Annotated in this window: 47 protein-coding genes (1 of these 47 only partly in view); 17 read left to right on the top strand and 30 right to left on the bottom strand. The window is 52.9% G+C overall.

What is annotated here, in order from left to right; genetic code table 11:
• The first annotated feature begins 59 nt into the window (after nt 1-59).
• The 3 genes from coaE to yacG are packed head-to-tail and all read left to right on the top strand — an operon-like array spanning nt 60 to nt 1,647.
• Nucleotides 60-689, top strand: coding sequence for a dephospho-CoA kinase (gene coaE, locus GW579_RS10735; RefSeq protein WP_165059014.1), 630 nt, complete (start codon nt 60-62; stop codon nt 687-689).
• Nucleotides 682-1,434 carry a cell division protein ZapD gene (zapD, locus tag GW579_RS10730; protein WP_152325119.1) on the top strand — a complete coding sequence of 251 codons (753 nt, stop codon included), beginning with the start codon at nt 682-684 and terminating at the stop codon, nt 1,432-1,434. Before coaE ends, zapD begins: the two co-directional genes overlap by 8 nt.
• A 9-nt stretch (nt 1,435-1,443) precedes the next feature.
• Nucleotides 1,444-1,647, top strand: a complete 204-nt coding sequence (gene yacG / locus GW579_RS10725) for a DNA gyrase inhibitor YacG (protein WP_152325120.1) — start codon at nt 1,444-1,446, stop codon at nt 1,645-1,647.
• A 79-nt stretch (nt 1,648-1,726) separates the two neighbouring features.
• Here the strand turns inward: yacG and mutT are convergent, their stop codons facing one another.
• From mutT to secM, 3 genes are all read right to left on the bottom strand, one after another.
• On the bottom strand, nt 1,727-2,128 hold the full coding sequence (gene mutT / locus GW579_RS10720) for an 8-oxo-dGTP diphosphatase MutT (protein WP_165059012.1): 402 nt from the start codon (nt 2,126-2,128) through the stop codon (nt 1,727-1,729).
• 112 nt (nt 2,129-2,240) lie between these two features.
• A complete protein-coding gene (gene secA / locus GW579_RS10715) occupies nt 2,241-4,958 on the bottom strand; it encodes a preprotein translocase subunit SecA (RefSeq protein WP_152325122.1) in 2,718 nt (905 codons plus the stop codon).
• Between the two features lie 80 nt (nt 4,959-5,038).
• On the bottom strand, nt 5,039-5,566 hold the full coding sequence (gene secM / locus GW579_RS10710) for a secA translation cis-regulator SecM (RefSeq protein ID WP_165059010.1): 528 nt from the start codon (nt 5,564-5,566) through the stop codon (nt 5,039-5,041).
• Between the two features lie 26 nt (nt 5,567-5,592).
• Between secM and GW579_RS10705 the strand changes: the two genes are divergently transcribed.
• Nucleotides 5,593-6,117 (top strand): DUF721 domain-containing protein, encoded by a 525-nt coding sequence (locus GW579_RS10705; protein ID WP_165059008.1) that lies wholly within the window; start codon nt 5,593-5,595, stop codon nt 6,115-6,117.
• Between the two features lie 15 nt (nt 6,118-6,132).
• Here the strand turns inward: GW579_RS10705 and lpxC are convergent, their stop codons facing one another.
• The 21 genes from lpxC to leuO all read right to left on the bottom strand — a co-directional run bounded on the left by lpxC (nt 6,133) and on the right by leuO (nt 31,491).
• A complete protein-coding gene (lpxC, locus tag GW579_RS10700; protein WP_152325125.1) occupies nt 6,133-7,050 on the bottom strand; it encodes a UDP-3-O-acyl-N-acetylglucosamine deacetylase in 918 nt (305 codons plus the stop codon).
• 98 nt (nt 7,051-7,148) lie between these two features.
• Nucleotides 7,149-8,303, bottom strand: a complete 1,155-nt coding sequence (gene ftsZ / locus GW579_RS10695) for a cell division protein FtsZ (RefSeq protein WP_013577005.1) — start codon at nt 8,301-8,303, stop codon at nt 7,149-7,151.
• Between the two features lie 71 nt (nt 8,304-8,374).
• Entirely contained in the window at nt 8,375-9,631 is a 1,257-nt protein-coding gene (gene ftsA / locus GW579_RS10690; RefSeq protein WP_009634688.1) for a cell division protein FtsA, read from the bottom strand.
• Nucleotides 9,628-10,467, bottom strand: coding sequence for a cell division protein FtsQ (gene ftsQ, locus GW579_RS10685; RefSeq protein WP_152325126.1), 840 nt, complete (start codon nt 10,465-10,467; stop codon nt 9,628-9,630). Before ftsQ ends, ftsA begins: the two co-directional genes overlap by 4 nt.
• 1 nt (nt 10,468) lies before the next feature.
• On the bottom strand, nt 10,469-11,389 hold the full coding sequence (locus GW579_RS10680; protein ID WP_165059007.1) for a D-alanine--D-alanine ligase: 921 nt from the start codon (nt 11,387-11,389) through the stop codon (nt 10,469-10,471).
• Complete coding sequence (gene murC / locus GW579_RS10675; RefSeq protein ID WP_165059005.1) at nt 11,382-12,857, bottom strand: UDP-N-acetylmuramate--L-alanine ligase; 1,476 nt, start codon at nt 12,855-12,857, stop codon at nt 11,382-11,384. The genes GW579_RS10680 and murC overlap by 8 nt, the downstream gene beginning before the upstream one ends.
• Before the next feature lie 78 nt (nt 12,858-12,935).
• Nucleotides 12,936-14,003: an undecaprenyldiphospho-muramoylpentapeptide beta-N-acetylglucosaminyltransferase gene (gene murG / locus GW579_RS10670; RefSeq protein ID WP_165059004.1), complete on the bottom strand. Its 1,068-nt coding sequence runs from the start codon at nt 14,001-14,003 to the stop codon at nt 12,936-12,938.
• Nucleotides 14,000-15,202: a cell division protein FtsW gene (gene ftsW, locus GW579_RS10665; RefSeq protein WP_370530255.1), complete on the bottom strand. Its 1,203-nt coding sequence runs from the start codon at nt 15,200-15,202 to the stop codon at nt 14,000-14,002. The genes murG and ftsW overlap by 4 nt, the downstream gene beginning before the upstream one ends.
• A 5-nt stretch (nt 15,203-15,207) precedes the next feature.
• A complete protein-coding gene (gene murD / locus GW579_RS10660) occupies nt 15,208-16,524 on the bottom strand; it encodes a UDP-N-acetylmuramoyl-L-alanine--D-glutamate ligase (RefSeq protein WP_165059002.1) in 1,317 nt (438 codons plus the stop codon).
• 2 nt (nt 16,525-16,526) lie between these two features.
• Nucleotides 16,527-17,609, bottom strand: a complete 1,083-nt coding sequence (mraY, locus tag GW579_RS10655) for a phospho-N-acetylmuramoyl-pentapeptide-transferase (RefSeq protein WP_152325132.1) — start codon at nt 17,607-17,609, stop codon at nt 16,527-16,529.
• Entirely contained in the window at nt 17,603-18,964 is a 1,362-nt protein-coding gene (gene murF, locus GW579_RS10650; RefSeq protein WP_165059000.1) for a UDP-N-acetylmuramoyl-tripeptide--D-alanyl-D-alanine ligase, read from the bottom strand. The genes mraY and murF overlap by 7 nt, the downstream gene beginning before the upstream one ends.
• Nucleotides 18,961-20,448: a UDP-N-acetylmuramoyl-L-alanyl-D-glutamate--2,6-diaminopimelate ligase gene (gene murE / locus GW579_RS10645; protein ID WP_165058999.1), complete on the bottom strand. Its 1,488-nt coding sequence runs from the start codon at nt 20,446-20,448 to the stop codon at nt 18,961-18,963. Before murE ends, murF begins: the two co-directional genes overlap by 4 nt.
• Complete coding sequence (locus tag GW579_RS10640) at nt 20,435-22,198, bottom strand: peptidoglycan glycosyltransferase FtsI (RefSeq protein WP_152325135.1); 1,764 nt, start codon at nt 22,196-22,198, stop codon at nt 20,435-20,437. The genes murE and GW579_RS10640 overlap by 14 nt, the downstream gene beginning before the upstream one ends.
• A 27-nt stretch (nt 22,199-22,225) precedes the next feature.
• A complete protein-coding gene (gene ftsL / locus GW579_RS10635; protein ID WP_152325136.1) occupies nt 22,226-22,546 on the bottom strand; it encodes a cell division protein FtsL in 321 nt (106 codons plus the stop codon).
• A complete protein-coding gene (rsmH, locus tag GW579_RS10630; RefSeq protein ID WP_165058997.1) occupies nt 22,543-23,484 on the bottom strand; it encodes a 16S rRNA (cytosine(1402)-N(4))-methyltransferase RsmH in 942 nt (313 codons plus the stop codon). The genes ftsL and rsmH overlap by 4 nt, the downstream gene beginning before the upstream one ends.
• Before the next feature lie 2 nt (nt 23,485-23,486).
• Nucleotides 23,487-23,945, bottom strand: a complete 459-nt coding sequence (mraZ, locus tag GW579_RS10625; RefSeq protein WP_104923345.1) for a division/cell wall cluster transcriptional repressor MraZ — start codon at nt 23,943-23,945, stop codon at nt 23,487-23,489.
• 707 nt (nt 23,946-24,652) lie between these two features.
• On the bottom strand, nt 24,653-25,657 hold the full coding sequence (cra, locus tag GW579_RS10620; RefSeq protein WP_152325138.1) for a catabolite repressor/activator: 1,005 nt from the start codon (nt 25,655-25,657) through the stop codon (nt 24,653-24,655).
• Between the two features lie 167 nt (nt 25,658-25,824).
• A complete protein-coding gene (gene ilvN / locus GW579_RS10615) occupies nt 25,825-26,316 on the bottom strand; it encodes an acetolactate synthase small subunit (RefSeq protein WP_165058995.1) in 492 nt (163 codons plus the stop codon).
• A gap of 2 nt (nt 26,317-26,318) precedes the next feature.
• Nucleotides 26,319-28,037 carry an acetolactate synthase 3 large subunit gene (gene ilvI, locus GW579_RS10610; protein ID WP_165058993.1) on the bottom strand — a complete coding sequence of 573 codons (1,719 nt, stop codon included), beginning with the start codon at nt 28,035-28,037 and terminating at the stop codon, nt 26,319-26,321.
• Nucleotides 28,038-28,456: 419 nt separating this feature from the next.
• Complete coding sequence (locus GW579_RS10605) at nt 28,457-30,253, bottom strand: AMP-dependent synthetase/ligase (protein ID WP_165058991.1); 1,797 nt, start codon at nt 30,251-30,253, stop codon at nt 28,457-28,459.
• Nucleotides 30,254-30,543: 290 nt separating this feature from the next.
• Nucleotides 30,544-31,491, bottom strand: a complete 948-nt coding sequence (gene leuO, locus GW579_RS10600; RefSeq protein WP_165058990.1) for a transcriptional regulator LeuO — start codon at nt 31,489-31,491, stop codon at nt 30,544-30,546.
• Between the two features lie 748 nt (nt 31,492-32,239).
• Here leuO and leuA point away from each other — a divergent pair.
• Genes leuA through leuD form a run of 4 tightly spaced genes read left to right on the top strand, consistent with a single transcriptional unit; the run spans nt 32,240 to nt 36,938 of the window.
• Nucleotides 32,240-33,829, top strand: coding sequence for a 2-isopropylmalate synthase (gene leuA, locus GW579_RS10590; protein WP_152325143.1), 1,590 nt, complete (start codon nt 32,240-32,242; stop codon nt 33,827-33,829).
• A gap of 2 nt (nt 33,830-33,831) precedes the next feature.
• Nucleotides 33,832-34,923, top strand: a complete 1,092-nt coding sequence (gene leuB / locus GW579_RS10585) for a 3-isopropylmalate dehydrogenase (protein ID WP_152325144.1) — start codon at nt 33,832-33,834, stop codon at nt 34,921-34,923.
• 1 nt (nt 34,924) lies between these two features.
• Nucleotides 34,925-36,325 (top strand): 3-isopropylmalate dehydratase large subunit, encoded by a 1,401-nt coding sequence (leuC, locus tag GW579_RS10580; protein ID WP_101075152.1) that lies wholly within the window; start codon nt 34,925-34,927, stop codon nt 36,323-36,325.
• A gap of 10 nt (nt 36,326-36,335) precedes the next feature.
• Nucleotides 36,336-36,938, top strand: a complete 603-nt coding sequence (gene leuD / locus GW579_RS10575; RefSeq protein WP_152325146.1) for a 3-isopropylmalate dehydratase small subunit — start codon at nt 36,336-36,338, stop codon at nt 36,936-36,938.
• Nucleotides 36,939-36,998: 60 nt separating this feature from the next.
• Here leuD and GW579_RS10570 read toward each other — a convergent pair whose 3' ends face one another.
• Both GW579_RS10570 and sgrT read right to left on the bottom strand, forming a co-directional pair.
• On the bottom strand, nt 36,999-38,162 hold the full coding sequence (locus GW579_RS10570; RefSeq protein ID WP_152325147.1) for an MFS transporter: 1,164 nt from the start codon (nt 38,160-38,162) through the stop codon (nt 36,999-37,001).
• Between the two features lie 260 nt (nt 38,163-38,422).
• The gene (sgrT, locus tag GW579_RS10565) at nt 38,423-38,608 is read right to left on the bottom strand and encodes a glucose uptake inhibitor SgrT (RefSeq protein ID WP_165058988.1); all 186 of its coding nucleotides are present in this window, start codon (nt 38,606-38,608) and stop codon (nt 38,423-38,425) included.
• 101 nt (nt 38,609-38,709) lie between these two features.
• Between sgrT and sgrR the strand changes: the two genes are divergently transcribed.
• The 4 genes from sgrR to thiQ all read left to right on the top strand — a co-directional run bounded on the left by sgrR (nt 38,710) and on the right by thiQ (nt 43,976).
• On the top strand, nt 38,710-40,371 hold the full coding sequence (gene sgrR / locus GW579_RS10560; RefSeq protein ID WP_152325149.1) for an HTH-type transcriptional regulator SgrR: 1,662 nt from the start codon (nt 38,710-38,712) through the stop codon (nt 40,369-40,371).
• Between the two features lie 338 nt (nt 40,372-40,709).
• Nucleotides 40,710-41,693: a thiamine ABC transporter substrate binding subunit gene (gene thiB / locus GW579_RS10555; protein WP_165058986.1), complete on the top strand. Its 984-nt coding sequence runs from the start codon at nt 40,710-40,712 to the stop codon at nt 41,691-41,693.
• Nucleotides 41,669-43,279 carry a thiamine/thiamine pyrophosphate ABC transporter permease ThiP gene (thiP, locus tag GW579_RS10550; protein WP_165058984.1) on the top strand — a complete coding sequence of 537 codons (1,611 nt, stop codon included), beginning with the start codon at nt 41,669-41,671 and terminating at the stop codon, nt 43,277-43,279. Before thiB ends, thiP begins: the two co-directional genes overlap by 25 nt.
• Entirely contained in the window at nt 43,263-43,976 is a 714-nt protein-coding gene (gene thiQ / locus GW579_RS10545) for a thiamine ABC transporter ATP-binding protein ThiQ (protein ID WP_165058983.1), read from the top strand. Before thiP ends, thiQ begins: the two co-directional genes overlap by 17 nt.
• Here the strand turns inward: thiQ and GW579_RS10540 are convergent.
• The 3 genes from GW579_RS10540 to GW579_RS10530 form a co-directional block, all read right to left on the bottom strand.
• Nucleotides 43,966-45,222 carry a nucleoside permease gene (locus tag GW579_RS10540; protein ID WP_165058981.1) on the bottom strand — a complete coding sequence of 419 codons (1,257 nt, stop codon included), beginning with the start codon at nt 45,220-45,222 and terminating at the stop codon, nt 43,966-43,968. The two genes, thiQ and GW579_RS10540, sit on opposite strands and share 11 nt — an antisense overlap.
• Nucleotides 45,223-45,266: 44 nt before the next feature.
• Nucleotides 45,267-46,031 (bottom strand): nucleoside-specific channel-forming Tsx family protein, encoded by a 765-nt coding sequence (locus GW579_RS10535; RefSeq protein WP_165058979.1) that lies wholly within the window; start codon nt 46,029-46,031, stop codon nt 45,267-45,269.
• 409 nt (nt 46,032-46,440) lie between these two features.
• Nucleotides 46,441-47,208, bottom strand: a complete 768-nt coding sequence (locus tag GW579_RS10530; protein ID WP_152325155.1) for a DedA family protein — start codon at nt 47,206-47,208, stop codon at nt 46,441-46,443.
• Between the two features lie 243 nt (nt 47,209-47,451).
• On the opposite strand from GW579_RS10530, the gene GW579_RS10525 reads away from it, so the two are divergent.
• The 3 genes from GW579_RS10525 to rluA all read left to right on the top strand — a co-directional run bounded on the left by GW579_RS10525 (nt 47,452) and on the right by rluA (nt 53,747).
• Nucleotides 47,452-49,857, top strand: a complete 2,406-nt coding sequence (locus tag GW579_RS10525) for a DNA polymerase II (protein WP_165059693.1) — start codon at nt 47,452-47,454, stop codon at nt 49,855-49,857.
• A gap of 223 nt (nt 49,858-50,080) precedes the next feature.
• Nucleotides 50,081-52,978, top strand: a complete 2,898-nt coding sequence (gene rapA, locus GW579_RS10520; protein ID WP_165058977.1) for an RNA polymerase-associated protein RapA — start codon at nt 50,081-50,083, stop codon at nt 52,976-52,978.
• A 67-nt stretch (nt 52,979-53,045) separates the two neighbouring features.
• Nucleotides 53,046-53,747 (top strand): bifunctional tRNA pseudouridine(32) synthase/23S rRNA pseudouridine(746) synthase RluA, encoded by a 702-nt coding sequence (gene rluA, locus GW579_RS10515; RefSeq protein WP_165058976.1) that lies wholly within the window; start codon nt 53,046-53,048, stop codon nt 53,745-53,747.
• A 62-nt stretch (nt 53,748-53,809) separates the two neighbouring features.
• Here the strand turns inward: rluA and djlA are convergent, their stop codons facing one another.
• Complete coding sequence (gene djlA / locus GW579_RS10510) at nt 53,810-54,631, bottom strand: co-chaperone DjlA (protein WP_152325158.1); 822 nt, start codon at nt 54,629-54,631, stop codon at nt 53,810-53,812.
• 181 nt (nt 54,632-54,812) lie between these two features.
• Between djlA and lptD the strand changes: the two genes are divergently transcribed.
• Together lptD and surA are read left to right on the top strand one after the other, a co-directional pair.
• Complete coding sequence (gene lptD / locus GW579_RS10505; protein WP_152325159.1) at nt 54,813-57,188, top strand: LPS assembly protein LptD; 2,376 nt, start codon at nt 54,813-54,815, stop codon at nt 57,186-57,188.
• Between the two features lie 85 nt (nt 57,189-57,273).
• Nucleotides 57,274-57,671 carry the start of a peptidylprolyl isomerase SurA gene (surA, locus tag GW579_RS10500; protein WP_152325160.1) on the top strand. The gene runs 898 nt beyond the window's last position, so the window shows 398 of its 1,296 coding nt (coding positions 1-398); the start codon lies at nt 57,274-57,276; its stop codon lies beyond the right edge, outside the window.

Genomic DNA, 57,671 nt, shown 5'->3' with positions numbered 1-57,671 from the left:
CTTGCACTTACTCATAATCTCTTTATCATTTACCTAACTAATTTTATCAGAGCGCCAGTATGAGCTATATCGTTGCATTGACCGGAGGTATCGGAAGCGGCAAAAGTACCGTTGCCGAAAGCTTCAGCCGTCATGGCGTAAGCATTGTCGATGCAGATATTATTGCCCGTCAGGTTGTAGCTCCGGGTGAACAGGCTCTGGAAGAGCTGGGCAAACGATTTGGCAAAAGTATCATTCTTGACGATGGCTCACTGAATCGCCCGGCGCTACGGGAACGTATTTTTAGTAATCCGCTTGAAAAAGAATGGGTTAATAAATTATTACACCCTATTATTCACGCCCGGACAAAGCACCTTATCGCGCAAGCCGATACGCCTTACGTGCTTTGGGTAGTGCCGTTACTGATTGAAAACGGATTGCAAACGCAGGCTGATCGCGTTCTGGTGGTGGACGTCGAGCCACAAATTCAGCTTTCCCGCACCATGTTGCGCGACGGCATTGACCGCCATCAGGCTGAAAGTATTATTGCCGCGCAGGTGAGCCGTGAAAAACGCCTGGCCTGCGCGGATGACATTATTGATAACAGCGGAGATCCTCAAACGATCGAAACGCGTGTTGCCCAATTACATCGCTGCTATCTGAAACTGGCAGCGGGCGAAAACAGACAGGATATTGCCAAGCATGACTGATGTAGCTGCAACCGTTCTTTTTGAACATCCTCTGAATGAAAAAATGCGTACCTGGTTGCGTATCGAATTCCTGCTACAGCAGATGCACGCAAATGCACAAATTACTGCTGCGGCTTCAGCCCTTCTGTTCTTCCGCACCGCGTCTGATTTACTCGACGTGCTGGAGCGCGGAGAAGTCCGCACCGATTTGCTGAAAGAACTGGAACGCCAGCAACAGAAATTATCCCAATGGCAGGATGTTCCTGGGGTAGATGCGTCGCGAATTGACGGATTGCGTGCCGAACTGAAACAGTGCGCTTCCGTATTGATGAAAGCACCGCGAATCGGTCAGGCGCTGAAAGAAGATCGTCTGATTGCTTTGGTTCGTCAGCGTCAGAGTATTCCCGGTGGTTGCTGTAGTTTTGATTTGCCGACGCTTCATATCTGGCTTCATCTGGCTCAATCTCAGCGCGACAGCGAAGTCCAGAACTGGCTTGAAACACTGGCGCCACTCAACAACTCACTCACGATGGTGCTGGGTTTAATTCGCCAGTCCGGCGCTTTTCGTAATCAAATCAGCCTGAATGGTTTTTTCCAAGATAACGCAGAAGGTGCAGATCTGTTACGCTTGCGCCTCTCGTTGGAAAACCTGCTTTATCCGCAAGTTTCCGGGCACAAAACCCGTTATGCCATCCGCTTCTTACCGTTAGACAGCGAGCATGGCGTGGTTCCGGCACGACTGAATTTTGAACTTGCCTGCTGCTAGGAGTTGCAAATGGATCCTGAAATTATTGAAGTAAATTGCCCGACGTGTAACAAGACGGTGGTCTGGGGCGAAGAAAGCCCTTACCGTCCTTTTTGTTCCAAGCGCTGCCAGCTTATCGATCTCGGTGAGTGGGCCGACGAAGAGAAACGCATTCCGAGCAAAGGGGATGTGAATGATCTGGATGACTGGAGCGAAGAAGAGATTTCACACTGATATCTGTAAGATGTCGCATTTAGCAAATGTTAAAAAGGGGCGTGGCCCCTTTTTTGTGGGCGCCCTGATGCTCAGAAAATCAGAATTCGTTGTTTTTTAAGGCGCTTACGACAGCTTCGTTGGCGGGAGGAAATTCTTCCGCTTTCAGTTCTGACTGCTTAACCCAGCGCTTTGGTTGCCCTTCTTTTCCATATGGCTCGCCCTGCCACTCTTCAACCAGAAAGAAGTAAAGCATGATAATGCGATCCGGAAATCTGTGTTCAAGCGTTTTCAGCAAAACAGGTGCTTTCGCTTCAATGCCCACTTCTTCCTGCAACTCACGAATGACAGCCTGCTCAGGCGTTTCACCCGCTTCTATTTTACCGCCCGGAAATTCCCAGAACCCCGCCATGTGTGAAGACGCATCACGTTGAGTAATAAAGATTTCTTTACCAGAATTCCGGATAATACCGGCTGCGATATTCAGCTGTTTAAGCGTCACTTTTCCACCTATTGACTGACTATAATGACTGTCTTATATAAGGATTTTTACACAAAAATAAAGGCGGTGATTAGCCGCCTTTAAGATTAACACGATGACTTAGCCTGAGATCTTACTTTTGCAGGCGGCCATGGCATTGTTTGTATTTCTTACCGGAACCACATGGGCAGAGATCGTTACGGCCGACTTTACGCTCGCCAGATGCGGCAAGACGTGCAGCTTCAGCTACTTCAATTTCTTGCTGATCCTGATGGCTCAGCTGCTGCTGACGGGCCAGATGTTCGGCTTCTTCGCGGCGCTGAATTTCCATTGCTTCGATTTCTTCAGGCATACGAACCTGAACTTTGCTCAGCACGCTGACCACTTCGTATTTCAGTGATTCCAGCATGGCGGCAAACATAGCAAAGGATTCGCGTTTGTATTCCTGCTTAGGATCTTTCTGCGCATAACCCCGTAAATGGATGCCCTGACGCAAGTAGTCCATCGCGGCCAGATGCTCTTTCCATAGGGAATCAAGCGTTTGCAGCATCACGCCTTTCTCGAAGTTACGCATCATTTCTGCGCCAACCACTTCTTCTTTACGGGCGTAAGATTCTTTCGCGATTTCCATAATACGTTCGCGCAGGGTTTCTTCATGCAATTCAGGCTCTTTATCCAGCCATTCTGCAATCGGCATTTCCAGCTCGAAATCTTGTTTCAGGCGATCCTGAAGACCCTGAACATCCCACATTTCTTCCAGAGACTGCGGCGGAATGTAGCTGTCGATAGTTGCTTTGAACACGTCCTCACGGATGCTGGCGATGGTTTCACTGACATCAGACACGTCCAGTAATTCGTTACGCTGGCTGTAGATCGCACGACGCTGATCGCTGGCGACATCATCGTATTCCAGCAATTGCTTACGAATATCAAAGTTACGGCTTTCAACTTTACGCTGAGCATTGGCAATCGCTTTGGTCACCCAAGGGTGCTCAATCGCTTCGCCCGGTTTCATACCTAATTTACGCATCATGCTCGACACACGGTCAGACGCAAAGATACGCATCAGGGCATCTTCCATAGACAGATAGAAGCGTGATGAACCGGCGTCACCCTGACGGCCTGCACGGCCGCGAAGCTGGTTATCAATACGGCGTGATTCATGACGCTCAGTACCGATAATGTGCAAACCGCCGGAAGCCAGAACCGCATCGTGGCGAATCTGCCAGGCTGCTTTGATTTCTGCGATTTTCTCGTCGGTTGCTTCTTCACCGAGGTTTTCAACTTCAACCTGCCAGCTGCCGCCCAGCACGATATCGGTACCACGACCGGCCATGTTGGTTGCGATGGTTACTGCGCCTGGCTGACCAGCCTGGGCGACGATATCTGCTTCTTTAGCGTGGAACTTGGCGTTCAGTACGCTGTGCGCAATACCCGCTTTAGTCAGTTCATTAGAAACGACTTCGGATTTCTCAATCGAAATGGTACCCACCAGAACCGGCTGGCCTTTGGCAGTACACTGACGGATATCTTCGATAATCGCGCCAATTTTTTCCATTTCGGTCATGTACACCAGGTCGGCCATGTCTTTACGCACCATAGGGCGGTTCGTTGGCACAACGATGGTATCCAGTTTGTAAATGGAGCTGAATTCGAACGCTTCAGTATCCGCAGTACCGGTCATACCGGCCAGTTTTTCATACAGACGGAAGTAGTTCTGGAAAGTGATAGAAGCCAGCGTCTGGTTTTCGTTTTGAATATCAACGCCTTCTTTCGCTTCCACTGCCTGGTGCAAACCATCAGACCAGCGACGACCCTGCATGGTACGACCTGTGTGTTCGTCAACGATGATAACTTCACCGTCTTTCACGATGTAATCGACATCTCGGGTGAACAGCACGTGCGCGCGCAGTGCAGCGGTGACGTGGTGCATCAGCATAATGTTGGTCGGGGAATACAGAGATTCCCCCTCTTCCATAATGCCTGCCTCAACCAGCATCTCTTCGATCAGAACCAGACCGCGTTCGGTCAGATGAACCTGACGTGCTTTCTCATCCACGGAGAAGTGGCCTTCACCCTGGAAGGTGTCGGAATCTTCTTTTTCCTGACGGATCAGTTTAGGGATCAGTTTGTCCACGCGGGTGTACATCTCTGAGCTGTCTTCTGCCGGACCGGAAATGATCAGCGGAGTACGTGCTTCATCGATCAGGATCGAGTCAACCTCATCCACCAGCGCGTAGTGCAGTTTGCGCTGAACGCGTTCTTCAGGGCTGAAAGCCATGTTGTCGCGCAGGTAGTCAAAGCCGTATTCGTTATTTGTACCGTAAGTGATGTCGGCAGCGTAAGCAGCGCGTTTAGCCGGAGAAGGCATGCCTGGCAGGTTAATACCGATGCTCAGACCGAGGAACTCAAACAATGGACGGTTATTTTCGGCGTCACGCTGGGCTAAGTAGTCGTTGACGGTCACAACGTGAACGCCTTTACCGCTCAGTGCGTTCAGGTAAGCCGGCAGCGTTGCGGTCAGCGTTTTACCTTCACCGGTACGCATTTCCGCGATGCAGCGCTCATTCAGCACCATACCGCCGAGTAACTGGACGTCAAAGTGACGCATACCGAAGACACGCTTACTGGATTCGCGAACCACCGCAAAGGCTTCCGGGATCAGAGTCTCCAGGACTTCGCCTTTCGCCAGACGCTCACGGAACTCATCGGTTTTAGCTCGCAGTTGTTCGTCGGTCAGCTTTTGAATTTCAGGTTCCATGCGGCCGATAAGGTCCACAACTTTACGCATACGGCGCAGTGTACGATCGTTACGGCTACCAAAAACTTTGGTCAATAATTTGATTAACATGATGCTTAATATCTCTTGGAGGCCATTAAATGCAGCCACTAATTTATTGATTTATAGATAGAGTTTAAATTTACAGTCTGTTAAATCAGGAAGGCCGGGCCGGCACGAATGCCTTGCACCTGTGCTAACCACAGTCCGGTTTGATGCGATGAAGAGAAATTCAGGAAAGGTTGTTGCGTGTGACGGATGATAACAGGCGGTTTGGACTCATGCGTCAGTAATGCATTCAGGGTCACCAGCAGCGCAAGTTGCTGTACGTGAAGAGGTTCTGCTTGCTGCGCGGCAATTTCAGGTTGAGCTGCGGTGTAAACCACCTGCGGCGCCAGCGCAAAAGAAAGATGACGGATGACCGTGCGCAGTGCATGCTGCTGCCAGTAATCCACACCGAAAGACGGGCGGCGATTTGCCTGGAGCAACGCGAGGTTACTCAGCCCTGTACTGCCGATGTTAAGTCGGTTTAGACTTGAGGACGTATTGGGAACCGCAGGCAGTTCCGTTTGCGAGAGGTTCGTTGACACGCCAAGGCTCGCCGCTACCATCCCCAACAGGAGATGCGGCCAAAAATACCTTCTGCCAAATTGTCGCCAACGATTTAGAATACCAATCACAAGTTTACAATCCGCCGGAGCCCATCATGCGCGATAGCCGCCCACAATTATTAGATATCCTGTTCGATGATGCCTCTTCCACAGAGCAAAGCCCGCTGCGTATTGTTCAACAGCGTGCTGCGGCGTTATTAAAACTTAACCGCGCAGTGAAAGGTCTGTTACCGGCGCCCATGCAACCATGGTGTCGTGTCGGTAATTATCGACAGGGAGTTTTAGTACTTGAGATAGCTAATGCCAGCTGGATGATGCGCTTACGCTATGAACAACCCGCATTACTCTCTGCACTTCGAGCGCAAATTCTACCATCATTGTCGTCAATCGACATCAGGATTAATCCTTCGCTTATGGCGAAAATGGAAAATGCGTCGCAGATTGCGGTTAAAAATAAAGCGATCACATCTGAATCGATGCCGGTCAGACATTTGAGTGCGCAGAGTGCGGAAGAATTACGGGGACTGGCGAGCCGTAGCCCGGAAAAACTCAGAAAGGCATTAGAACGACTGGCTGAATTGGCCGGAGAGGGTGCCAAAACAACCAGTCGTAATAAGTAATGATATCAGTACCGATTACGCCAATACTGTGGAAGGTGCTTTAAAAGCCAGAGGCATTTCAGCTTCATCCTGGAAGGTTACTAATTCCCAGGCTTCCTGCTTAGCCAATACCGCTTGCAATAACTTGTTGTTCAACGCATGGCCAGACTTGAATGCGGTAAACGCACCAATGATGTTATGCCCACACATGAACAGGTCACCGATAGCATCGAGCATTTTGTGACGAACGAACTCATCTTCAAAACGCAGGCCATCTTCGTTAAGCACACGGTAATCATCCACAACAATCGCGCAATCAAAGCTGCCACCCAGGCACAAACCACGTGACTGCAGGTACTCGATATCACGCATAAAACCAAAAGTACGTGCGCGGCTGATTTGGCGAACAAATGCTTCTGCGGAGAAGTTCATTTTGTAACGCTGTGAACTGGAATCAATCGCCGGGTGATTAAAGTCGATAGTGAAGTCCAGAGAGAAACCATTGAATGGTTTGAACTCCGCCCACTTATCACCGTCTTCAACACGCACAGTTTCTTTGATGCGCAGAAATTTCTTCGCGCTGTTCAGTTCTTCGATCCCAGCGTCCATCAACAGATAGACGAAAGGCGCGGCGCTACCGTCCATAATCGGCACTTCAGGCGCATCGACTTCGATAACAATGTTATCAATGCCCAGGCCCGCTAATGCCGCATTAAGGTGTTCAACCGTAGAAATGCGTACGTCATGCTCATTGACCAGGCAAGTACAGAGCATGGTATCACGCACGGATTTTGCATCTGCCGGGAAATCAACCGGTGGATTCAAGTCAGTGCGACGATAGATGACCCCGGTATTTGCCGGTGCAGGACGCAGAGTCAGGGTGACTTTCTTGCCGGTATGCAAACCGACGCCCGTCGCCTGAACGATACGTTTTAATGTACGTTGTTTGATCATCGTATTTATCTCGCAATGTTATCCATCCAACCGACCTAAGCTTACCTTAAGATCGGTGGGACAGTTTAGCACAAAGAGCGGAGATCCTACAATTCGGACTAGTCTGCCTGCTTACGCAGGAAGGCCGGGATGTCCAAATAGTCGGGCTCTTTATTAGATTGCGCGCTTTGATCATTCACCACTTTAGCCGCTGGCTTGGTTTCCTGCGGCAACGGAGACATCCCGTGCTGCTGGTAACGGTGATCCATCACTGGCTGGCTGGCTGGCTTGTTGGTCACCAAAGTGATCTCAGGACGTTTGTCCATGCCGATGCCGGTCGCAACCACGGTAACACGCAATTCGTCATTCATTTCCGGGTCAAGGGAAGTACCGATAACTACGGTGGCGTTGTCAGAAGCGAAAGCACGGATAGTGTTACCCACAGTTTCGAATTCATCCAGACGCAGGTCGAAGCCCGCTGTAATGTTGACCAGTACGCCGCGCGCGCCGGACAAGTCGATGTCTTCCAGCAACGGGCTGGAGATCGCCATTTCAGCCGCTTCTTCAGCACGGTCTTCACCACATGCCACGCCGGAACCCATCATGGCATAACCCATTTCGGACATTACGGTGCGCACATCAGCAAAGTCGACGTTCATCAGACCCGGCCGGGTGATCAGCTCTGCGATACCCTGTACCGCACCTTTCAGCACGTCATTGGCCGCACCGAAAGCGTCCAGCAGAGAGATACCGCGACCCAGAACTTTCAACAGTTTGTCGTTCGGGATAGTGATCAGGGAGTCCACATGCTTGGACAGCTCAGCGATACCCTGCTCCGCGAATGCCATACGCTTCTTGCCTTCAAAGTTGAAAGGCTTAGTCACGACAGCAACGGTCAGAATACCCAAATCTTTTGCAACTTCAGCTACCACTGGCGCAGCACCGGTACCGGTACCGCCGCCCATGCCCGCTGCGATAAAGACCATGTCAGCACCTTCAAGCGCAGCGCGCAGGGCTTCACGGTCTTCTTCTGCAGAATTGCGACCCACTTCAGGGTTCGCGCCAGCACCCAGACCTTTGGTAATACCGCTACCGATCTGAATTGTCTGGCCTACAGCCGTTTTACGCAACGCCTGGGCGTCTGTGTTAACGGCAAAGAATTCAACACCTTCGATGCGCTCACGCACCATGTGTTCGACAGCGTTACCGCCGCCACCGCCGACGCCGATGACTTTAATCACCGCGTCGTTGGTCAGTTCCATAGGTTCAAACATAGTTTCTCTCCGTTTTGTGCCTGTCGCGTCGGGATCAAAAACCATAACAGCATGATCCCGTTGTTAAAACATTAAAACTCTTTTCTCAGCCAGCTGTTGATTCTTTTGAACCAGTTGCCCACTGAGGCGCGTTTTTCCACTTCGGCCTCACCGCTCAGGTGAGACTCTTTTCCATAGTGCAGCAGCCCTACAGCCGTTGAGTAGTAAGGTTCCTGCGCATAATCTGTCAGCCCTGTGATGTTCAGAGGTTGCCCGATACGCACCTGGGTATGGAATACCCGCTGCGCACAAGCTGCCAGACCATCAATTTGTGCTGCGCCGCCTGTCAAAACAATACCGGCGGCCAGATGATGTTTTACGCCTTGCTGACGTAACTGCTCCTGCAATTGCAAAATTTCGTCGTTCACTAGATTCAGCAATTCTGTATAACGAGGCTCGATGACTTCAGCCAATGTCTGACGTTGCAGACTGCGCGGAGGGCGTCCGCCTACGCTCGGCACTTCGACGTTTTCGTCTTTGCCGACAATCGAACCTAATGCACAACCGTGGCGAACCTTGATAGCTTCGGCATCGGTCGGTGGCGTTCCAAACGCATAAGCGATGTCGCTGGTGACCACGTTCCCTGCATAAGGGATAACCTTAGTATGACGTAGTGCGCCGCCGGTATAAACCGCGATATCCATGGTTCCACCACCAATATCGACGACACAGACTCCTAATTCGCGCTCATCTTCGGTCAGAACCGCATAACTGGCAGCCAGACCGGCAAAAATCAGCTGGTCAACTTTCAGGCCACAGCGTTCAACCGCTTTCACAATGTTCTTCGCCATATCGTTATGGCAGGTAATCAGGTGAACTTTTGCCTGCATACGCACGCCGGAAAGTCCGACAGGGTTTTTGATCCCTTCCTGATAATCAATGGCGTATTCCTGAGGGATCACATGCAGAACACGATGTTCGTCACGTACGCGTACCGACTTCGCGGTATGCACAACGTTCTCTACATCTTCCTGCGTGACTTCCTCTTCTGAAATAGGAACCATCCCTATTTCATTCTGGCAACTGATATGTTTACCAGACAAAGCAAGGTAAACAGAGGAAATCTGGCAATCCGCCATCAGTTCAGCCTGATCGATGGCGCGCTGTACGCACTTCACCACCGATTCCAGATCATTCACGCCACCCTTGTCCATGCCCCGGGACGGGCAACTGCCCACACCGATAATATTGACCATGCCATCGGGCAGAACTTCCCCCACCAATGCGGCGACTTTTGCCGTACCGATTTCCAGCCCAACTACCAGTTTTCTGTCCGTCGACTTGATCATTGTTGTTTAGCCTGTGCCTGATTCTGTTGCTGATTACTGTTTTGCTGGTCAATAAACTCCGGAGCCCAACCTACCGACGCACCGCTGTCATAACGTAAATCGACATACGTAATGCGTTTTTTATCGGCTTCAGCCTGTTGCTGGAATCGCGGGTAAAGCTCGATAAAACGTTGTAAACGCCCCATCCGGTCATCTCTCCCCAATTCCAGCCGGACGTCGCTATCCAGAGTTAACTGCCACGAGTGACGCGCACTCATTGCTACTGCCTTCAGCGTGAATTTCCCGGCGGCCAGCGCCTGGCTCATCGTTTGAAAGCCCTGCAAAACATCCTGTTCGCTGCCTTCCGGACCGTAAAGCAACGGCATTTTCTGTTTGACCACACGTTCAGCGGGTATGCTGAATGATTTGCCATCGGCATCAACCATATGCAGATCATTCCAGTGTGCGACCGGCACATACTCCACCAGGTGAATCTTCAATTCATTCGGCCATTGCTTGCGGACGCTGACCTGTTTTATCCAGGGTAAACGTTCAATCTGCTGCTGAATGACGTTTACATCCTGCGTCATGAACGTTCCCGGTGCCCCTAAGGACAGAATCGCCTGACGAATATCATCGTTGGTCGTGTAATGACGTTCTCCCGTAACCACAAGCTGAGACAACGGCAACCGGTTCGCATCCTGCATCCAGCCAATAACGGCCCACGCACTCCATAAAATAGTTCCTACCACCAACAGCAAGAACACAATCCCTGCCAGCTGGCCACCGTTACTGCGACGGCCGCTGTTGCTCTCGGCCGTCTCACGCTCTCGGGTATTCAGGGCGGCTTGAGACATATCAGTCAGCCAAAGCCAGAATACGGAAAACGAGTTGCGGGAAGCTCAGCCCGGAATGTTTAGCCGCCATCGGCACTAAGCTGTGGCTGGTCATTCCTGGCGAAGTATTCACTTCCAGCAAATTAAAGCTGCCGTCACCATCCTGCATCACGTCAACACGCCCCCAGCCACTGCAATCGAGTGCCTGATAAGCCTGCAAGGCCAGCGCAGATAACTGTTTTTCCTGCTCCTCGCTTAAACCGCTCGGGCAAAAATACTGTGTTTCGTCAGAAAGATACTTCGCCTGATAGTCATAAAACGTTCCGGCTGGCTGGATGCGGATTGATGGCATAACCTGATCGCCCACGATAGCTACCGTGTATTCCGGGCCACTTAACCATTTTTCAATCAGTACGTTATCGTCATGACGGAAGCCTTCCTGCAGGGCTGGCAACAACTCTTTTTCCGTTGTCACTTTGCTCATGCCGACGCTCGAACCTTCGCGGCTCGGTTTGACGATAACCGGCAGGCCTAATTCGGCGATTCTTGCCGCCAGAGCGCCCTGCCCTGCTTCTTCAATTTGTGAACGATGCAACGTCACAAACGGGGCAACCGGCAAACCCAGCGCCTGCCACACCAGTTTGGTGCGGAATTTATCCATGGTCAGTGCGGAAGCCATCACGCCACTGCCGGTATACGGCAGGCCGATTTGCTCGAGCAATCCTTGCAACGTACCGTCTTCACCGCCGCGGCCATGCAGCGCGATAAAGACTTTGCTGAACCCTTCTTCTTTAAGAAGCGCCACGTTGAATGTTTTGGTGTCGATGCCATGCGCATCCACACCTGATTCGCGTAAACCTGCCAGCACGGCAGCGCCGGACTGCAATGACACATCGCGTTCTGCGGAAGTACCCCCCAACAATACCGCTACTTTCTCAGACATGATGTTCTTCACCTTTTTTCACTGGCTGCAACTTTTGATCAGCCAATTTTCGGGCCACTTTGCCAACGTTACCGGCACCCTGCACCAGCACTAAATCGTCACCTTCGAGGATCTGCGCCAGACTTTCAGGTACTGCGTCAATATCAGAAACCAGAATAGGATCCAGCTTGCCTCGCGCACGAATGGTGCGGCATAACGAGCGGCTGTCGGCACCCGGAATTGGCGCTTCACCTGCCGGGTAAACGTCGAGCATGATCAGCACATCGACCTGAGACAGCACATTCGCGAAGTCGTCGTACAAATCGCGGGTACGCGTGTAACGGTGAGGCTGGAAAATCATCACCAGACGCTTGTTCGCCCAGCCCGCGCGCGCAGCTTTGATTGTCGCATCCACTTCTGTCGGATGGTGACCGTAGTCATCAACCAGCATTGCGCTTCCGGTTTTTCCGTTTACATTTTCCAGCGCGAAATCGCCCAGGAAATCAAAACGACGACCCGTTCCCTGGAAGCCTTCCAGCGCACGCAAAATTGCGTCATCGCTGATACCTTCATCTGTCGCAACAGCAACGGCCGCAGCGGCATTCAGGGCGTTATGTCGGCCCGGTGCGTTCAGGGTTACGCTGATCAGCGGCAGATCCTGACGACGTATCGTAAAGTGCCCCTGCGCGCCAACCTGACGGTAATTTTCGATAATGACATCCGCATCTTCGCTGAAACCGTAGGTCGTCATATGGCGGCCTACACGCGGGATCAGCTCACGGATCACCGGATCATCAATACACATCACCGCACGTCCGTAGAACGGCAGATTGTGCAGGAAATTTACAAACGTCTGTTTCAGGTTTTCAAAATCGCCCTGATACGTATCCATGTGATCCGCTTCGATGTTGGTCACAATCGCCACCATCGGTTGCAGATGCAGGAACGACGCATCGCTTTCATCCGCTTCTGCAATCAGAAAACGGCTGGAACCCAGACGCGCATGTGTTCCGGCTGCTTTAACCAGTCCGCCGTTTACGAAAGTCGGGTCCAGCCCGGCTTCTGCGTAAATACTGGTGACCATCGCCGTGGTCGTGGTTTTACCGTGTGTCCCTGCCACGGCGATGCCGTGACGAAAACGCATCAGTTCTGCGAGCATTTCCGCACGACGAATAACCGGGATGCGCGCTTCACGGGCGGCAACAATTTCCGGGTTATCGGAAGAGATTGCCGTCGAAACCACCACCACGCTGGCATCCAGCACATTCTCCGGGCGGTGATTGAAATAAATTGTCGCGCCCAGTGCAGTCAGTTGCTGAGTGACCGCGTTCGGCGCTAAGTCAGAACCGCTAATCTGATAGCCTTCATTGGCCAACACTTCGGCGATACCACCCATGCCGGCACCACCGATGCCAACAAAGTGAATGTGCCGGACACGATGCATCTCGGGCACGAAGGTACGCAGTTTCGCCAATTGTTGTGTATTCACGTTTTTATTCACTATTTCAGGTTACTGATTAATCCGTTTCTTACGGCTGGGACCACGCTTCGCATGGCCCGTTCAATTTCATTTTTTACTGGCGGCAACCACTTCTGCGGCTACACGTTCTGTCGCATCAGGAATGGCGGCGGCACGCGCAGCTCTTGCCATTTCCATCAGATGGGTTCTGTCCCATCCGGCCATCAGGTCAGCGACGGCGGCGGCACTAAAATCTTTCTGCTCAATAATCTTTGCAGCACCGGCTTTTTCAAGCGGCAATGCGTTCCAGTACTGCTGGCGGTCTTTATGCTGGAATGGCACAAAAATGGCCGGCAAACCTGCGGCAGCAATTTCACTGACCGTTAACGCGCCGGAGCGGCATACCACCACATCCGCCCAGGCATAAGCCGCTGCCATGTCATCAATGAATTCGGTCACTTTATGCTGAGTCTGACCGGCTTTTTCGTAAGCCTGATTCACGGACTCCAGCGCGCCTTTACCGACCTGATGCCACAACGTAATTTTTTCGCCCATCAGCGCTGCCACTTCCGGCATGGTCTGATTCAGTACCCGCGCGCCCTGACTTCCGCCAATGACCAGCACACGGATTGGTCCTTCGCGCCCGGCCAGACGGGTTTGCGGTAATTCCAGCGCCAGCACATCGGTGCGCACCGGATTACCGACCACGGCCGCATTCGGGAATGCGCCGGGAAACGCCTGTAATACTTTTTTGGCAATGTGCGACAAACCGCGATTGGTCATGCCCGCAATACCATTTTGTTCATGCAGCACCACCGGAATACCCAGTGACCATGCCGCCAGACCGCCGGGGCCGGAAACGTAACCGCCCATACCTAAAACCACATCAGGCTGGAAGCGCTTCATGATGGCTTTCGCCTGGCGCCAGGCATGATATATGCGAACAGGGGCAGTGAGTTGCGCTTTCAGACCTTTCCCACGTAATCCTGAGATTTTAATGAAATCAATCTCGATGCCATTCTTTGGCACCAAATCCGCTTCCATTCGGTCTGCGGTGCCCAGCCAGCGAACTTCCCAGCCTTGCGCCATAAGATGATGTGCGACGGCCAGACCGGGGAAAACGTGCCCGCCGGTACCGCCTGCCATCACCATTAAACGCCGGGTATTGCCACTCATCGGGCGCTCCTTACAAACGCCTGGGCTTTTGCCAGACGCGTTTCAAAATCCACTCGCAGCAATAACACGATTGCCGTCGACATAATTAACAGACTCGAACCACCGTAACTGATGAGCGGTAAGGTCAGACCTTTCGTTGGTAGCATCCCCGCAGCGGCCCCGACGTTAACCAGCGCCTGGAAGCTGAACCACACGCCAATTGAGCAGGCCAAAAATCCGGAAAAACGCTGGTCAATCTCCAGTGCGCGACGCCCGATGGACATGGCGCGAAAAGCGACGAAGAATACCATCAACAAAGCCAAAACCACACCGAAATACCCCAATTCTTCACCCAAAATGGAGAAGATAAAGTCGGTATGCGCTTCCGGTAAATACTCCAGTTTCTGCACCGAATTCCCGAGCCCCTGGCCCCAGAATTCACCGCGACCAAACGCCATCAGTGACTGAGTTAACTGGTAGCCACTGCCAAACGGATCGGCCCACGGATTCCAGAACGACGTTACGCGGCGCATACGGTACGGTTCGGCCAGAACCAGCAACACAACGGCGAAAGCACCGGACCCGATGATGGCCAGGAACTGCCACATTTTTGCCCCCGCCAGGAACAACATCGCCAGCGTGGTAATAAACAGTACTACGACGGTACCGAGGTCAGGCTGGGCCAGCAGGAGAACCGCCAGAACCACCATTACACCCATCGGTTTACAAAAACCCCAGAAGTTGCTCCGGACTTCATCAACCTTTCGCACCAGATAGCTGGCGAGATAACAAAACAGTGACAGCTTGGAAAACTCTGCGGGCTGAATACGCAATGGCCCCAGTGAAATCCAGCGTGATGCCCCGTTAACCGAACTCCCCACCACCAGCACAACCAGCAACATCACCACGGAAAGCAGCAGCAGAACGTTACTGTATTTCTGCCAGATCGCCATTGGTACACGCAGCGTGACCAGCGAAAGCCCGAAGGCCAGGGCAAGGTAAATCGCATCACGTTTGGCAAACAAAAACGGGTCATCAGCCAGACGCTGGCCGATCGGCATCGAAGCCGATGTCACCATCACGAAGCCGATAATTGCCAGACCAAATGTCAGCCACAGCAGCGTCCGGTCATACAGCACCAGCGTCAGCGAGTCGTTTTCTTTCGACCCCATCACCCAGTCGTTAAATTTTCCGACGAGGCTCAGCCCCGGGATACGGATCCGCATTAACCCAGCTCCTTCGCCAGCGCAGTGAAAACATCACCGCGTTGTTCAAAACTGCGGAACTGATCAAGACTTGCGCAGGCCGGAGACAGTAAAACCATATCGCCTGACGCCACACGCGTGCTGATATCACGCATCGCCTGTTCCATCGTTTCAAACAGAGAAGAAACTTCAGGACGTAAATCTGCCAGCTCCGCGCCGTCACGGCCAAAGCAGTAGATGCGCAGATTATCGCCCTGCAAATATTTCGTCAGAGGCGAGAAATCCGCAGATTTCCCGTCACCGCCCAGCAGTAGATGCAATGTACCCTCAACGTGCAGGCCGTTGAGGGCTGCTTCGGTGCTACCGACGTTGGTCGCTTTGGAGTCGTTGATCCAACGGACGCCATTGTGTTGCCACGCTACCTGAAAACGGTGCGCCAGTCCGGTAAAGGTCGTCAGGGCTTTCAGGCCTGAAGCATGAGGAATGCCCACGGCATCCGCGAGTGCCAGTGCAGCCAGCGCGTTGGTATAATTGTGGCGGCCTGTCAGCGGCATTTCTTTGGTATTCAGTACTTTCTCGCCACGCACACGCAGCCAGATATCATCCTGCTGGCGTGTCAGATGGTAATCACCGACATCCACACCAAAACTCACGCAACGTTTATCAGCGCCACGCACCGGCATTGTCAGCGCATCATCAGCATTGACGACGCACAGCGCAGCGTTTTCATAAACTTTCAGTTTTGCCGCACGGTACTGCTGCAAACCAAACGGATAGCGATCCATATGATCTTCGGTCACGTTGAGGATCGTCGCGGCCGCCGCGTGCAGACTGTGCGTAGTTTCAAGCTGGAAACTGGACAGTTCGAGCACAAACAAATCGTATTCATGATCAAGCATGGTCAGTACTGGCAGACCAATGTTACCGCCCACGCCGACGCGCCATCCGGCAGCTTTCGCCATTTCGCCGACCAGCGTTGTTACAGTGCTTTTACCATTAGAACCAGTGATCGCCACAATCGGCGTTTGCGTTTCGCGGCAGAACAGCTCGATATCACCGATTATTTCCACACCCTCATCGGCGGCAGCGCTCAGTGCAGGAGTCGCCAGCGCCATACCGGGGCTGGCGATAATCAGGTCCGCATCGAGCAACCAGTCTTCATTGAGCGAACCCAGATGACGTTCAATGTTATCCGCGAGTTTATCCAGTCCGGGCGGGCTGACGCGGGTATCAATAACACGCGGCATCACGCCCCGTGCCACAAAGAAATCAACACAGGACAGGCCGGTAAGACCCAGCCCGATGATGACCACTTTTTTACCCTGATAGTCAGCCATAATTACCGCACCTTCAGCGTCGCCAGGCCAATCAGGACCAGCATCAGCGAAATAATCCAGAAGCGCACGATGACGCGCGGTTCCGGCCAGCCTTTAAGTTCGTAGTGATGATGGATCGGCGCCATACGGAAAATGCGCTGACCACGTAACTTAAAGGACCCGACTTGCAAGATGACCGACAGTGTTTCAACCACGAACACACCGCCCATAATCACCAGTAAGAATTCCTGACGCAGCAACACGGCGATAGTCCCCAGCGCACCGCCCAGAGCCAGTGAACCGACATCACCCATGAAAACTTGAGCCGGATAGGTGTTGAACCACAGGAAGCCAAGACCGGCGCCGACAATGGCGGTACACACGATCACCAGTTCACCCGCGTGGCGAAGGTAAGGAATGTGCAGGTAGCTGGCAAAATTCATGTTACCGGTCGCCCAGGCCACCAGCGCAAAGCCAGCTGCGACGAACACGGTTGGCATAATCGCCAGACCGTCTAAACCATCGGTCAGGTTAACGGCGTTACTGGTTCCGACAATCACGAAGTAGCTCAGCAGGATATACAGCAGCCCCAGCTGCGGCATGACGTCTTTAAAGAACGGCACTACCAGCTCAGTGGCTGGCGTGTCTTTCCCGATGGCATACATCGTGAAGGCGGCGGCAAGTGCGATAACTGACTGCCAGAAGTATTTCCAGCGGGCGATCAGACCTTTGGTGTCTTTACGGACGACTTTGCGGTAGTCATCGATAAAACCGACAACACCGTAGCCCAGCAGAACAAACAGCACGCACCAGACATACGGGTTAGACGGGTAAGCCCACATCAGGACGGAAATTGTGATGGATGCCAGGATCATCAGGCCGCCCATCGTTGGCGTCCCGCGTTTGCTGAAATGCGATTCCGGGCCGTCGTTACGGACAACCTGACCAAAAGACATTTTTTGCAGACGGGCAATCATCCGTGGTCCGATCCACAAAGACAGGAACAAAGCAGTCAGCAGGCTGACAATGGCGCGAAACGTCAGGTAGGAAAAGACGTTGAAGCCGGAATAATATTTGACCAAGTGTTCGGCCAGCCAAACTAGCATGTTGCATTCTCCTGTAACGCGCGTACTACCTGCTCCATTGCGGCACTACGTGAACCTTTAATCAAAACGGTAATTACCGCGTGTTCAGACAGTAAGCTCGTTAAACGGGCCGTCAGGGCTGCCTTATCCTCTAAATGCTCACCACATCCGCTGGCATCACTGATGATGCGGCTGTCGTGACCAATACTGAATACTTTATCTATACCTGATGCACGGATCGCTTCGCCGACCTGACGGTGACAGCTTTCGCTTTCAGCGCCCAGTTCAGCCATATCGCCGACGGCCATCACGCGGTAGCCCGGCATTTCTGACAACACTTGTGCCGCTGCGGTCATTGAACCGACGTTCGCGTTATAGCTGTCGTCGAGCAGGGTTTTGCCTTCGCTAAGCGCAATCGGGAACAAACGTCCTTTGACGGATTGCAGGGTTTTCAGGCCAGCACGCACGTTTTCAAGCGAAGCGCCGACAGACAGCGCCAGCGCAGCCGCAGCCAAAGCGTTGGCAATGTTGTGGCGTCCCGGCACCGGCAACGAAACATCAATGCTGCCTTTTGGTGAATGCAGAGTGAAAGCGGTGTTCAGCGGGCTGAGTCTGACGTCGGTCGCGTTGAAATCGATGCCCTCATTCTTTGCAGAAGAGAACTGCCAGACGGTTTTACCGGTCAGTTTGTGCTGCCAGTTTGCCCAGTCATTACTCTCAGCGTTGATCACCGCGATACCGTTTTCCGGCAAACCTTCAAAAATCTCGCCTTTTGCGCGGGCAACGCCGGCCAGCGAACCAAAACCTTCAAGATGAGCCGCAGAGAGATTGTTGATCAGCGTAGTCTCAGGACGTGCCAGCGCGGTGGTATAGGCGATTTCGCCCGGATGGTTTGCGCCCATCTCAATAACGGCAAAATCATGCTCTGCGGTCAGGCGCAGTAACGTCAGCGGTACGCCGATGTCGTTATTGAAATTGCCTGCGGTGTACAGGACGTTACCGCACTCACGCAAAATCGCCGCGGTCATTTCTTTCACAGAAGTCTTGCCGGAGGAGCCGGTCAGGCCGACCACGCGGGCAGGAACCTGCTGGCGAACCCAGCCGCCGAGTTGACCCAGCGCAATGCGGGTGTCAGCGACAACTAACTGAGGGACCTCCACCGGTAAGCGCTTACTTACCAACAAAGCCCCTGCACCCGCATTAACGGCATCTGCCGCAAAATCGTGGGCATCGAATTTTTCGCCTTTCAGCGCGACAAATAAACAGCCTTCGGTGATCTGACGGGTATCCGTCGTCACGCTGTCAATTTGTGTATCCGCGCCGACAAGTTCAGCGTTAAGCGCGTCGGCCAGAGTTTGCAGAGAAACGCGGATCATGCGATCACCCCCAGCAAACGTGCGACAGTCACCCGGTCGGAGTAATCAAGACGCTGATTTCCCACCAGCTGATAATCTTCATGGCCTTTGCCGGCAATCAGAACGACGTCGTCTTCCTGCGCCTGCATGATGGCGCTGGTTACCGCTTCCGCACGACCATGGATTTCCTGCGCACGGCCAGCATCAAGCAATCCGGCAAGAATATCCGCCACGATGGCGCGAGGTTCTTCGCTGCGAGGGTTGTCATCGGTCACAATAACGCGATCGGCGAATTGTTCGGCAATCCCACCCATCAGAGGACGTTTGCCTTTATCGCGATCGCCACCGCAACCGAACACGCACCACAGTTGCCCTTTGCAGTGCAGACGGGCAGCTGCCAGCGCTTTTTCCAGCGCATCCGGCGTATGTGCGTAATCGACAACGGCGGTCGGTTTACCCGGCGCGTTGAAGACCTCCATACGCCCGCAAACAGGTTGTAACTGGGAACCCGTCGCCAGCAATTGTGCCAGCGGATAATCAAGGGAAAGCAGAGTCGCCAGTGCAACCAGCAGATTGCTGACATTGAACGCGCCCATCAGGCGGCTCTCCAGCTTGCCTTCGCCCCAGCTTGAATCGATATTTACCGTCGCGCCGTTGTCGTGATAGTTCACGCTACGGGCAACCAGCCAGCGGCCTTTCCAGCCCGCCGGGATTTTGTCTTCCATGCTGACCGCAACGGAATCCGGGGTTTTCGCCAGCCAGCGCGCCCCGACTTCATCGTCAGCATTGATAATTTTCTGACCGACCGGATGCGAGGAGAAGAGCAGCCATTTGGCTTCTTCGTAGCTCTGCATGTCACCGTGGTAATCCAGATGATCGCGGCTCAGGTTGGTAAACGCAGCGGCAGCAAACGGCAGCGCGGCTACACGATGCTGCACCAGCCCGTGGGAAGAGACTTCCATCGCGGCGAAGGTGGCACCCTGTTTCACTAAATCAGCCAGAATATGCTGGACCTGAACGGCAGAACCGGTGGTGTTTTCCGCCGGAACCACGTTATCGAGCAGGCCATTCCCCACGGTACCCATCACCGCACTGGTTTCGCCCAGCAGCTGGCTCCACTGCGCCAGCAGTTGTGTGGTAGTGGTTTTACCGTTGGTGCCTGTCACGCCAACCAGACGCAATGATTTGCCTGGCTGCTGATAAAAACGTCCTGCCAGTTCGGAAAGCAGGACGTTGAGATCCTCAAGATAAATCACCGGTACACCATGCATCTGGCAGACCGTTCCGTGCTCTTGTTCATCTTTTGCTTCGGCCACGACGGCAGCGACGCCCTGAGCAATTGCCTGGGGAATAAAACGACGCCCATCACTGGTATGGCCTGAGACCGCGACAAACAGATCGCCAGCAGCCGCAATGCGGCTGTCTAAGATCATGTCTTTTAGCGCTACTGCCGGGGCTTCACTCACCCAGGGCGCTAAGATGTCGCGCAAATTACGATCTGCCACCTGTTGCCTCTTTTTGATTATTTACTATGTCTGCATTTTCATCGGCAGTCAGCGCGTCAGGTTCAACGTTCATGGTGCGTAATACTCCGCCCATGATGGCGCCAAACACCGGTGCGGAAACGGCCCCACCGTAATACTTCCCTGCCTGCGGATCGTTAATGACGACCACCAGAGCAAATTTTGGATTGCTGGCCGGCGCAACGCCTGCGGTGTAGGCAATGTATTTATTGACGTATTTGCCATCCGGACCGACTTTCTTCGCAGTACCGGTTTTAATCGCAATACGGTAACCCTTGATAGCGGCTTTCACGCCGCCGCCGCCTGGCAACGCAACGCTTTCCATCATATGAACGACGGTGCGCACCAGAGGTTCAGGGAACACGCGTTCGCCGGAAACCGGCGGATCAACACGTGTGATCGACAACGGACGATAAATGCCCATACTGCCGATCGTGGCATAGACTCGCGCTAGCTGGAGAGGTGTCACCATTAGCCCGTAGCCGAAAGAGAAGGTGGCCCTCTCTATGTCAGACCACCGTTGTTTTTTAGGGTATAAGCCACTGCTTTCTCCAACCAGCCCCAAATTGGTTGGTTTTCCCAATCCGAATCGCGAGTAAGTGTCTACCAGCTCTGCGGACGGCATCGATAACGCCAGTCGTGAAACACCGACGTTACTCGACTTCTGCAAGATACCCGTCACGGAAAGCTCCGCGTAACGGGCCACATCTTTAATCTCATGACCGTTGATCCGGTACGGCAGCGTATTGAGCACGCTGTTCTCACGAACCACGCCATTTTTCAACGCGGTCATGACGACCATCGGTTTAACGGTAGAACCCGGTTCGAAAATGTCAGTAATCGCGCGGTTACGCATCACGTCTTTCGGCGTATCCGGCATGTTGTTCGGGTTATAGGACGGACTATTAGCCATCGCCAGCACTTCACCCGTTTGCACATCGACCAATACCGCAGTGCCGGATTCCGCTTTGTTGAAAGCCACGGCGTTATTCAGCTCGCGATACACCAGCGCTTGCAGACGTTCATCAATGCTCAGCGCCAGATTATGTGCAGCCTGGCTGTCGACGGTGGAGATGTCTTCAATAACGCGGCCAAAACGGTCTTTACGGATGGTACGTTCACCTGGTTTACCCGTCAGCCAGCGGTCAAAACTCTTCTCAACGCCTTCAATGCCTTCGCCGTCAATGTTGGTGACGCCAATAACGTGCGACGTAACCTGCCCGGCCGGATAATAGCGACGGGATTCCTGACGCAGGGAAATACCCGGCAGCTTGAGTTTATGGACATATTCGCCAACGGCCGGATTCACCTGACGCGCCAGATACACAAAGCGGCCTTTAGGATTTGCATTGATACGTGCTGAAAGCTGATCGAGCGGCATGTTCAGCGCGTCGGCCAGTGCTTTCCATTTCGTATCAACCGTGATACCACCGCGATCGTTAATTTCTTTCGGGTCGGCCCAGATCGCATTGACCGGAACGCTCACTGCCAGGGGACGGCCTGAACGGTCGGTGATCATGCCGCGAGATGTTGGGATGGTCTGGACGCGCAGGGAACGTAAATCCCCTTCTTTGACCAGCCTGTCAGGGTTAATGACTTGCAGATAAGCCACACGCAACATCAGGCCAACCAGAGCCAGAAGGATACAGGCGCACAACAACGCAAAACGCCAGCTGATAAAGCTGGCTTGATCTTCGGGACGCTTTAACTTCGCGGTGCGTGTTGCTTTCATTAGCTGCCTGTATTCTCCGTGCGCATTTTAAGGCTGAACCACAATAATTTCTTGAGATGGATCAACGTGCTGCATCTGCAATTTCTCCGTTGCGATGCGTTCTACCCGGCTGTGATCGCCGAGAGCGTTCTCTTCGAGGATCAGGTTGCGCCATTCAATGTCCAGCGCATCCCTTTCCAGTACCAGTTGTTCACGTTGCGCCGTCAGTAAACGCGTACGATGCGCCGTGGTCACAACGAATATTGCGCTGACCAGAACGGCGATCAGCAGAATCATTGGGATCTTGCCGTTGCGAAGAATATCGCTGGCAATGACTCCCACCAGTCCGTGGCGTTCGTTGCCAATCACGCGCTCGTTCTCTCAGCAAAACGCAGAACAGAACTGCGGGCCCGCGGGTTCTCCGAAACTTCCGCTTCGGACGGCATCATTTTTCCAACAGATTTCAGCGAACGCCCACCGAGTTCAGCGATCTGCGCTTCGGTCATCGGGATACCCGCCGGAACCTGAGCGCCACGGCTGTGCTGGCGGATAAAGCGCTTCACGATACGGTCTTCCAGCGAGTGGAAGCTGATCACGGACAAACGCCCTTTTGGTGCCAGAATTTCCAGCGCGCCGTCCAGCGCACGTTCAATTTCTTCCAGCTCGCTGTTGATGTAGATACGGATCGCCTGGAAACTGCGCGTAGCCGGATGCTTATGCTTTTCACGAAACGGTGAGGCATTCGCAATCAAATCAGCCAGTTCTTTGGTACGGGTCATTGGCAATTCACGGTTACGCTCAACAATTGCGCGCGCGATACGCTTCGCGAAACGCTCTTCGCCAAACGTTTTCAATACCCAGGTGATGTCCTCTTCTTCCGCTTTCATCAGCCATTCTGCGGCTGAATAACCCCGGGTTGGATCCATACGCATATCCAGAGGTCCGTCGCGCATGAAAGAGAAGCCGCGTTCGGCATCGTCCAGTTGCGGTGAAGAAACACCCAGATCCAGCAGCACGCCATCAATTTTGCCTTCAAGGCCACGATCCCGTACATACTCTGCAAGATCGGAAAACGGTCCGTGAACAATCGAGAACCGTGAGTCTTCAATAGCTTCTGCGGCTTTGATCGCCTGTGGATCGCGGTCAATCGCCAGCAAGCGTCCGTCCGGCCCAAGCTGGGACAGAATCAAACGTGAATGGCCACCACGGCCAAAAGTTCCGTCTATGTAAATGCCGTCCTGTCGAATGTTGAGGCCGTTGACGGCTTCATCCAGCAAAACGGAAGTGTGTTTGTAGTTTTCAACCATGCTTATAATGACAAGTCCTGTAATCTCTCAGAAAGCGGTTCCTGAGACGATTGTTCAGTGTCGATGTCTTCCTTAACTTGTTGATACCAGGTCTGTTCATCCCACAGCTCAAACTTGTTGAACTGTCCAACCAGCATCACTTCTTTTGCGAGCCCGGCGTGCTGACGCAGTGTGGTTGCAATCAGTAAACGCCCGGCATTATCCATCTGACATTCACTGGCATGCCCGAGTAAAAGCCGCTGAATACGGCGCTCGACGGGGTTCATGCTCGACAGACGGGACAATTTTTGTTCGATTACTTCCCATTCAGGGAGGGTGTAAAGGAGGAGACATGGGTGATGGAGGTCTATGGTGCACACCATTTGACCTTGCGATTCTTCGCTCAGCAAATCCCGATAACGGGTGGGTACGGCAAGTCGCCCTTTGCTGTCGAGGTTAACCATCGTCGCGCCACGAAACATGACCGATCTACCCCTCTGTGACCCTTTTCACCACTTTCCCCCACAAATTCCCACAGAAAAGAGTTTACGGATGGTTTTAAAACCTTGTCAAGCCAGAGCAGAGGCGGTTTGGCAATATTTACGCAGCTAAACGAAAGCACTGCGCAGTGTAGTGAGGTGTTTTAGAGGAGGGACAGAAAATAACGTCATGATTAGTTGAAGAAATTTCGCAGGGTTAATAATTTCGTTTAAAAAAAAACCAAACTGAACATTATTTAACTATTTATATTCTTCTGCTATCTAACTCTCATTTCTTGACCGGTTTGCCATAAAAAAAATCATTCTCAATTTTTTTTTGGCTATCACTGCTAAATCATCATCATTTTGTCTGCCAGACCGCATGGCATAAGCCTTTGAGGCGTTTTAAAAACCATCAGCGTTCTTCAAAACCCATGCTGAGGGAAATTAAGCGGGGAATTCTACAGGACTTTTGCTGGCAGCATTAACGTATTTTAGAAATTGATTAGGAGGTTTATATCGGCAACGGAAGCGCGAAAACATTTCTTAATAATTCAGTTGTCTGGGAATGCTCCTAAATTACCCATTCATCTCCTATGGGAATTTTCATAATTGTATTATCCACAGAATAAGCCGAATTACTGAAAAAGAGATTGGAGCGTGCGGGGAGGATAGTGACGGGCACTCAGGAAGAATGCCCGTTGCGGTGTTTACTTGCGACTCAGACGGCCACGGCGGAACAGATTACGGCGGATTCGCGTCAGTCCGGCTTTCGGTTTCTTCGGCTCATCAAGACAAGCCAGCACCAGCTCCAGCACGCGTTCAGCCACGTCACGATGACGCTGAGCGACCGCCAGAACAGGACATTCGAGGAAATCTAGCAGCTCGTTATCGCCGAAAGTCGCAATCGCCAGATCCACCGGCAGACGCCCTTCGGTTTTCAGCGTCACGTCCATCACGCCCTGCAACAGCTGGAATGAGGTGGTAAATAACGCCTGCGGCATCGGGTTGGTTTTCAGCCAGTCGGCGAAAACAACCGCCGCTGATTCGCGATCGTACGCATTGGCGTACAGATATTTTGGCTGGCGTGAATCTTCTGCCCACGCCTGGCGAAAGCCCTGCTCGCGCAGGAAACTCACGGAAAGCTCCGGCAGTGCGCCGAGATAGAGTACTGACTCAGCCGGGAATGTGCGCAGTTCCTGCGCCAGCATCAGGGCGTCGTCTTGATCAGCGCCCACGACGCTGATGAAATGCTCAGGATCCAGCGCACGGTCGAGCGCAATGATCGGGAAATCATCGTTGGCCCAGCGTTGATAGAAAGGATGCTCCGGTGGTAATGACGTGGAGATAATTATCGCATCAACCTGCCGCTGAAGCAGATGTTCGATGCACCGCATCTCGTTATCCGGCTGATCTTCAGAACAGGCGATCAGCAGCTGATAGCCGCGCTGACGGGCCTGACGCTCGAGGAAATTGGCGATTTTGGTGTAGCTGGTGTTTTCCAGATCGGGGATCACCAGACCAATTGAACGTGTACGGCCGGCACGCAAACCTGCTGCCACCGCATTCGGGTGATAGTTATGTTCCTTCACGACAGCCATGACTTTTTCGACTGTCTTATCGCTGACACGATACTGTTTCGCCTTGCCGTTAATGACATAACTGGCCGTCGTACGCGAAACGCCCGCTAACCTCGCGATCTCATCCAGCTTCACTGAGAAAACCCCTTAATAAAGATAATGCTTTATCTAACCGCAGAAGCCCCTGCCGGGCAAGGTGTTTTACCGAATCGCTTCACCTGACTCGCAAAAAAGAAAGCCCAACGTAAGGGTTGGGCTTTCAGTGAGCAGACAAATGTTACATCTTGCTGATTATTTACACTTTAACACATGATCTTGTCGCCGCGTGAAACACCGACCACACCGGAGCGCGCCACTTCCACAATTTCTGCCACATCACGGATGCTGGCTAAAAACGCATCAAGTTTGTCACTGGTTCCTGCAAGCTGAACGGTGTAAAGCGTGGCGGTGACATCGACGATCTGGCCGCGAAAAATCTCGGTAGAACGCTTCACTTCTTCGCGGCCATAACCGGAAGCCTGTACCTTCACCAGCATGATTTCACGTTCAACGTGCGCGCCCTGGATCAGTTCAGTTACACGCAGTACGTCGACCAGCTTATGCAATTGCTTTTCGATTTGCTCAAGCACCTTGGCATCACCGACGGTCTGAATGGTCATACGGGACAACGTCGGATCATCGGTCGGGGCCACGGTCAGGCTTTCAATGTTATACCCACGCTGAGAGAACAGGCCGACTACGCGGGACAACGCGCCCGATTCGTTTTCCAGTAATACTGATAAAATCCGGCGCATGATCAGGTCCTCTCCGTTTTGCTTAACCACATTTCGTCCATCGCACCGCCACGGATGTGCATCGGGTAAACGTGTTCTGTTTCATCAATGCTGATATCGACAAATACCAGACGATTTTTCTGTTCGAGTGCCAGCGCCAGTTTGCTTTCCAGCTCTTCAGGCTTACGGATAGCAATACCCACATGTCCGTAAGCTTCCGCCAGTTTGACGAAATCAGGCAGTGACTGCATGTAAGACTGGGAATGGCGGCCGGAATAAATCATGTCCTGCCACTGTTTCACCATGCCGAGATAACCGTTGTTCAGGTTGACGACAATCACCGGCAAATCGTATTGCAGTGCGGTAGAAAGCTCCTGAATATTCATCTGGATACTGCCGTCACCAGTCACACAAATCACGGTTTCATCCGGCAGTCCGAGTTTGACACCCAGCGCAGCGGGCAGGCCAAAGCCCATCGTGCCAAGGCCACCGGAGTTGATCCAATGGCGCGGTTTGTCGAACTTGTAATACAGCGCAGCAAACATCTGGTGCTGGCCGACGTCAGACGTCACATACGCCTCGCCTTTGGTCAGACGATGCAGCGTTTCGATAACCGCCTGAGGTTTGATGGTGCCGGTATTTTTGTCATAGCTCAGACATTCGCGCCCGCGCCAGTTCTCAATATTCTGCCACCAGTCACGCAGCGCATCGAACTCCTGCTTCTCATCGCTTAGCGCCAGCAGTTCCAGCATCTGAATCAGCGTCTGCTTCGCATCGCCGACAATCGGGATGTCCGCATTGACTGTTTTGGAGATAGAGGTCGGGTCGATATCAATGTGCATGACCGTCGCATTCGGGCAGTACTTCGCAAGATTGTTGGTGGTCCGGTCATCGAAACGCACGCCCACACCGAAGATCAGATCCGCATTGTGCATCGCCATATTAGCTTCGTACGTACCGTGCATACCCAGCATGCCGAGGCTCTGACGATGCGTGCCCGGGAACGCCCCCAGCCCCATCAGGGAACTGGTCACCGGCAGATTCAGTTTCTCAGCCAGTTGCAGTAATTCAGCATCACATTCAGAGTTGATCGCGCCGCCGCCGACATACAGCACCGGTTTTTTCGCGTTCAGCAGAGTCTGAACCGCACGTTTGATTTGACCGCGATGGCCCTGCACGGTCGGGTTATAGGAACGCATCGTGACCTGCTCAGGATAGGCGTAAGGCAGCTTGATTTGCGGGTTCACCACGTCTTTCGGTAAATCGACCACCACCGGACCAGGGCGGCCGGTTGATGCCAGATAAAACGCTTTTTTCAATACAGTCGGAATATCTTCCGCGCGTTTTACCAGAAAACTGTGTTTCACCACCGGACGGGAAATCCCCACCATGTCGCATTCCTGGAACGCGTCATACCCAATGAGTGAACTGTGTACCTGGCCGGATAGCACCACAAGTGGAATGGAATCCATATAAGCCGTGGCAATACCGGTGATAGCATTGGTTGCGCCGGGACCGGAAGTCACCAGCACCACGCCCACATCGCCTGTGGCGCGCGCATAACCGTCAGCCATATGAACAGCACCCTGTTCATGTCTCACCAGCACATGATCAATCCCACCGACCGTATGCAGGGCATCATAGATATCCAACACCGCTCCGCCGGGATAACCGAATACGTGCTTAACGCCCTGGTCGATTAACGACCGGACGACCATCTCGGCTCCTGACAACATCTCCATGGTTTTGCCTCCAGGCTTTTTGCTTCTTTTATAGGATGACTTTTCTTTCAGCTAGCTGTTCTATCAGGCAACGATTTAATGATAATTCGCTGAATTTTAGGACTTTCTTTCGGGCTTAAAAAACCCTGCTGTTCTTATTGGCGTTCACGAATCTAACTCAGTACCTTAGCGTCAGAACCTGAGTCAGGCAAACGCCAAAAATTGTCCGGAACTGTTGTTTTTTTGCCTCACGCTGCCTTCACTCGCCCGTTCGGGACAAAACACTGCCTGTGTGCGGGAACCAGTCAGAAATATCAGGAAGGTCGGAAAAATTACAGTATTAAATTATGTCCGGGGCTGACATAGAAATCAGGAGGAAACCGGCAAACGGGCGTCGGCCGGTCTTTTTAGCAGAAAAGCGGTAAACGGCAGGTTCGCAGTTACTCGCGATAAAGCTGATCAATTTCCTGCTGATAGCGGCTGAAAATGATCTTCCGTCGCAGTTTGAGCGTCGGCGTCAGCTCACCGGCTTCCATCGTGAAAGGTTTGGTCAGTAGCACAAACTTTTTCACCTGCTCAAAACCGGCCAGATCGTGCTGGATCTCACGCAACTGATGCGCAAAGAGCGACAGGATCTGTTCGTTTTTCACCAGCCCGTCGCGGTTGAAATAATCAATGTGATGCGCCTGGGCATACATGTTCAGCACATCAAAATCCGGCACGATCAGCGCGGAAACAAAATGCCGTTCATCGGCAATTACCGCCGCCTGTTCAATGTAACGATCCTGCACCAGCGTGCCTTCGATCCGTTGCGGCGCGATGTATTTCCCGCCCGACGTTTTCATCAGATCTTTGAGACGTTCAGTAATGAATACGTTGCCCTGCTCGTCCATTTTCCCCGCATCGCCGGTTTTGAACCAGCCATCAGCGGTAAAACTGGCGGCAGTTTCAGCTGGCTTATTAAAATAACCCCGCAGCAACGTCGGGCCGCGCACCTGGATTTCATTTTCATCCCCAATGCGCACTTCGATCTCAGGCAACGCCGTTCCTACGGATCCAAAACGAAAATCTTTTTCTTCCCAGCAGGTCACCGTGGCGCAGGTTTCCGTCAGGCCATAACCGTATTTAATGTGCAGCCCGAGAGATTCGAAAAACAGAATGACATTGTCATCAAGGCTCGCACCGGCAGCAGGCAGAAAACGCAAATTCCCGCCGAGTAATCCACGCAGCTTTTTCAGCACCAGCTTGTCCGCCAGAAAATGAGCCGGAGAAAGCCAGAACGAATAACGTTCGCCGCGACGTTCCGTCAGATACTTTTCTTTGCCCTGCGCCACCGCCCAGTGGAAAAGTCGTTTTTTCAGCGAGCCCGAACGCGCAACTTTATCGTGGATCGCGCTGAAGACTTTTTCATAGAAGCGCGGAACGGCGCACATGACCGTTGGTTTAACTGCCTGCAACGCATCGCGAACCAGATCGGTTTCCCGCAGGAAAACATTCTGCGCGCCGGAGTGGAGCACAAAAAAACTCCAGGCCCGTTCAAAGACGTGCGCCAGCGGCAGAAAACACAGCGAAACATCGCTGTCCGAAATGCTCAGGCGTTCTTCATGTTGCCGGAGTTGCGTCGCCATGCTGGTGTAATCGAGCATGACGCCTTTCGCCTCGCCGGTGGTGCCCGAGGTGTAAATCAGCGTGAATAAATCATCCAGATTGCTGGCATTGACGCGGACTTCACGTTCGGCAGAAATCAGCCGGTCTTGCGGAACAAGCTGGAAAACGTGACGGGCCATCGCGATACCGCGCAGGTCAACGCTGCTGTCCAGCACAAAAATATGTTTCAGCTGTGGACACAAATCGCGCAAGGCAACCGCCGCGTCATACTGTTTCTGGCCCACAACAAACAGAATGCGGATATCGGCATCATTGAGCACATAAGCCGACTGGGAAGGCGTATTCGTTGCATAAATGGGCACGGTCACGGCACGTAACTGGAGGATCGCCAGATCGGCGATGGCCCACGCCATGGAGTTATTTCCGCAAATCGCGATGCGTTCCTGAACACTCACCTGTTCCTGCAATAACACGTCGGACAGGGCATCCACTTTTTCGCCAAGCTCGCGCCAGGTCAGGGAGGTTTCTGCCGCAGAGGTCCATTCACGGAAAGCAATCTGCTCAGCACGGGCACTGATTTGCTGGCGAAAACGGGTAATCAGATGATAGTTATTTAAGGTTGGATTCATTGAGTGTTTGTACCGGCATCCAGCGTAATCAGGAAAGGAGGAGGATCTGACTGCATAACGTCATTACAAAAATTTAACGCAGTCTACCGGCAAACCGTGCACGGTGAAATTAAATTGTGGGTGCGCAACGCGCTTTTGGAAAGGGAAACGGACGTTTTTTATTGCAAAAAAAACCTGCCTGTTTTTAACGAGGTTAAAAAAACAGGCAGGATAAAAAACTCCAAAGAACTTCATAACCAGCCACTTTTACTTCAGCCTAAGCCTCAGTAAAAGTGTGATTCGTTGGCTTACTACAAGGACAGAACGCATTGGCTTAATAAAGATTTCATCCACATATTCCCTTTATCTTTGCTGGAAGATTCATGCCAGGAAAGGTAGCAGGTCAGATGATTCTTCATCCACGGCAGAGGGATCACGGATAAATTGAGCATTCCGGCATTTGATTGTGCCAGCCAGCGCGGAACCAGGGCGACCATATCAGTCTTAGACACAATTTCCATTACGCTGAAAAGATCGGTTCCCTGATAAGTAATTAGAGATTGCAACTCAGGATCGTCGTAATAAGCCGAACTGAAGGAATAGAAACGATCCAGAACCATCACGGCGTGTTTTTCTTTCAGATATTTTTCATCTGACATATGCGGGCTAATACGCGGATGATTTTTCGCGGCGACCAGAACGAGTTCGTCATTAAATAATGCCTGATTACAAAAATCGGCACGCTCAAATTTACGATAACTGATCATAAACTCAATATTCTGGTAACGCAGCTGATGCTCGATATTATCATTGACGATGGTCTGCAATTTGATGCTGACGCCGGTTGATAATGTATCAATGGCATTTAAAACCTGAGACGTCAGGCGTTTATCCAGCGGGCTGCAAATCGCCACATTAAACTGGCGCATACTGATATTGGGGTCAAAACCGGCACCGGGCAACTCATTCATGACCAGTTGCAAAGCCTGGCGGACAGGTCCGAAAAGTTGGCGGGCGCGCATGGTGGGCTGAATGCCACGGCCATAACGCACAAATAAATCATCATTGAACATCACTTTCAGCCGGGCTACTGCATTACTGACTGCGGGCTGGGACATTCCCAGCATATTGGCAGCACGGGTAATATTCTGTAATTGCATTACAGCATCGAATACCGTGAGTAAATTCAAATCCACATTACGAAGATGTGTTTCGGCTTCCGGCTGCTTAGTTTTAATTTCTGTAGTGAAATCTGACATGAAGTTCTCCATCAAAATGACTCCAATAAAAGGAGTCATGACGTTAATAACTTGCTTTATAAAAACAGGACTTGGAGGAATATCAGACCTGCAGAAACAATGACCGGTAAATCCGTGAAATTTCATCATGTTAATTAGGAAAAGATATAGAAACGTCTTTCCTAATAATCATAAAGGGAAATATGAATCTCACTTCCCCCTTAAAAACTGATGATATAAGACAATAAAATAGTTGGGTAAACAACATGCGAAAAATGAATAATAAGTTAAGCAAAACTACATCATTCCTAATCTCCTGTATTAGAAAGGTAATTTACCTCGCTGTTTAAAACTGGTGTCTCTTTTTGGCCTTTTTATATACGCAGAGCGAGGGAAAAAACCGCAAAAAGCTTTGCGCCGGACAGGCTCCGGCAACCAGTTTTTTATGCTAAATGAGACAAAATATCATTTGCAAGGTTTTTCGCGATTTCCACACAGTGAAGGTTGACATACAAAGGACATTCCCGTATCACTTTAGGCACTGTTTGGACGATATCCGTTCTTACTACCCGATTATGAGAAGCTGAAAACATGTTCATGATTACCCGTCTCCTAGGCCTACTACTCAACGCAGAAAATTTGCGCGGTAAGCCAGTGGGCGAAAATCACAACTGATTTTAACTTCCACAGACAATAAACCCGCGCCGATGCGCGGGTTTTTTTTTATCTCCCCGCAGGGCGCGAAAATAAAACAGACAAGGAATAACCCATGAGCGAGCAAGTCATTATTTTCGATACCACACTGCGTGATGGTGAACAGGCGTTACAGGCCAGCCTGAGTGTGAAAGAGAAGATTCAAATTGCAATGGCGCTGGAAAGAATGGGCGTGGATGTCATGGAAGTCGGCTTCCCGGTCTCTTCTCCTGGCGATTTCGAGTCTGTACAAACCATCGCGCGCCAGATTAAAAACAGCCGTGTTTGCGGTCTGGCCCGTTGCGTAGACGGTGACATTGATGCCGCAGCCGAAGCGTTGCGTGTGGCCGAAGCGTTCCGTATCCACGTCTTTTTGGCAACCTCTACCCTGCACATTGAATCCAAACTGAAGCGTTCGTTTGATCAGGTATTGGATATGGCGATTCACTCCGTGAAACGCGCCCGTAACTACACCGATGACGTTGAATTCTCATGCGAAGATGCAGGCCGTACGCCGCTGGACAATTTGTGCCGCGTCGTAGAAGCTGCGATTAAAGCCGGTGCGACCACCATTAACATTCCTGATACGGTCGGTTACACCACGCCGGTTCAGTTCGGCGGCATCATTACTAACCTGTACGAACGCGTGCCTAACATCGATAAAGCGATTATCTCCGTTCACTGCCATGATGATTTGGGCATGGCGGTCGGTAACTCCATCGCCGCCATTCAGGCCGGTGCGCGTCAGGTTGAAGGCACGCTGAACGGTATCGGCGAACGCGCCGGGAATACCGCGCTGGAAGAAGTGATCATGGCAATCCGCACACGCAGCGACTACATGAACGTTCATACCAACATCAATCACAAAGAAATCTACCGCACCAGCCAGATTGTCAGCCAGATTACCAATATGCCTATCCCTGGCAACAAAGCGATTGTCGGGTCTAATGCGTTCGCACATTCCTCCGGTATTCATCAGGACGGTGTGCTGAAAAACCGCGAAAACTACGAAATCATGACGCCGGAATCTATCGGTCTGAACCAGATTCAGCTGAACCTGACTTCCCGCTCCGGCCGCGCGGCCGTGAAGCATCGTATGGAAGAAATGGGCTATAAAGAATCCGATTACAACATGGATCATCTGTATACCGCATTCCTGAAGCTGGCCGACAAAAAAGGTCAGGTTTTCGACTACGATTTAGAAGCACTGGTCTTCATTAATAAGCAGCAGGAAGAGCCGGAATTCTATCGTCTGGATAACTTCAGCGTGCAGTCAGGTTCCAAAATTACCGCAACGGCTTCTGTGAATCTGGCCTGTGGCGAAGAAATCATGACCGAAGCCGCCACTGGCAACGGCCCGGTCGATGCTGTCTATCAGGCCATCAACCGCATCACCGGCTATCAGATTGAGCTGGTCAAATACCAGCTGAGTGCAAAAGGTCAGGGTCGCGACGCACTGGGCCAGGTCGACGTTGTCGTCTCCTTTAATGGCCGCCGCTTCCACGGCGTGGGTCTGGCGACAGACATCGTCGAGTCCTCCGCACAAGCGATGGTGCACGTACTGAACAACATCTGGCGCAGCAAACAAGTTGAGATCGAAAAACAACGTTTGCAGCAGCAAAGTCAGCAACACAACAACATTCAAAATAATCAGGAAACGGTGTGAACATGAGCAAGACCCATCATATTGCCGTCTTACCCGGAGACGGAATTGGCCCTGAAGTTATGGCCCAGGCCTATAAAGTTCTGGACGCAGTGCGTCAGCGCTTTGGCCTGAAAATTACCACCAGCGAATATGACGTCGGTGGCGCAGCCATCGATAAACACGGCAGCCCGTTGCCGGAAGCCACCGTTGCGGGTTGCGAACAAGCTGATGCCATTCTGTTTGGCTCCGTCGGCGGCCCGAAATGGGAACATTTGCCACCAAACGATCAGCCTGAGCGTGGCGCATTATTGCCACTGCGTAAGCACTTCAAATTGTTCAGCAACCTGCGCCCTGCCCGTCTGTATCAGGGACTGGAAGAGTTTTGCCCGCTGCGTGCCGACATTGCCGCAAAAGGCTTCGACATTCTGTGCGTACGCGAACTGACCGGCGGTATTTACTTCGGTCAGCCGAAAGGCCGCGAAGGTCAGGGTCAGCACGAAAAAGCGTTTGATACCGAAGTCTATTACCGCTTCGAAATTGAACGTATTGCACGTATCGCGTTTGAATCTGCGCGCAAACGCCGCAGCAAAGTGACCTCCATTGATAAAGCCAACGTGTTGCAGACCTCTATTATGTGGCGCGAAGTGGTCAACGAAATCGCGAAGGATTATCCGGACGTCAGCCTGAGCCACATGTATATCGACAACGCGACCATGCAGCTGATTAAAGATCCGTCCCAGTTTGACGTGCTGCTGTGTTCCAACCTGTTCGGCGACATCCTGTCCGACGAATGCGCGATGATCACCGGTTCTATGGGTATGTTGCCTTCTGCCAGCATGAACGAGCAGGCGTTTGGTCTGTTTGAACCGGCAGGCGGTTCTGCACCGGATATCGCCGGTAAAAACATCGCTAACCCGATTGCACAAATCCTGTCTGCGGCGCTGTTACTGCGTTACAGCCTGGGCGCGGATGACGCGGCAAATGCAGTCGAACAGGCCGTCAATAAAGCACTGGAAGCAGGCCACCGTACCGGTGATCTGGCGAACGGCCAGCAGGCGTTGGGCACCAGTGAAATGGGCGACATTATTGCCCGCTTTGTGAAAGAAGGGGCGTAACATGGCCAAGACTTTGTACCAAAAATTGTTTGATGCTCACGTCGTTTACGAAGCGCAAAACGAAACGCCATTGTTATACATCGACCGCCATCTGGTTCACGAAGTGACCTCTCCGCAGGCATTCGACGGCTTGCGCGCGATGGGGCGTCCTGTGCGTCAGCCGGGCAAAACCTTTGCGACGATGGATCACAACGTATCCACCCAAACCAAAGACATCAATGCGAGTGGCGAAATGGCGCGCATTCAGATGCAGGAATTAATCAAAAACTGTGCGGAATTTGGCGTGCAGTTGTATGACCTGAATCACCCGTTCCAGGGCATCGTTCACGTCATCGGCCCTGAGCAGGGTATGACGTTGCCGGGCATGACCATCGTGTGCGGCGACTCCCATACCGCTACGCACGGTGCATTTGGTTCACTGGCCTTCGGTATCGGGACGTCTGAAGTTGAACACGTTCTGGCGACGCAAACCCTGAAACAGGGTCGCGCGAAAACCATGAAGATAGAAGTCACCGGCGAAGCGCCTGCGGGCATCACGGCGAAAGACATCGTACTGGCAATTATCGGTAAAACCGGCAGTGCGGGGGGTACCGGCCACGTGGTGGAATTCTGCGGTAAAGCCATTGAAGCGCTGAGCATGGAAGGTCGTATGACCCTGTGCAATATGGCGATTGAAATGGGTGCGAAAGCCGGTCTGGTTGCGCCGGATGAAACCACGTTTGCTTATCTGAAAGGCCGCCAGTTTGCGCCGAAAGAGCAGAACTGGGACGCCGCTGTAGAATACTGGAAAACCCTGAAAACCGAAGACGGCGCGAAGTTTGACACCATCGTGACGCTGGACGCCTCTGAAATCGCGCCACAGGTTACCTGGGGCACCAACCCGGGTCAGGTGATGGCCGTTAATCAGGTGATCCCAAATCCTGCTTCCTTTGCCGATCCGGTAGAACGCGCTTCCGCTGAGAAAGCGCTGGCGTACATGGATTTACAGCCGGGTATTAAACTGACCGACGTCGCAATCGACAAAGTCTTCATCGGTTCCTGCACCAACTCCCGTATCGAAGATTTACGTGCTGCGGCAGCGATTGCCAAAGGCCGTAAAGTCGCGACGGGTGTGCAGGCGATTGTGGTTCCGGGTTCCGGTCCGGTAAAAGCGCAGGCGGAAGAAGAAGGTCTGGATAAGATCTTCATCGAAGCCGGTTTTGAATGGCGTCTGCCGGGATGCTCCATGTGTCTGGCGATGAACAACGACCGCCTGGAACCGGGCGAGCGTTGCGCGTCTACCAGCAACCGTAACTTCGAAGGCCGTCAGGGCCGTGGCGGACGCACGCATCTGGTCAGCCCGGCAATGGCTGCCGCAGCAGCGGTCACCGGCCACTTCGCTGATATCCGTGAACTGAACTGAGGAAAACACCATGGCTAAATTTACCCAACACATCGGTCTGGTGGTTCCGCTGGATGCAGCTAACGTCGATACCGATGCGATTATCCCGAAACAGTTTTTGCAGAAAGTGACCCGCACCGGTTTCGGCCAGCATCTGTTCAATGACTGGCGTTTTCTGGATGACGCCGGTCAGGTGCCTAACCCGGATTTCGTGTTGAACAAACCGCGCTACAAAGGCGCGAGCATTTTGCTGGCGCGCGAAAACTTTGGTTGCGGCTCATCCCGTGAGCATGCGCCATGGGCACTGACTGATTACGGTTTCCATGCGGTGATCGCCCCGAGTTTTGCTGATATCTTCTACGGCAACTCGTTCAACAACCAGTTGCTGCCCATCACGCTGAGCGAAACGGAAGTCGACGAGCTTTTCCAACTGGTGAAAGACAACGAAGGCATTCAGTTCGAAGTGGATCTGGAAGCGCAAACCGTGAAAGCCGGTAACAAAAGCTATCCGTTTGTCATCGACAGCTTCCGCCGTCACTGCATGATTAACGGTCTGGACAGCATCGGCCTGACCTTGCAGCACGAAGAGAACATCTCCGGCTACGAGAAAAATCAGCCTGCATTTATGCACTGATTACCGTACGTCAGACATAAAAAAACCCGCGAACTTCGCGGGTTTCTTCTTTTATTGCGGTCAGACGTCTTTGACTTTAAACATCAGGCCAAGCGCCAGAACCGCCAGAACTGTCGCAGCCCAATACACCGGATAATGGCCAAAGTTCTCCACGATCACGCCCTGCAGCAAACCTGCGCAAATCACGCCGGTCGAGATGCTATTGGTGAATAACGTGGTCGCCGAACCGGCGCGTCCCGGCATCAGATCCTGAAAATACAGCATGCCAATACCGGCCACGATGCCAATGAAAATCGCGTTAAACAGTTGCAGGATCATCAGTGCGGCTTTGAACGGGAATGCCACCAGACCGGCATAGAAAATAACCCCGCTTGCCACCGCGTACAACATCAGTTTTCGCTTACCAAAATGCTTAACCAGATAGCCTGCTACCAGCATAGCCGGAATTTCCAGCCCTGCCGCCGTTCCCATCAATAAGCCCGCCAGCCCTTCCGGCAAACCTAACTCGCTGGTGATATATAGCGGCATATCAATGATGTACATGATATTGCACGTCCACATCAACAATGACGCGAAAAACAGCAGACGTACATCTTTGTTCCGCCACGCGCTGACCGGCACGACTTTTTCATCCACCGGTTGTTCGAGGCGTGGCACGGACGGCAGAAAAAACGCAATCATCAGTATGCTGCCGACAAACACCGCGGCCGCACTCAGATACATCGGCGTGAAACCGTAATTCAGCGCCAGCATGAACGACAACGGCGGGCCCAGTACCCACGCCAGTGAGAGCATCGCACGCATCATAGAGCTGAACATGACGACTTCGCTGGATGAACGGTCGGCGTGTTCACGCGCCAGCGCAAACAGCTGCGGCATCGCCGCATTCCCGATGGCCGCCAGCAAAACACCAACGGTGATCAGCACCAGATAATCACGGCTGAAAGCAAATACCAGGCTGTTGCCGATGGCCATCAGGCAGCAAAACATCAGCAATTTGCGGCGGTCGCCTTTATTATCCGAGCGGTTAGCCAGCAGAAAGCTGATCGCAATCCCGGCAATCGCGTTGACGGTATAAAAGAAACCGACCCACATTGGCCGGACTTTCACTTCATTGGTCAGAAACAGGCTAAGCGTCGGCGCCTGCAACGCGCCCGCGACACCACACAGCAAGGACACCACCAGAAAGGTGACATAAATTGCATTAATACGAGGTTTAGACATAACGCCATCCCTGAGAAATGAAAGTCTTACAACGAAACATACAGTGTATACCCAAAACAATTCGAGTTGCAGGAAGGCGGCAATCGCGCGAATCCCGATGAGCTGAAATGAGTCAGTGATTCGGGTGAGCAAGAGCGGCCAACGCATTTGCAGCTCGAAGGGTGAAGGGGACAATCAATAGAAAAAAACCAGTGAGTTACCCCACTGGCTGGTGACATTACACCATTACTCAGAAAATCGAATCCGGCCGCGCCTGCGGGTTATAAATGACGGCGGTATTGCTCATCGTCCTGCGAGGCGATGTCCCACTGCGTCAGGCGGGAGAGAATGTCTAAACGGTATTCCACCGGAACCCATGACAGCCAGTCAGCATGATTTCTGCCCGCATTTCTGCTGACGGCAGCGAAGTAACGCTGATAGAAACGGACGGTTAGCGTGTTTTTCATGATGACCTCCTGACCTTGATGACTGGCTTTCGTTGGAGATCAGTATCGGGGTAATATGAGGAAAGATAAATTGATGAGATTTCCTCCGGAGTTCCTCTTTTATGACCTCGTCCCGTTTGCAACAGCAGTTCATCAGATTGTGGCAAAGCTGCCACGGCGAAGAAACCGAAACCACTTTGCTGGCGTTATCGGAAATCCTGAACTGCTCGCGGCGGCATATGCGATCATTGCTCAGCACCATGCAGGAACAGGGCTGGCTCAACTGGGATGCAGAAGCCGGGCGCGGTAAGCGGTCAAAGCTGACCTTTTTGTACACCGGTCTGGCGCTTCAGCAGCAACGCGCCGAAGAACTGCTTGAACAGGATCGTATTGATCAGCTGGTACAACTGGTTGGCGATAAAAACATGGTGCGCCAGATGCTGTTATCCCAGCTTGGACGCAGCTTCCGTCAGGGCAAACATATTCTTCGCGTGCTGTACTATCGCCCGCTGTTTAATCTGCTGCCCGGCACCATGTTGCGCCGCTCAGAAACACACATCGCGCGACAGATTTTCAGCGGGCTGACGCGCATAAATGAGGAAAACGGGGAAGTAGAAGGCGATCTGGCCCATCACTGGCAGGAAATCTCTGCGCTGCACTGGCGGTTCTATCTGCGTCCGGCTATTCATTTTCATCATGGTCGTGAGCTGGAAATGGCCGATATTATTACCACCTTCGCTCGTCTCAAATCACACCGCTTATTCGGCAATATCGTCTCGGTGATCTCATTAACGCCAAACGTCATCGACATTCATCTGAACGCGCCCGACCACTGGCTGCCGTGGCTGTTCGGGAATATCCACGCGACAATCCTGCCACAGGAGTGGGAGTCGTTGCCCGATTTTGCCCGCCATCCGGTGGGAACCGGCCCGTATGCCGTGGTACGAAATCAGAAAACGCAGCTGCGGATCCGCGCGTTTGACGAATATTTTGGATTCCGGGCGCTGATCGATGAGGTCAATATCTGGGTTCTACCTGAACTCAGTGAGGAACTGGTGCATTCCGGCGTCCAGCTTCAGGCCGATGAATCCGGCAAAAGCGAGCTTGAAAGCCGCCTTGAGGAAGGTTGTTATTTCCTGCTTTTCGACCAGCGTTCGCCGGTCGGCCAAAACGCACAAACGCGCCAGTGGCTGTGCGATTTGTTCAATCCGATTGCGCTGCTCAACGCTGCCGAGCCTGTTTATCAGCGTTACTGGTCGCCGGCGTACGGCCTGTTGCCGCGCTGGCATCATAAAGCGCTGCTTCCCCGCCCGCCCAAACCTGACGGTCTGACGCAGGTCACGCTGACGTTTTATAACGAGCACTCAGAACATCACGCTATCTGCAACGCACTGCGTCCGCTGCTGGCGGCAGAAGGCATTGAGCTGGTGATCCAGATTGTCGATTATGCGGTGTGGTACCGCGGCGGCGTGAAAACCGATCTATGGCTGGGTAGCGCCAACTTCACGTTGCCGCTGGAGTTTTCGCTGTTTGCCTCATTCTACGAACTGCCGCTGCTGGCGTATTGTTTCCCGCAAACGATGAATGAAGACGCCGCGTTATGGCACGCCGGAAAGCTTTCAATTGCCGACTGGAGCCAGAAGCAGATCGCCAGCCATCACATTCATCCGCTGTTTCATCACTGGCTGGTTTTACAAGGCCAGCGCAGTATGCGCGGCGTGCGGATGAACACCCTCGGCTGGTTCGACTTCAAATCTGCCTGGTTCGCGCCACCCGACAGCTAATCGGACTATCGCATTGCGCCGTTAATCTCTAGAATGACATCCGTTCTCAACGGGGTGCCCGAGTGACTTCTTTTGTATTGAAGAATGACCTCGATTTTTAAACGCCGCGAGCGCGTGTTCAGCGGGTGAAGTACAGCGCACAGAAAGCGGAGCGTACACAAAGTACGTGAGCATTTCGAGCACTGCACGACGCCCGATCAACACACGCGCAGCACGTTTAAAGATGGCTGAGACCTGATACCCGTCGAACCTGATCCGGTTAACCCCGGCGGAGGGATTTGAGACTGTGCGATGCTCACTCAAAATCCTTTGCCCCTTTTCTTTTTTGGAGCGCAAAGTTGAAAAAAATATTGTCCTGTCTGCTGTTACTTTCTGCACCTGCCTTTGCTGCAAAACCCGTTCTGACGGTATATACCTACGATTCCTTCTCTGCCGACTGGGGCCCCGGCCCGGCGATCAAAAAAGCCTTTGAGGCACAGTGCGGCTGCGAACTGAAATATGTCGCGCTGGAAGATGGCGTATCTTTGCTGAACCGTCTGCGGATGGAAGGCAAAAACACTAAAGCGGACGTAGTGCTCGGTCTGGATAACAACCTGTTGCAGGCCGCTGAGCAAACCGGCCTGTTTGCCAAAGCACCGAAAACTGATGCTCAACTGACGGTGCCGGGTGGCTGGAATAACACGACGTTTGTGCCTTACGACTACGGCTATTTCGCGTTCGTGTATGACAAAAACAAACTGAAAAACCCGCCAAAAAGCCTCGATGAGCTGATCAACAGCGACCAGAAATGGAAAGTGATTTACGAAGATCCGCGCACCAGCACGCCGGGTCTTGGCCTGATGCTGTGGATGCAAAAAGTCTATGGCGACAAAGCGCCTGAAGCGTGGCAAAAACTGGCGGCGAAAACCGTGACCGTCACCAAAGGCTGGAGCGAGGCTTACGGCCTGTTCCTCAAAGGCGAAAGCGATCTGGTGCTGAGCTACACCACTTCTCCGGCCTATCATATTGTTGAAGAGAAGAAAGATAATTATGCCGCCGCTGACTTCGCTGAAGGTCATTACATGCAGGTGGAAGTCGCGGGTCAGCTGGCCAGCAGCAAACAGCCGAAACTGGCTGAACAGTTCATGAAATTCGTCACTACTGAAGATTTCCAGAAAGTCATTCCGACCGGCAACTGGATGTATCCGGTGATCAGCACGCCACTGCCTGACGCCTTCAAACAGCTGACCGTACCGGCAAAATCCCTGCAATACAGCGCACAGGATGTAGCTTCTCACCGCGGCGAATGGATTCAGGCATGGCAGAACGCCGTCAGCCGTTGATCCCCCGCTGGCTGTGGCCGGGCGCGGTGGCGTCACTGGCGATGCTGCTGGTCGCCGCGCTGGCATTAGGCTCGTTGTGGCGTCATGCGCCACAAATAAGCGGCGTGTCTGCGTGGCAGGATCAGTATCTCTGGCGCGTCATCCGTTTCACCTTCTGGCAGGCGCTGCTTTCGGCGCTCTGCTCGGTGCTGCCCGCTATTTTGCTGGCGCGCACCCTCTTCCGCCGCCGTTTCCCAGGTCGTCAGCTGTTATTACGATTGTGCGCGATGACGCTGGTATTGCCGGTTTTAGTCGCGGTGTTCGGCATTCTCAGCGTATACGGAAGACAGGGCTGGCTGGCGCAGATTTGCAACTGGCTGGGCGTGGATTACCGATTTTCGCCGTACGGTTTACAGGGCATTTTGCTGGCGCACGTATTTTTCAATCTGCCGCTGGCAACCCGTCTTTTATTACAGGCGCTGGAAAATATCGCCGTCGAACAGCGGCAGCTGGCTGCGCAGCTCGGGATGAATGCCTGGCAGCAATTCCGCTTTGTGGAATGGCCTGCGATCCGACGTCAGATTTTCCCCGCCGCTGCCCTGATATTCATGCTGTGTTTCGCGAGTTTCGCCACCGTGCTTTCACTGGGCGGCGGTCCGCAGGCGACCACCATTGAACTCGCCATTTATCAGGCACTGAGTTACGACTACGATTTAAGTCGCGCGGCCACGCTGGCGCTCATCCAGCTGTTTTGTTGTCTGACGCTGGTTCTGCTCAGCCAGAAACTCAGCCAGGCGCTGCCGGTCGGTCAGACCCATGCTCAGCGCTGGCGCAATCCGGACGATTCCCCGCTGCGCCGCATTACCGACGGCCTGCTGATTGGTCTGGCTTTACTGCTGATCCTGCCGCCGCTGCTGGCCGTGGTTTTCGATGGTATAAATCGCGCCGCCGTCAGCGTGCTGCAACAGCCCGCGCTGTGGCAGGCTTTATGGACGTCAGTCCGTATCGCGCTGGGCAGCGGATTATTGTGTGTGCTGCTGACGATGATGTTGCTGTGGAGCAGCCGCGAGCTGCGTTTACGCCAGAAAAACGGCTGGGCGCAGGCGATGGATCTCAGCGGAATGCTGATCCTCGCGATGCCGGGCATCGTGCTGGCGACCGGTTTTTTCCTGCTGCTCGGTGATACCACCGGATTGCCGCAATCCCCGTGGCCTTTGGTTATCATGACCAATGCGCTGATGGCGGTACCTTACGCATTAAAAGTACTGGATAACCCGATGCGTGATGTGGCGGAGCGCTATAACCCGCTGTGTATTTCGCTCGATATGCGCGGCTGGCAGCGTCTGCGTTGGGTGGAAATGAGCGCGCTGAAACGCCCGATCGCACAGGCACTGGCATTTGCCTGTGTGCTGTCGCTGGGGGATTTCGGCGTGATTGCCTTATTCGGCAACGAGAATTTCCGCACCCTGCCGTTTTATCTGTATCAGCAGATGGGTTCCTATCGCAGCCAGGACGGTGCGGTCACGGCGCTTTTACTCCTGCTGCTATGCTTCCTGTTATTTACCCTGATTGAGAAATTGCCGGGCCGCCATGCTGACGCTGAATAAACTGACCTACCTGTACGAACATTTACCGATGCGCTTTGATCTGCACATCGCGGCGGGTGAACGTGTGGCGATCCTTGGCCCGAGCGGTGCGGGGAAAAGTACCCTGCTCAGCCTGGTGGCGGGTTTTCTGACGCCGGTCAGCGGACAGATTTTGCTGAACGGTGCCGATCACAGCGCGACGCCCCCGGCCAAACGTCCGGTTTCAATGCTGTTTCAGGAAAACAATCTGTTCTCGCATCTGACCGTACGCCAGAACATGGGACTGGGGCTGCACCCGGGGCTGAAACTCAGCGCGCAGCAAAAGCAGGCATTAGAGGAAATCGCCCGGCAGGTCGGGCTGGAAGATTGTCTGGAACGCCTGCCGTCGCAGCTTTCCGGCGGGCAGCGTCAGCGCGTGGCGCTGGCGCGTTGTCTGCTACGCAGTCAGCCGGTTTTGCTGCTCGACGAGCCGTTTTCGGCACTCGACCCTGCGCTGCGCAGCGAAATGCTGAGTTTGCTGGATAAAGTGTGTGAGCAGCGCAATCTCACGCTGCTGATGGTGTCGCACAATCTGGACGATGCGGCGCGGATTGCGCCGCGCACCTTGCTGATTGTGGATGGCAGGATTTTCTACGATGGCCCGGCGCAGGCGCTGGCTGACGGCACCGCGCCGGAAGCTAAAGTGCTGGGCATCCGGCGGCCGGATATTAGTGGCTGAGAACCGGTTTGGTGAATGCTCTCGGGTTATGTTTGTACTTAAACGTGAAGGCAAAAACGATCACCAGAACCACGGTATAAGCGGCAAAGGAAAGCCAGATACTTTGCCAGTCTTTCACGCCATCTACCGTAAAGTGATCGACTACATGCCCGCTGGCTATGGCACCGACATACGCCCCGACGCCGTTCACCATCGTCATAAATAAGCCCTGAGCGCTGGCACGGATATTATGCGCCACTTCTTTTTCAACGAAAATCGCCCCTGAAATGTTGAAGAAGTCGAACGCGCAGCCGTACACCAGCATCGACAACAACAGGAAAATCATCCCACCAAACGACGGATCGCCGAAAGCGAACAGTGCGAAGCGCAGCGTCCAGGCCGCCATGCTGATCATCATGACCCGCTTGATCCCAAACCGGGACAGGAAGAACGGGATGGTCAGAATAAAGAAGACTTCAGCAATCTGGGACATCGACAACAGAATGGACGGATACTTCACCACCAGGCTGTCGTGGAAGAGCGGATTGCGGTAGAAATCATGCATAAACGGGCTGGCAAACGTGTTGCTGATTTGCAGGGAAACGCCGAGCAGCATGGCGAACAGGAAGAAAATGGCCATCTTCTTCTGGCGGAACAACACAAACGCATCAAGCCCCAGCAAGGTCACCCACGAGCTGCCTTTTTTCACGCAGGACGTCGGGCAAGACGGCAGCGTTAAGGCGTACAGAGCCAGCGCCACCGAGAGACCCGATGCGATATACAGCTGAATATTGCTGAGCTCAAAACCGGAAAGGCTGATAACCCACATTGCAAAAATAAACCCGACCGTGCCAAACACCCGGACCAGAGGGAAATTTTTCACCGTATCCAGCCCGGCTTTCTCAAGGCAAATATAGGAAATGGTATTGGATAACGCGATGGTCGGCATATACACCATGGCATTAAATAACATCGCAAAGAACATCAGATGAGGCTCTGCAATACCGGCCGCGGTAAATAAGGCAACCGCACCGAAGAAATGACATAGCGCATACAGTTTATTGGCCTTTACCCAGCGGTCCGCAATAATACCGACGATGCCGGGCATAATAATACAGGCAATACCTTTTGCGCCATAAACTAATCCAACCTGAGCCCCGGTAAAATGCAATGTGTTGATCATATAAGAACCCAGCGTAACCAGCCAGGAACCCCAGATAAAGAATTGAAGAAAGAACATAATTTTCAACCGGATTTGTATTGTCATTTTATTTCCTTTCAGGAGAGCATGAACAATGCGATGCGAGCAGATCAGAAGTTATATTTTATGGAGTAGATAATTCCGTCCTGGAGGAAACTTTCACCCAATTTATTATCCGCATAGCGATACTGTAATCCGACCGTAAGGCTGGGATTGGGCTTCCACCAGAAACCCGCGCCGCCGTTGACGCCTTCTTTTCCGCCGTTACCGGCAGCATATTGGTCGGCGCGGTCAAACTCATATTCCGTCCAGTTGGTCAGGCTGAAATTCTCGCCCCACGCGGTAAAGTCATATCCGGCGGCCCAGCCAAATACATAGCCATTATCGCCGGTGTAATACGTCTGATCGGTATAACGTTTGGCGATAAAAGGCTTATACCAGAAGTTACCCGCTTTAATGTTGTAACCTATTCCGTTTAACGCCATGACATCATGGAAATGCACGCCGAGCGGCGCGCTGTAGGTGCCATATAAATGGCCGTAAAGATTAAAACCTGAATGACCCAGATAGAACCGGTTGGTGCTTTTGAAGGTATAACGCTGTTCATCTCCCGGCTGGTCATGCTCTTTATTCAGCGGATTTTCCAGATCGAAGAAGCCGTAAGTTTCGCCCCAGGTAAATCCCGCACCGCCTTCCAGTTCAAGATAGAAAAAGTCATCTTTATGCGATTTCATTCCGGTCCGGTGCGTGGTGTTTTGTGTCCAGTCCAGATAATGCAAACCGGTATCGAAGAAGCCCCATAAATATTCAGCCTGAGCGGCAGGCGCTAAAAATGTTAATGCCAGAGGTAATGTATATTTAATTAATTTCTTCATCGCGCTTAATTCCCTTAGCCAGAAATGCACATTCCAGAAAGATGTGCATATAAGATTCAAATGTCAGAGCGCTGGGAGTATTCACGATGAGTAAAGGGCTAAACCAATATTGATTTGGCGGGGCATTTATAGCTTTTACCTATAAATAGCCAAAAGAGGATTTTTATCTATACAAAACAAATAATTATAAAATATCGCAAAGCAGCAAAACCGAAAGGGGAAATAAACTATCGGTCAGATATGAGAGTGAGTTCAAATTCAGGAAATAAAGTCAATATTAAACAGTAAGGCGAGGCGTTTACGGGGACACGTTATCACGAACAATTAGCAGACGATATTATTTTCACGCAAACCGAAATAATGCGGCAATATCCTGCACAAGGCTTTTTGCAAGATATTGCCGTTCCTGTCAGCGGGTAATCACTTTCCACAATAAATGACCATAAACCGGCATCATCGGCTGTTTACTGAGCATCACGATGCTCACCGCCGTCGCGACCAGACTCAGCACACAAACTACGCGCAGGCGCGGCAGCGGTAACCATTTTGTCATCGCGTCCGGCGCGGCTTTTCCAGCACGGAACCAGCGCCAGAGAAGCCAGGCGCTCAGCCAGAGAAGCACGAAGGCCGCAAACAGCATCCATTTGAAGACCGCGCTGTTATGGCCGGTCGGAATGTCGATCGCGACGCCGGCCAGAATTCCCGGCAAAAAATAGACTGGCGGCCAGGTGATGCAGCCGATGATATTCGGCGGCGCAAATTTATACGGCGGCAGGTTCAGCATACCGGCAGCCAGCGGCACCAGCGGACGCGTCGGCCCAATGAAGCGGCCAATAATCACCGTCGCAAAGCTGTGGCGATCAAGCGCGTGCCCGGTTTTATCAAGCAATGACTGATAGCGTTGCAGGAATTTCCACTGATGCAGCGGTTCTTTAAAACGCCGCCCGATGAAGTAAGACGCCCAGTCGCCAAAAAAGCAACCAAGCCCGGCGGCCAGCCACGCTTCGTACAAGCCGACCTGACCGCTGCCGATCAGCGTCCCGAGTGTCGCCATCATCACCGTGCCGGGCAGAATCAGCCCGACCAGCGCCAGCGATTCGAAAAAAGCCACCACGGCGACAATAATTAAAGCAAAGCCCACCGACTGAGCGACCAGATGTTGTAAATAGGCTTCCATATATTCCCAGTAATTGTGACGCAAAAGGCATAGAGCATCAGTACGGATAAATAATGAGACTAGTGTCAGTTTTCTGAACTTTGATTGTAGTAAATACATCAAGCGGCTGAATTGTCAGCGCCTGAAGTATTGCCGTCAACCCAGTAATTGTATGCGTATTTGGCAGAATCCAGAGTCGTGGACAAAGACTGTATAAATAACCATACTCTGTCATTGATTTTTCATTCCGCTTCCGAGGCGCTTATTAACGCACAATCCACTCCTTCCGCCACACCTACCACTGACACGTCACCGCGTCAGGGATTCGTGCTGACCCGCCACTGGCGCGACACGCCGCGTGGCACGGAAGTGGAACTGTGGCTGGCGACTGACAGCGGACCGCAGAAAGTTCGTCTGCCGTTGCAGGAGTCGGTGGCCTTTATTCCGGCGGAACAGCGCGCGCAGGCTGAACGTCTGCTGGCCGAAGAAAAAAATGTCAGTTTGCGCGAATTACCGTTGCAGGATTTCCATTCCCGACCGGTTCTCGGCCTGTATTGCCCGCAACACCGGCAGTTAATGCGCATTGAAAAGTTGTTAAAGGAGAACGGCGTCAGGGTCTATGAAGCGGATATCCGCCCGCCGGAACGTTTTCTGATGGAGCGTTATATCACCGCGCCGGTGTGGTTCAGCGGCAAACCGGGGGCGGACAATCTGCTGCTCGACACGAAGATGAAACCGGCGCAGGAATACCGCCCGCCGCTGAAACTCTGTTCTCTGGATATCGAAACCAGCGGTAACGGCGAGTTGTATTGCATCGGGCTGGAAGGCTGCGGGCAGCGCCACGTTTATATGTTAGGGCCGCCGAACGGTGACCCGGACAGTCAGTTCGATTTCAATCTCGAATACGTCGACAGCCGTCCGCAACTGCTGCAAAAGCTCAACGAGTGGCTGGAAACTTACGATCCGGATGCGATTATCGGCTGGAGTGTCATACAGTTCGATCTGCGCGTTTTACAAAAGCACGCCGACCGCTACAAAATCCCGCTCAAATTCGGGCGCGGCGGCGGTGAGCTGGAATGGCGCGAGCACGGCTTCAAACAGGGGCATTTTTTTGCCGCCGCCGCAGGCCGCCTGATTATCGACGGCATTGAAGCCCTGAAATCCGCCTTCTGGAACTTCAATTCCTTCAGTCTTGAATTCGTCTCGCAAAGTTTATTAGGCGAAGGGAAATCCAGCGATAACCCGTATCAGCGTCTGGCCGAAATCGAACAACGTTTTCGTGAAAACAAACCCGCGCTGGCACGTTACAACCTGAAAGACTGCGAGCTGGTCACGCGCATTTTTGCCAAAACCGAGCTGATGCCGTTTCTTCTTGAACGCGCGTCGGTAACCGGGCTGGCCGCCGACCGCAGCGGCGGTTCAGTCGCCGCCTTTACCCACCTCTATTTACCGCGCATGCACCGCGCAGGATACGTCGCGCCAAATCTGGGCGAGCTGGAAGGTGAAATGAGCCCAGGCGGATTCGTGATGGATTCCCGCCCCGGCTTATACGATTCTGTGCTGGTGCTCGATTATAAAAGTCTGTACCCGTCGATTATCCGTACATTCCTGATCGACCCGGTCGGGCTGGTGGCAGGTCTGCAACAGCCGGACGATGAACATTCTGTTCCCGGCTACCGCAACGCCCGTTTTTCACGGGAAAAACATTGCCTGCCGGAAATCGTCAGCCAGATCTGGCAGGGGCGCGAAGCCGCGAAAAAACACAATAACAAACCCCTGTCGCAGGCGCTGAAAATCATCATGAACGCCTTTTATGGCGTGCTCGGCTCGAGCGGCTGCCGGTTCTTCGATCCGCGTCTGGCTTCTTCTATTACGCTGCGCGGGCACGACATCATGCGCCAGACCCGCGAGCTGATTAAGGCAGAAGGCTATCAGGTGATTTATGGCGATACGGACTCCACCTTTGTCTGGCTCAATCAGGCGCATTCACAGGAAGACGCCAATGTGATTGGCCGCCGTCTGGTGGAGCAGGTGAACACCTGGTGGAAACAGCATTTACAGCAGGAATACGGGCTGGAAAGCGCGCTGGAGCTGGAATTCGAAACGCATTATCAACGCTTTCTGATGCCGACGATCCGCGGTTCTGAAACCGGCAGTAAAAAGCGATATGCCGGGCTGGTGAAAGACGCCGACGGCGAACATATCGTTTATAAGGGGCTGGAAACGGTGCGTACCGACTGGACACCGCTGGCGCAGGAGTTTCAGCAGGAGCTGTATCAGCGGATTTTCCATCAGCAACCCTATCAGGATTATGTCCGCGATTATGTGGCACGCACGCTCAACGGCGAGCTGGACGACAAGCTGGTGTACCGTAAACGCCTGCGCCGGAAGCTCAGTGATTATGAGAAAAATGTGCCGCCGCATGTGCGCGCCGCCCGGCTGGCGGATGAGTATAATGTGCAGCATGGTCGCGCAAAACAGTACCAGAACGGCGGGTGGATAAGCTACGTGATGACCACCTCCGGGCCGGAGCCGTTGGAGAACCGCCAGTCACCGGTCGATTACGACCACTACATCGAACGCCAGCTGGAACCGGTGGCCGATGGCATTTTGCCTTTCCTTCATGACGATTTTGCTACACTCATTACAGGTCAGATGGGGTTATTTTAAGTAAAAGAAGGCGCTGCGGATGTGATTCTAAGGTGACGAATCGCTTACCTTCCATTACCATAGCGCCCTTTCCCATTTCTGAATCATCCTCACACAGTGAATCACTTCCCGCCTGCTGACGGGAAAAGAAAACTATTGCCCAAGCATTATCAGAGGCATGGCGAGCAATGCGCAGTCGCTGCCGCAGTTGTCGTACACAGAGCAAATAACACAGAGAGAGATTATGCCGTTTACATTGGGTCAACGCTGGATAAGCGATACGGAAAGCGAATTAGGATTAGGAACCGTGGTCGCGCTGGATGTGCGCATGGTTACCCTGCTTTTCCCCGCCACCGGTGAAAACCGTTTGTATGCCCGAAATGATTCCCCGATCACCCGCGTGATGTTTAATCCCGGTGATACCATCAGTTGCCACGAAGGCTGGCAGCTGCAAGTCGAAGAAGTCATTGAAGACAAAGGCCTGCTGACCTATATCGGTACCCGTCTGGATACGGAAGAAACCGGCGTTGCCATGCGTGAAGTGCTGCTCGACAGCAAACTGACATTCAGCAAACCTCAGGATCGCCTGTTCGCCGGTCAGATTGACCGTATGGATCGTTTTGCCCTGCGTTTCCGCGCACGTAAATATCAGCGCGAGCAGTTCCGTCTGGAGTTCGGCGGCCTGCGCGGTATGCGCGCTAGTCTGATCCCGCACCAGCTGCACATCGCTTACGAAGTCGGCCAGCGTCATGCGCCGCGCGTTTTACTGGCCGATGAAGTCGGTCTGGGTAAAACCATCGAAGCCGGCATGATTATTCATCAGCAATTGCTGTCCGGCCGTGCCGAACGCGTGCTGATCGTGGTGCCTGAAACCCTGCAACATCAGTGGCTGGTGGAAATGCTGCGCCGCTTTAACCTGCGTTTCTCTCTGTTTGATGACGACCGCTATGCCGAATCTGTGCATGAAGCAACGAACCCGTTTGAAACCGAACAGCTGGTTATCTGTTCTCTTGATTTCGTGCGCCGCAATAAGTCCCGCCTCGAGCAGTTGTCAGATGCCTCCTGGGACATGCTGGTGGTCGACGAAGCGCACCATCTGGTGTGGAGCGAAGACGCGCCAAGCCGCGAATATCAGGTAATCGAGCAGCTTTCTCAGCAAATCCCGAGCGTCCTGCTGCTGACCGCCACGCCGGAACAGCTGGGTCAGGAAAGCCACTTTGCGCGTCTGCGCCTGCTGGATCCGGATCGTTTCCACGATTACGAAGAATTCATTGAAGAACAGCAGCAATATCAGCCGGTCGCGGATGCCGTGACGCTGCTGCTCAATAAAGAGCCGCTGACGCCGGAAGCACTGGCCTTGCTGGGCGAAAGCGTTGGCAATACTGACACCGACGCGCTGCTGACCGCCGCCAATAAAGGTGACGAAGCTGCCGCTAAACAGCTGGTTTCCATGCTGATGGATCGCCACGGTACCAGCCGCGTGCTGTTCCGTAACACCCGTAACGGCGTAAAAGGTTTCCCGGAGCGCCATCTGCATTCGGTGAAACTGCCGCTGCCGACGCAGTATCAGACCGCGATAAAAGTCTCGGGCATTATGGGCGCGAAGAAAACCGCCGAAGCCCGTGCGCACGATATGCTGTATCCGGAGCAGATTTATCAGGAGTTCGAAGGCGAAAACGCCACCTGGTGGAACTTCGATCCGCGCGTGGAATGGCTGCTCGGTTATCTGACCGCCAACCGTGACGAAAAAGTGCTGGTGATTTGCGCCAAAGCCGCCACCGCGCTGCAACTGGAACAGGTTCTGCGTGAACGCGAAGCGATCCGCGCCGCCGTATTCCACGAAGGTTTGTCGATCATCGAACGTGACCGCGCCGCCGCGTACTTCGCTTCGCAGGAAGAAGGCGCCCAGGTTCTGCTGTGTTCAGAAATCGGCTCCGAAGGCCGTAACTTCCAGTTCGCCAGCAAAATGGTGATGTTCGATCTGCCGTTCAACCCGGATCTGCTGGAGCAGCGTATTGGCCGTCTGGACCGTATCGGCCAGCAAAACAATATCGATATCATGGTGCCTTACCTTGAGCAAACCGCGCAGTCGGTGCTGGTTCGCTGGTTCCATGAAGGTCTGGATGCGTTCGAACATACCTGCCCGACCGGCCGGACGATTTATGACAGCGCTTACGATCAGCTGATTACGTTCCTCGCCACACCGGCTGAGCAGGAAGGTCTGGACGATTTTATTCTCAAATGCCGCGCGGAACATGACGCGCTGAAAGAGAAGCTGGAAAATGGCCGCGACCGTCTGCTGGAGATGCATTCCAACGGCGGCGAACGTGCGCAGCAACTGGCGAAAGAAATTGGCGAGCAGGATAACGACGTCAATCTGGTGAATTTCGCACTGAATCTGTTCGATATCGTTGGTATTAATCAGGAAGATCGCAGCGACAATTTGATCGTGCTGACACCTTCCGATCACATGCTGGTGCCGGATTTCCCCGGCCTGCCGGAAGACGGTTGTACGGTAACGTTTGACCGTGAACAGGCGCTGTCGCGTGAAGATGCCCAGTTTATCAGCTGGGAACATCCGATCGTGCGCAACGGTCTGGATCTGATCCTGTCCGGCGATACCGGCAGCTGTGCGGTGTCGATTCTGAAAAACAAAGCGCTCCCGGTCGGGACACTGCTGGCTGAACTGGTTTACGTGGTGGAATGTCAGGCGCCGAAACATCTGCAACTGACCCGCTTCCTGCCACCGACGCCGGTACGTATGCTGATGGACAGAAAAGGCACCAATCTGGCGGCTCAGGTGGAATTCGAAAGCTTTAACCGTCAGCTGAACGCGATTAACCGTCACAACTCCAGCAAGCTGGTGAATGCGGTGCAGCAGGACGTTCACGCCATGCTGCAACAGGCTGAAGCGGAAATTGCTGAGCAGGCGCGTGCGCTCATTGAAGTGGCGAAAGTTGAAGCGGACGAGCAACTGACGAAAGAACTGGATCGTCTGAAAGCGCTGAAAGAAGTGAACCCGAACATTCGCGATGACGAACTGGAATCGGTAGACTCAAACCGCAAGCAGGTACTGGCCAATCTGAACGATGCCAGCTGGCGTCTGGATGCGATCCGTCTGGTGGTCGTCAGCCACCAGTAAGCCTGACGGGATGCAGCCGGTCTGCATCCCTTCTTTTATTTCACCCTGAATGCAGACTGAAACCGCTATGAGCGAACATCAACCGACAATCCCTGAGCCTTCCAAAACCCGGCCGCTGGAGAATTACAATCCGCCGACCGATCCCTGGTTACGGGTGATTTTTCAGGATGAACACATCATGGTGGTGAATAAGCCAAGCGGGTTGCTTTCGGTGCCGGGGAAATTAGCCGAGCATCAGGACAGCCTGATGACGCGCATTCAGCAGCAATATCCCCAAGCGGAATCGGTACATCGTCTGGATATGTCGACCAGCGGCGTGATTGTGGTGGCGCTGTCCAAAGAAGCCGAACGCGAGCTGAAACGTCAGTTCCGCGAGCGTGAAACCAAGAAAGTGTATATCGCGCGGGTCTGGGGACGGGTCGAAGAAGATTACGGCATTATTGATTTACCGCTGATTTGCGATTATCCCAACCGGCCAAAACAGAAAGTTTGCCATGAGACCGGGAAGAAAGCGCTGACGCAATACGAAGTGATGTCCTGGGATGAAGACGGCACGACGCGCGTCAAACTCCGGCCGATTACCGGACGTTCACATCAGCTGCGCGTGCATTTACTGGCGCTCGGGCATCCGATTCTGGGCGATAAGTTTTACGCACATCCGCAGGCGCTGGCCGCCGCTGACCGCCTGCAACTGCATGCGCAGGAGCTGTCGTTTTACCATCCGATCACTGACGCGCCGCTGATATTCAACTGCGAGCCGGATTTTTAAGTTTCCGGAGGACACAAAAAAGGCGCTGAATTCAGCGCCTTTTACTTTTGCGTCGGAGAAGATTACTTAAAACCTTTCTCTCTTTTGATCAGGTCATACGCGGCCTGAATCGACTGCGCTTTCTCTTTCGCCATTTCCATCATTTCCGGCGGCAAACCTTTTGCGACCAGCTTGTCCGGATGATGTTCGCCCATCAGCTTGCGGTACGCACGTTTGATTGTGGTTGCATCGTCCGTGGCATTCACGCCCAGCACTTTACAGGCATCGGCCAGCGTCGGGCCTTGCTGTGTCTGGTGATAACCGCCGCGATAAGAGTGACCGCCCTGCTGATTTGCGCCGAACTGTTGCCCACCTTCCATCATGCGCAGGAACTGATCGAACTGCATGCGGGAGATCCCGAGCTCTTCAGCAATCACATACAGCACTTCGCGCTCGTTCGGATGCAAAGAACCGTCGGCATACGCCGCCTGGATCTGGATTTCCAGAAAAGTCCGGATCAGATCAAAGCGGCCGAAACATGCAGTGCGCAATGCCCGCATTTTTTCACGCAACGGGTAATTCGCATCTTTCCCGTCGCGGAAGGCACGCTGGGCGGCTTCACGCTGCTCACCGTGCAACTGCATACGTTCCATGTAAAGACTGGCAATTTGTATATCCGCCTCGGTCACTCTGCCTTTTGATTTAGTCAGATTCCCCATCACTTCAAATGTGGTGCGGAAAAAGAGAGTTTGACGTGTCTGTTGATCGGCGAAATATCCCCGGCGTTTCGCAGAACGCGCAGTATCAAACATATGCCCTATCAACACCCCTGAAACAATTCCCCAGAAGCCTAAACCTGACCATAAGCCCAGGATAAGTCCGAGCAGTTTTCCCCAATACTGCATATACTCCTCAATTCGCCATGCCGTCGCTTAAAAATTGCTTTATCATAACCGGCATTTATCGTTGTGCCTAACGGCGGCAACGTAACAGGTTGGATTTAACACTAGCGCAACCATGATGAGTGAGATAGTCTCTGACCGTTTGCCGGCATGATGCCTCTGATGACGGAACACCATTTTACGTATGAAAAACAGACGTCTGAAAACACGCTTACCCACAGTGCTGGCTGCCACAATCTGGTCAGTATTGTACAGTCACGGCGCAATGGCCGACCTCGCGCAACAATGTATGCTCGGCGTTCCGACCTATGACAAACCTTTGGTGCAGGGTGATCCTAATTCACTGCCTGTGACCATCAATGCCGACAAGGCCACCGGAAATTATCCTGACAGCGCGCTTTTCAGCGGCAACGTTAATATCGTTCAGGGTAACAGTACGCTCGATGCCGATCATGTTCAGCTCAACCAAATTGCCAATCCCAATCAGCCCACTCCGACCCGTACCGCCACGGCGACCGGGAACGTGCGTTATAACGATAACCAGATCAAGCTGAACGGGCCGAAAGGCTTTGCAAACCTGACCACCAAAGATACCGATGTCCAGAATGGCGATTACCAGATGGTAGGCCGTCAGGGCCGCGGTAATGCTGACAAGATGAAGCAGCGTGACAACAACCGCTACACCATCATGGATAACGGCACATTCACGACCTGTCTGCCTGGCGATAACAGCTGGAGCGTGGTGGGTTCAGAAGTGATTCAGGACCGCCAGGAAGAAGTGGCTGAAATCTGGAATGCCCGTTTCCATATCGGCCCGGTTCCCGTGTTCTACAGCCCGTACATGCAGTTGCCGATCGGTGACAAACGCCGTTCGGGCTTCCTTATTCCGAACGCCAAATACAGCAGCAGCAACGGCTTTGGCCTGACCGTTCCCTGGTACTGGAACATCGCGCCAAATTACGATGCCACGATCACGCCGAACTACATGAGCAACCGTGGTCTGCAATTGCAGAACGAATTCCGCTATCTGACCGTGGCCGGTGCAGGTCTGATGGAGTTCGATTATCTGGGCGACGATAAGAAAATCGATCAGCAGTACGTGGATGATGAGAACCGGACCAGCGATAAGACTAAGCGCTGGATGTACTACTGGCGTCATGCCGGCGTATACGATCAGGTTTGGCGCTTCAATGTCGACTACACCAAGGTCAGTGACCCGTACTACTTCACCGATTTCGATTCGAAATACGGTTCAAGCACTGACGGCTATTCCACGCAAAAATTCAGCGTAGGTTATGCCAACCAAAACTGGGATGTGACGCTGGCCAGCAAGCAGTTCCAGGTGTTTTCGGATTACGGTAACAGCAATGCTTACCGCGCCCAGCCACAGCTGGACATCAACTATTACAAAAACGATGTGGGCCCTTTCGACCTGCATCTTTATGGTCAGGCGGTGAAATTCACCAGCGTTAACCCTGACAACCCGGAAGCGGTGCGTACTCACTTCGAACCGACCCTGAGCCTGCCGCTGAGTAACGCCTGGGGAAGTCTGGATAACGAAGTTAAGCTGATGGCGACCCACTATCAGCAGGATATTCCGGATGCGTATTACGATGCGAACCCGGACACCAAACTTCGTTCTTCAGTAAACCGCGTTATGCCTGAGTTCAAAACCGACGGCAAAATGGTCTTCGACCGGACGATGGACTGGGACAGTGATTACACCCAGACTCTCGAACCGCGCGCACAGTATTTGTACATTCCGTATCGTAACCAGAGCGGGATTAATACCTATGACTCGACGCTGTTACAGTCCGACTATACCGGCCTGTTCCGCGATAAGAGCTACAGCGGCCTGGACCGAATTGCTTCGGCAAACCAGGTGGCAACTGGTTTAACAACCCGTATTTACGACGAAAATCTGGAAGAGCGCTTCAATGCGTCTGCCGGTCAGATTTACTACTTCCAGCCACCGCGCACAGGCGACGTGAACAGTGCTCTGGATAAAAGTGATGACAGAGGCAGCCTGGTTTGGGCTGGTGACAGCTATTACAAAATCAATGACTTCTGGGGCGTTCGTGGTGGCGTGCAGTACGACACCCGTTTAGATGCACTGGCGTTGGGCGATGCCGTTCTGGAATACCGCGCTGACTCAGAAAGAATGGTTCAGTTGAGCTACCGTTATGCCAGCCCGGAATATATTCAGGCGACACTGCCAAGCGTGACCAACCCGGGATATCAGGATGGTATTTCTCAGGTGGGCGGGATCGCCAGCTGGCCGATTGCTGACCGCTGGGCGGTTGTTGCGGCCTATTATTACGACACCAAAGCACAGCAATCTGCCGATCAGCTGATTGGTTTGCAGTACAACACTTGCTGCTGGGCCATCAACGTGGGCTACGAACGTAAGATCACCAACTACGATACTGTTAAGTCCGAAAGCAAGTATGACAATAAGATTGGATTCAACATTGAACTTAGAGGCCTGGGGAACAATCAAACCCTCGGAACGAAAGAAATGTTGGCCAGCGGCATACTGCCTTATCAACGCGCTTTCTAAGCCGATACCACGATTGATGAGTTAAGACTCTACGAACTCAGTGAACTTGAAACCCGCGCTTGCGGATTAGACAAATGGAAAAAGTATGAAGAACTGGAGAACACTTCTCCTCGGCGTGACGCTTTGTGCCAGCACTGCGTTTGCAGCCCCTCAGGAAGTTGATAAAGTTGCCGCCGTCGTCAACAACGGCGTCGTATTGCAAAGTGACGTAGACAGCCTGTATCAGTCAGTAACGCAGCAGGCCAAGCAAGCAAACCAACAGCTGCCCGATGAAGCGACGTTGCGCCACCAGATCCTTGATCGTCTGATCATGGATCAGATCCAGTTGCAGATGGCGACCCGCATGGGTATCACGCTGACGGATCAGGATGTGGATAAAGCGATTGCCGGTATTGCACAGCAGAACAATATTTCCGTTGACCAGCTGCGTAGCCGTCTGGCTTATGACGGTCTGAACTACAGCACTTATCGCGCCCAGATCCG

The organism is Rahnella contaminans, assembly GCF_011065485.1.
Taxonomy (GTDB): Bacteria; Pseudomonadota; Gammaproteobacteria; order Enterobacterales; family Enterobacteriaceae; genus Rahnella; species Rahnella contaminans.
Note: the sequence above shows the minus strand (reverse complement) of the source record. Positions and strands in the feature narration are given on the sequence as shown.

Coding starts and splice junctions, on each gene's coding strand:
- leuC (WP_101075152.1), top strand. CDS start 34,925: ATGGCCAAGACTTTGTACCAAAAATTGTTTGATGCTCACGTCGTTTAC.
- GW579_RS10570 (WP_152325147.1), bottom strand. CDS start 38,162: ATGTCTAAACCTCGTATTAATGCAATTTATGTCACCTTTCTGGTGGTG.
- murF (WP_165059000.1), bottom strand. CDS start 18,964: ATGATCCGCGTTTCTCTGCAAACTCTGGCCGACGCGCTTAACGCTGAA.
- sgrT (WP_165058988.1), bottom strand. CDS start 38,608: ATGAAAAACACGCTAACCGTCCGTTTCTATCAGCGTTACTTCGCTGCC.
- leuO (WP_165058990.1), bottom strand. CDS start 31,491: ATGTCAGATTTCACTACAGAAATTAAAACTAAGCAGCCGGAAGCCGAA.
- murG (WP_165059004.1), bottom strand. CDS start 14,003: ATGAGTGGCAATACCCGGCGTTTAATGGTGATGGCAGGCGGTACCGGC.
- zapD (WP_152325119.1), top strand. CDS start 682: ATGACTGATGTAGCTGCAACCGTTCTTTTTGAACATCCTCTGAATGAA.
- GW579_RS10605 (WP_165058991.1), bottom strand. CDS start 30,253: ATGAATCCAACCTTAAATAACTATCATCTGATTACCCGTTTTCGCCAG.
- coaE (WP_165059014.1), top strand. CDS start 60: ATGAGCTATATCGTTGCATTGACCGGAGGTATCGGAAGCGGCAAAAGT.
- sgrR (WP_152325149.1), top strand. CDS start 38,710: ATGACCTCGTCCCGTTTGCAACAGCAGTTCATCAGATTGTGGCAAAGC.
- ftsA (WP_009634688.1), bottom strand. CDS start 9,631: ATGATCAAGTCGACGGACAGAAAACTGGTAGTTGGGCTGGAAATCGGT.
- GW579_RS10680 (WP_165059007.1), bottom strand. CDS start 11,389: ATGTCTGAGAAAGTAGCGGTATTGTTGGGGGGTACTTCCGCAGAACGC.
- thiQ (WP_165058983.1), top strand. CDS start 43,263: ATGCTGACGCTGAATAAACTGACCTACCTGTACGAACATTTACCGATG.
- ftsZ (WP_013577005.1), bottom strand. CDS start 8,303: ATGTTTGAACCTATGGAACTGACCAACGACGCGGTGATTAAAGTCATC.
- leuA (WP_152325143.1), top strand. CDS start 32,240: ATGAGCGAGCAAGTCATTATTTTCGATACCACACTGCGTGATGGTGAA.
- rapA (WP_165058977.1), top strand. CDS start 50,081: ATGCCGTTTACATTGGGTCAACGCTGGATAAGCGATACGGAAAGCGAA.
- secA (WP_152325122.1), bottom strand. CDS start 4,958: ATGTTAATCAAATTATTGACCAAAGTTTTTGGTAGCCGTAACGATCGT.
- rluA (WP_165058976.1), top strand. CDS start 53,046: ATGAGCGAACATCAACCGACAATCCCTGAGCCTTCCAAAACCCGGCCG.
- thiP (WP_165058984.1), top strand. CDS start 41,669: ATGGCAGAACGCCGTCAGCCGTTGATCCCCCGCTGGCTGTGGCCGGGC.
- ilvN (WP_165058995.1), bottom strand. CDS start 26,316: ATGCGCCGGATTTTATCAGTATTACTGGAAAACGAATCGGGCGCGTTG.
- mraZ (WP_104923345.1), bottom strand. CDS start 23,945: ATGTTTCGTGGCGCGACGATGGTTAACCTCGACAGCAAAGGGCGACTT.
- GW579_RS10705 (WP_165059008.1), top strand. CDS start 5,593: ATGCGCGATAGCCGCCCACAATTATTAGATATCCTGTTCGATGATGCC.
- rsmH (WP_165058997.1), bottom strand. CDS start 23,484: ATGGTTGAAAACTACAAACACACTTCCGTTTTGCTGGATGAAGCCGTC.
- lptD (WP_152325159.1), top strand. CDS start 54,813: ATGAAAAACAGACGTCTGAAAACACGCTTACCCACAGTGCTGGCTGCC.
- lpxC (WP_152325125.1), bottom strand. CDS start 7,050: ATGATCAAACAACGTACATTAAAACGTATCGTTCAGGCGACGGGCGTC.
- GW579_RS10640 (WP_152325135.1), bottom strand. CDS start 22,198: ATGAAAGCAACACGCACCGCGAAGTTAAAGCGTCCCGAAGATCAAGCC.
- leuB (WP_152325144.1), top strand. CDS start 33,832: ATGAGCAAGACCCATCATATTGCCGTCTTACCCGGAGACGGAATTGGC.
- mraY (WP_152325132.1), bottom strand. CDS start 17,609: ATGCTAGTTTGGCTGGCCGAACACTTGGTCAAATATTATTCCGGCTTC.
- GW579_RS10530 (WP_152325155.1), bottom strand. CDS start 47,208: ATGGAAGCCTATTTACAACATCTGGTCGCTCAGTCGGTGGGCTTTGCT.
- GW579_RS10535 (WP_165058979.1), bottom strand. CDS start 46,031: ATGAAGAAATTAATTAAATATACATTACCTCTGGCATTAACATTTTTA.
- murD (WP_165059002.1), bottom strand. CDS start 16,524: ATGGCTGACTATCAGGGTAAAAAAGTGGTCATCATCGGGCTGGGTCTT.
- djlA (WP_152325158.1), bottom strand. CDS start 54,631: ATGCAGTATTGGGGAAAACTGCTCGGACTTATCCTGGGCTTATGGTCA.
- yacG (WP_152325120.1), top strand. CDS start 1,444: ATGGATCCTGAAATTATTGAAGTAAATTGCCCGACGTGTAACAAGACG.
- ftsQ (WP_152325126.1), bottom strand. CDS start 10,467: ATGTCTCAAGCCGCCCTGAATACCCGAGAGCGTGAGACGGCCGAGAGC.
- ilvI (WP_165058993.1), bottom strand. CDS start 28,037: ATGGAGATGTTGTCAGGAGCCGAGATGGTCGTCCGGTCGTTAATCGAC.
- leuD (WP_152325146.1), top strand. CDS start 36,336: ATGGCTAAATTTACCCAACACATCGGTCTGGTGGTTCCGCTGGATGCA.
- GW579_RS10540 (WP_165058981.1), bottom strand. CDS start 45,222: ATGACAATACAAATCCGGTTGAAAATTATGTTCTTTCTTCAATTCTTT.